We start from the raw sequence: 56,837 nt of genomic DNA on the forward strand, positions 1-56,837 counted from the left end.
GGTCGCCGTTGGCGCGGGCATTCTCCTGAATCAGGATGGCGTCGGCGCCCGCCGGCAGGGGCGCGCCGGTGAAGATGCGCACGCATTCGCCGGGCCGGATCGCGCCCGCAAAGGCATGCCCGGCGGCACTGGTGCCGATCAGCGAGAGGCGCGCGGGAACGGCCGTGACATCGGCGGCACGCACGGCATAGCCGTCCATCGCGGAGGCGACGAAAGGTGGCTGGGTGCGCAGGGAGGCAAGGTCGACGGCCAACGTGCGGCCGGCGGCCCTGTGCAGCGGCACGGTCTCGTGCTCGCGAACGGGGCTCGCGCCGGCGAGGATGCCGGCGAGCGCATCGGCGACCGGCGTCAGGGCCAAGCTGGCCTCCTCATGCCATCTTCTCCGCGTCCGGCCGGTCGTCGGCGCGGAAATCGCCGGACTTGCCGCCGCTCTTGGCGAGGAGGCGGATGCCCTCGATGCGCATGGCCCGGTCTGCGGCCTTCACCATGTCGTAGATGGTGAGGCAGGCGACGGAGACGGCGGTCAGCGCCTCCATCTCGACGCCGGTCTGACCCGTGACGCGCGCCTCGCCCGTCACGCGTACGCCCGGAAGCGCCTCGTCGATGGTGCAGTCGACCTTCACCTTGGTCAGGTTCAGCGGATGGCAGAGGGGGATGAGCTCATGGGTCCGCTTCGCCGCCATGATGCCGGCGATGCGGGCCGTAGCCAGCACGTCGCCCTTCTTGGCTTCGCCCGAGCGGATGAGGGCGAGCGTCTCCGGCAGCATGACGACATGGCCCTCCGCCTGCGCGATACGCTGCGTCACGGCCTTGTCGCCCACGTCGACCATGTTGGCCTTGCCCGAGGCGTCGACGTGCGTGAGCCGCGTCATGCCGCTGCAGCCTCGCCGAAGAGGAGGGCGCGGGTCGCGGCCGTCACGTCCGTCTGGCGCATCAGGCTTTCGCCGACGAGGAAGGTGCGGATGCCGACGCCCGCGAGCCGCGCGATGTCGGCATGGGTGAAGATGCCGCTCTCGCCGACGACGATGTGGCCGGAGGGGATGCGCGGCGCCAGCGCCTCGCTGACGGCGAGCGACGTCTCGAAGGTGCGTAGGTCGCGGTTGTTGATGCCGATCATGCGCACACCGAGGGCCAGCGCGCGGTCGAGTTCCTCGGCATCGTGGACCTCGACGAGGACGTCCATGGCGAGTTCCTTGGCAGTGCCGACGAGGGCGCGCGCCTCTTCGTCGCTGATGGAGGCCATGATGACGAGGATGCAGTCGGCGCGCCACGTGCGCGCTTCGTAGACCTGATAGGGCTCGAACAGGAAGTCCTTGCGCAGGGCGGGCAGGCCGGAGGCCGCGCGCGCCGCGCCGAGATAGTCCGGATGGCCCTGGAAGGAGGGGCCGTCCGTCAACACCGACAGGCAGCTCGCGCCGCCGTCCGCATAGGCCTTCGCCAGCGCCGGCGGGTCGAAATCGGCGCGGATGAGGCCCTTCGACGGGCTCGCCTTCTTGATCTCCGCGATGAGGGCCGGCCGGTCCTCGGCCAGATGGGCCTCGACGGCGGCGAGGAACGGGCGCGGGGCCGGGGCGGCATGGGCGAGGCGCACCATCTCCTCGTGCGGGATGCGCGCCTTTGCCGCCGCGATCTCGCGGCGCTTGTAGGCTTCGATCTTCGCCAGAATGTCGCTCATGGGGCCCTCACGCATTCGACGCGGCAACGAGCCGTTCGAGCGTAGCGCGTGCGGCGCCGCTGTCGAGGGCGGCCTCGGCGGCGGCAACGCCCTCCTTGAGGTCGGCGGCCTTGCCGGCGACCACGAGGCCGGCGGCGGCATTGAGGACGGCGATGTCGCGGTAGGGCGTCTTCTCCCCGGCGAGCACGGCGCGCAGCGCGGCCGCATTATGCTCGGCCTCGCCGCCGCGCAGGTCGGCGATCGACGCCCGGGCAAGCCCGACATCCTCCGGCGTGACGGTGAAGCGGCGGATGCGCCCATCCTCCAGCGCCACCACCGAGGTCGGCCCGGTGGTCGTCATCTCGTCGAGCCCGTCCGATCCGTGCACGGCCCAGACACGCTGTGCGCCGAGGGCGGCGAGCACCTCGACGAGCGGCTCGAGCCAGCTCTCGGAATAGACGCCGAGCAACTGGCGGCGCACGCCGGCCGGATTGGCGAGCGGCCCGATGAGGTTGAAGACGGTGCGGGTGCCGAGCTCGACGCGCACCGGCGCCACATGGCGCATGGAGGCGTGGTGAGCGGGCGCGAACATGAAGCCGACACCCGCCGCGGCAAGGCAGCGCTCGATACCAGCCGGGTCGAGGCCCACCTTGACGTCGAGTGCGGCGAGCACATCGGCGGCGCCGGATTTCGAGGAGGCGGCCCGGTTGCCGTGCTTGGCGACCGGTACGCCGCAGGCGGCGGCGATGATGGCGGCGAGCGTCGAGACATTGTAGCTGCCCGCGTTGTCGCCGCCGGTACCGACGATGTCGATGGCGCCCGCCGGAGCGCTGACGCGCACCATGCGTGCGCGCAGCGCCTCGACCGCGCCGGCAATCTCATCTACCGTCTCGCCGCGTACGCGCAGCGCCATCAGGAAGGCGCCGCTCTGGGCCGGCGTCACCTCGCCCGAGAGCAGGGTGTCGAAAGCCTGACGGGCTTCCTCGCGGCTCAGCGAGACACCGGTGGCGACTTTGGCGATGAAGGGTTTGAAGGCGTCCATCGGTGCTCCGTCAGCTCGTTCTTGCGGGGCGCCCGGTCTCATTCCAGCGCGCGGCGATATCGAGGAAATTGCGCATTATGGTCGCGCCGTGCTCTGAGAGGATGCTCTCGGGGTGGAACTGCACGCCGTGGAGCGGCAACCGCCGATGCGCCATGGCCATGACGAGGCCGTCCTCGCTCTCAGCGGTGACGGCGAGGTCGGCCGGGCAGTTCTCGCGCGCCACGATGAGCGAGTGGTAGCGCGTGGCCTCGAATGGGCCGTTGATGCCGCGGAAGAGGCCCTCGCCCTTGTGATGCACGCGCGAGATCTTGCCGTGCATCGGCAGGGGCGCGCGCACCACCTCGCCGCCGAAGGCCTGGCCCATGGCCTGCAGGCCGAGGCACACGCCGAACATGGGTACGCTCGGCGCAGCCTTCTCGATGAGCTCGAGGCAGATGCCCGCCTCGTTGGGCGTGCACGGACCGGGCGAGAGGACGATGGCATCGGGGTCGAGCGCCAGCACCTCGTCGGCGCTGATGGCGTCGTGGCGGCGCACGTCGATCGCGGGGCCGAGCGCCCCGATGAGGTGCACGAGATTCCAGGTGAAGGAATCGTAATTGTCGACGAGAAGGATGCGGAGCATGCGCGTGGCTTTCTGAGAGTCAAAGCTTTGCCCGTCGGGGCAGTGGTGGGTCAAGCCTCCAGAAGCCGGCGCCATCGCTCCCGTCTCATCATTGCCCCCGTCGTGCGCGCATGGCGAAGCGTACCGCATCCTCGGCGGCGCGGAACTGGGCTTTCGCCTTGCTGATGCATTCCTGCTGCTCGAATTCCGGGTCGGAATCATAGACGATGCCGGCGCCGGCCTGCACGGCCATGCGCCCGTCCTTCACCACGGCGGTGCGCAGCACGATGCAGGTGTCCATCTCGCCGTCGGCGCCGAAGTAGCCGATGCAGCCCGCATAGGGCCCGCGCTTCTCCTTCTCCAGTTCGTCGATGATCTCCATGGCGCGGACCTTAGGCGCGCCGGAGACCGTGCCGGCCGGAAAGCCGGCGACGAGGGCGTCGAGCGCGTCGCGGCGCGGATCGAGCCGGCCTTCGACGTTCGAGACGATGTGCATCACCTGGCTGTAATATTCGAGGAAGAAGCTGTCGGTGACCGTCACCGAGCCGATCTCGCTGACGCGGCCGACGTCGTTGCGGCCGAGGTCGAGCAGCATGAGATGCTCGGCCCGCTCCTTCGGGTCCGCCAGCAGCTCCTCGGCGAGCGCCTTGTCCTCCTCGGGCGTCGCCCCGCGCCGGCGCGTGCCGGCGATGGGCCGGATGGTGACCTTGCCGTCGCGCACCCGCACGAGGATCTCCGGGCTCGAGCAGACGATCTGAAAGTCGAGGAAATCGAGATAGCAGAGGAAGGGCGAAGGGTTCAGCCGCCGCAGCGAGCGGTAGAGCGACAGCGCCGGCAGCGTGAACGGCGCCTCGAAGCGCTGCGACAGCACCACTTGGAAGATGTCGCCGGCGGTGATGTATTCCTTCGCCCGCGCCACCATGGCCTTGAATTCTTCCGGCGTGGTGTTGGAGATGGGCGCCGGCGCCGCGATGGCGGTGGGATCGAGGCGTGCATCGTGGGGCAGGGGGCGCTCCAGCGCCTCGAGGGCGGCGTCGAGTCGTGCCAGCGCAGCCTCGTAGGCCGCTCGGGCGGAAACGCCCTCCTTCGGGCGCACGGGCGTGACGAGCGAGAGTTCGTCCCTGACGGCGTCGAAGACCGCCATGACCGTGGGGCGCACCAGGACCGCATCCGGCAGGTCCAGCGCATCGGCTGGCTGGTGCGGCAAGCGCTCCATGAGGCGCACCATGTCGTAGCCGAGATAGCCGAAGATGCCCGCCGCCATCGGAGGCAGGTCGCCGGCGAGCGGGATGCGGCTCTCGGTGATGAGGGCTCTCAAGCTGTCGAGCGGGGCTGCGGCCTCCGGCACGAAGTCCTGTGGCCGGTTGAGGGCATCCCGGTTGATCTCGGCCCGCCCGTTCCGGCATCGCCAGATGAGGTCGGGCCTGAGGCCGATCATGGAATAGCGGCCGCGCACGGCGCCGCCCTCGACCGACTCGAGCAGGAAGGCGGGCGCCTGCCCGCCGTCCGTGAGCTTGAGGAAGGCTGCGACCGGCGTCTCGAGATCCGCGACCAGCGTCGCGCTCACGACGCCTGCCGCGCCTTTCTCGTAGCCGGCGGCGAAATCCTCGAAAGAAGGTGTCGGCTGCATGGCGGCTCAGAACTCGCCGCTGGTGCCCAGCGCCGTGCGCAGGGCCTGCTGGTTGATGCGCACGTCGAGCTCGCTCTGCAGGCTGGCGACATATTCGCCGAGGATGTCGTCCGTGATCGCCGTCGCGAGCTGGCCCTGCAGGCGCTCCGCCTCCTGGGTCGAGGTCACGAACGCCGGCACGGTCGCCGCCGTCACCTTGAAGACGACGCGGCGGTCGCCGTCGCCGATCCCGGCCGAGGCGGCCTTGCCGGCGTGAACGGAGAAGGCCTGCGTCACGACATTGGCCGGCAGGCCGTCCTGGGCTTGGCCGCGGGCGAGGCCTTCCGCCGTCCTTGCCTCGAGCGAGAACTCGGCGGCGACCGCCTCGATGGTCTCGCCCTGGTCGAGCCGGGTGACGATCTCCTGCGCCTTGTCCGACAGGCGCCGGGCGATCTCGTCGACCCGCCACTGGGCAGCCACGTCGGCGCGCACCTCGTCGAGGGTGCGGTCGCGTGCCCCCTCTACATTGGTCACGTCGTACCAGAGATAGCCGCCATCGGCGAGGCGCAGCGCCTCGTTGTCGGCTCCGATATCGGTCTCGAAGGCCAAACGTAGCAGGGCCTCACGCTCGGGAATATCGGCGACGGGCTGCCCGTCCTTGCCGTTGCCGCCCCGGTCCAGCGGGCCAATGGTGCGTGCGTTCAGCGAGAACTCCCGCGCGATCTCGGTGAGCGGCTTGCCGGCGATGCGCTGGTCCTCGATGCGGTCGTGCGTCTCGTCCAGGAGCGAGCGCGCGCGCTCGATGGCGATCTCCCGTTTGATCTCGTCGGCGACCTCCGCGAAGGGCCGCACAGCGGCGGGCGTGACCTCGGCAGCGCGCACGAGCACGACGCCGAAGCGGCCGCTGACCGGCGTGCTCACCCCGCCCGGAGCGAGGGCGAAGGCCGCTTCCGCCACCGCCGGATCGATCATCTGCTCGCGGGTGAAGGTGCCGATCTCGATGTCCTCCGGCCGCACGCCGCGCTCCGCGGCAATATCGGCGAAGGAGGCGCCGGCGAGGATTTTTTCGTGCGCGGCCTTGGCCTCTTCCTGCGAGGGGAAGGACAGCTGCTGCAGCTTGCGGGTCTCGGGCGTCGTGAAGCGGCGGGCCTTCACCTCCTCATAGCGCGCCGTGGCATCGGCGTCGGATACCTCGCCGGGCTTGGCGAGATCCTCAGGCCCCAGCGACAGAATCGAGACCGTGCGGTATTCCGGCGCGCGGAAGGCAGCCTTGCGTTCATCGAAAAAGGACTGCAGCGCAGCCTCCTCCGGCGCGTCGACGTTGCCGGCCAGGGAGGCGGGCAGTTCGACATAGGCGATGCTGCGGCGCTCGGCGCCGTAGCGATGGATGGCCTCGCGCATCGCGAGGGGCGGCACGATGGCGCCGGTGAGCGCATCGGCCAGCTGGCGGCGGGCGAGCACGGCCTGCTGCTCGGTGATGAAGGCCTGCTCCGTCAGGCCGTTGGCGCGCAGGATGCTGTCGAAGGCGAGGCGGTCGAACTGGCCGCTGGCGTTGCGGAAGGCAGGATCCTTGACGATGGCTTCGCCCGCCGTGTCGCGCGAGACGGCGAGGCCGAGCTCGGATGCGCGCTCGTCGAGCGCCGCTTCCGCGATCAGTCGGCCGAGGAGCTGCTGCTCGAGGCCGAGCGCCCGCGCCTGGTCGGCGGTGATGGAACGGCCGAAGCGACGGGAGAGCTGCTGCAGCTCGTTCTGGTAGGCGGTGCGCACCTGCTCGACGCCGATTTCACGGTTGCCGACAGTGGCGACGGTGTTGACGCCATAGCCGCGGAACACGTCGCCGATACCCCAGATCGCAAACGACAGGATGAGAAGGCCGAAGAGGATGCCCACGACGAGCTTGCCGAGCCAGCTCTTGCCGAGATTGCGAAAACCCTGAAGCATGTCGATCCGGTTCCAGTCCCTGAGATTTCAGGAGGGCGATGGCCCTCGCGAAGGCGGCGGATCATAGATAGACACACCGCCTCCCGCAATGTCGCGCGTTGCTCCGTTTTCCGTCCTCTGTTAGTCCACCCGCAAACGGAGGCAGGACGGATGACGACGGAACGACCGCGCCCGCTCGTGGCGGGCAACTGGAAGATGAACGGCACGCGAGCCGCCACCGAGACCTTCAGCGCGATTCTCGAGGGTTACGACGCCGGCCTGCGCAGCAAGGTCGATCTGCTCGTCTGCCCGCCCGCGACGCTGATCTACCTCTTTGCCGTCGCGGCTGTCGGCACGCCCGTCAAGGTCGGCGGGCAGGACTGCCATGCCGCCACCCATGGCGCCCACACCGGCGATATCTCGGCGGCGATGCTGGCCGACGTCGGCGCGAGCTACGTTATCGTCGGCCATTCGGAACGGCGCACGGACCACGGTGAAACCGACGAGATGGTCAAGGCCAAGGCCCGGGCCGCGATCACGGCGGGACTGACGCCGATCGTCTGCGTAGGCGAGACGCGCGAGGAGCGCGACGCCGGCCGTGCGCTGGCGGTGGTCGGTGCCCAGCTTGCCGGGTCGATGCCGGAAGAAGCGGCGCGCGCGCCGGTGGTCGTTGCCTACGAGCCGGTTTGGGCCATCGGCACCGGGCTGACGCCTACGGTTGTCGACGTCGCCGAGATGCACGGCTTCATCCGCCAGAGCCTCGTCGACCGCTTCGGCGCGGCCGGCCGCAACATGCGCCTGCTCTACGGCGGCTCGGTCAAGCCGGGCAACGCGCGCGAGCTCCTCGGCGTCGCCGAGGTCGACGGCGCCCTCGTCGGCGGCGCCAGCCTCGTCGCGGAGGATTTCCTGGCGATAGCGCGTGCCTATATGGCGTGAGGGAGTGATCGTCCGCAGACGCGGCGATGCGTCCTTTGATCCGCGGCGCGGGCTGTGCTAAAGGCCGCGCCAATTGAGTTTGCCGCCGCGCCTGGCTCGCTGCCGCGCGGCTCTGGAACAGAGCATGCTGACCGTCCTCATCGTCGTTCATCTCATCATCGTGCTGGCGCTCGTCGGCGTCGTGCTGCTCCAGCGCTCCGAAGGCGGAGGCCTCGGCATGGGTGGGGGCGGCGTCTCCGGCTTCATGACCGGCCGCGGCCAGGCCAACGTGCTGACGCGCACGACAGCGATTCTCGCTGCCGCCTTCTTCGCGACGAGCCTGCTCCTGTCCGTGCTTGCCGGCTACCAGGGGGCGCCGAGCTCCGTCATCGACCGCGTCGCGCCCGGTGCCGGCCAGAACGGGCCTGCCGCGCCAACCTCCGGCCCCGGTGTGCTCGAGGAGTTGCAGCGCCTGCAGGGCGGGCCGGCGCAAGACGCAGGCCAAGCACCGGCACAGCAGCCGCCGGCCCCGCCGGCCGGGCCGCAGGTGCCGACCTCACAATAATCGGCAACAGCGAGGGCCGGGCTTCCGGCCCTCTCCTTTTGTGGAACGGAGCTTGCAGGACGCGCGGCGCGCGCAGCAGGTCGGCGCGTGGCGGACAAGCCTTTGTTGATTCCGGTTGCCGCTTGCACGAGTCGCATTCCCGAATCGCACAGTTCGGAGTAAACGAGAGTCCCCATGGCACGATACGTTTTCATCACCGGCGGCGTGGTGTCGTCCCTGGGCAAGGGTCTTGCTTCGGCGGCCCTCGGTGCGCTCCTTCAAGCGCGTGGTTACAAGGTTCGGCTGCGCAAGCTCGACCCCTATCTCAACGTCGATCCGGGCACGATGAGCCCCTACCAGCACGGTGAGGTCTTCGTGACCGATGACGGCGCGGAGACGGATCTCGACCTTGGCCATTACGAGCGCTTCACCGGCCGCCCGTGTACCCGGGACGACAACATCACGACGGGCCGCATCTATCTCGACATCCTGACCAAGGAGCGGCGCGGCGACTATCTCGGCGCCACCATCCAGGTCATCCCGCACGTGACGAACGCCATCAAGGAATTCGTCATGCGTGGCAACGAGGATTACGACTTCGTCCTCGTCGAGATCGGGGGGACGGTGGGCGACATCGAGAGCCAGCCGTTCCTCGAGGCGATCCGCCAGCTTGGCCAGGAACTGCCGCGCAATCACGCCATTTTCGTGCACCTCACGCTGCTGCCCTTCATCCCCTCTGCCGGGGAACTGAAGACGAAGCCGACTCAGCACTCGGTGGCGGAGCTGCGCTCCATCGGCATCCAGCCGCACATCCTGCTTTGCCGCACCGATCGGCCGATCCCGAAGGAGGAGCGGAGAAAGCTCTCGCTCTTCTGCAACGTGCGTGAGAGCGCCGTGATCGAGGCGCGCGACGTCTCCTCCATTTATGACGTCCCCATCGCCTATCACGAGGAAGGGCTGGATGACGAGGTGCTCGCCGCCTTCGGCATCGAGGGGGCGCCGGCGCCCGACATCTCGCGCTGGAAGGCAATCTCCGAGCGCGTGCGCACGCCCGAGGGCGAGGTGACCATCGCCATTGTTGGCAAGTACACCGGCCTCAAGGATGCCTACAAGTCGCTCATCGAGGCGCTGCAGCACGGCGGCATCGCCAATCGCGTAAAGGTCAACCTCGACTGGATCGAAAGCGAGATCTTCGAGCGCGAGGATCCGGCGCCGTTCCTGGAGCACGTGCACGGCATCCTCGTGCCCGGCGGATTCGGCTATCGCGGCGCCGAGGGCAAGATCAGGGCAGCCGCCTTCGCTCGTGAGCGCAGGCTACCCTATTTCGGCATCTGCTTCGGCATGCAGATGGCGGTGATCGAGGCGACCCGCTCGCTTGCCGGCGTAAACGCCGCAAGCTCGACCGAATTCGGGCCGACGAGCGAGCCGGTCGTCGGCATCCTGACAGAATGGCTGAAGGGCAACGAGCTCGAGCGGCGGTCGGCCGAGGGCGACCTCGGTGGCACCATGCGCCTCGGCGCCTACGAGGCCCAGCTCACGCCAGGCAGCAAGGTGGCCAACATCTACGGCCGCACCCAGATTTCCGAGCGCCACCGCCACCGCTACGAGGTGAACATGGCATATCGCCAGCGCCTGGAAGAGAAGGGCCTGGTCTTCTCGGGCGTCTCGCCGGATGGGCTCCTGCCGGAGATCGTCGAGCTTGCCGGTCATCCCTGGTTCATCGGCGTGCAGTTCCATCCGGAGCTGAAGTCGCGGCCCTTCGAGCCGCATCCGCTCTTCAAGAGCTTCGTCGCGGCGGCCCTGGAGCAGAGTCGTCTCGTCTGACAATTCATCGCACGGGCTGGCGGCAGGGAAACGGGGCTGGGGGCGCCGATGGTGTTTGAATCGATCAACAATCTGCCGGATTTTCTGGTCGACTACGTCATCGCGCTCGCTCTCGTCCTCGTCTACATCGGCATCTACACCTTCATTACTGCGCACAACGAATTCGCGCTCATCCGCCGCGATGTCGCCGCGGCCAGCCTGTCGCTCGGGCTCAGTATCGTCGGCTTCGCGCTACCTTTGTCGAGCGCCGTGGTGCATGCGCGCACCTGGCCGGACCTCGTGGTCTGGGGCCTCGTCGCCATGATCGTACAGATCAGCGCCTACTGGCTCGTGCGCCTTGCGATGCCGAACCTGTCGCAGCGCATCGCCAACAACGAGATCGCGGCCGCGCTCTTTCTCGGGGCGGCTTCGCTGGCCGCCGGCATCCTTAATGCCGGTGCGATGACGTTCTGAATGACCTTCAGAGGCGGGCGGACGCAATTCGGCCTTTCTCCTGCGCCATCGAGCGCCGTTCTTCACCTTTCCGGGCGGGAAACATGAGCGCCAACGCAACCGTCAAGATCGGCAACGTCTCCTTCGGCAACCACCTGCCGCTGTCGATCATCGCAGGGCCGTGCCAGCTTGAGAGCCGTGGCCACGCGCTGGAGATGGCGACGGCGCTGAAGGAGATCTGCACCCGACTCGGACTCGGCCTCGTCTTCAAGACCTCCTTCGACAAGGCCAACCGCACCTCCGCCGGCGCAGCCCGCGGCGTCGGCCTTGCGGCCGCCCTTCCGATATTCGCCGAGATCCGCGAGAGCCTCGGCCTGCCGGTGCTGACCGACGTGCATGATGCGGCCCAGTGCGCACCTGTCGCGGAGGCGGTTGACGTGCTGCAGATCCCGGCTTTCCTCTGCCGGCAGACGGACCTCCTCGTCGCGGCCGCAAAGACGGGCCGGGCGGTCAACATCAAGAAGGGCCAGTTCCTCGCCCCTTGGGACATGGCGAACGTCGTCGCCAAGGTCACGGGTGCGGGCAATCCCGACGTGCTGGTAACGGAGCGCGGCGTCTCCTTCGGCTACAATGCGCTCGTCTCGGACATGCGGGCGCTGCCCATCATGGCCGAGACGACGGGCGCACCCGTCATCTTTGACGCCACCCACTCAGTGCAGCAGCCCGGCGGCAAGGGCACGTCCTCCGGCGGGCAGCGCGAGTTCGTGCCGGTGCTGGCACGCGCAGCCGTGGCCGTCGGCGTCGCCGGCCTCTTCATCGAGAGCCACGAGGACCCGGACCGTGCGCCGTCCGACGGCCCCAACATGGTGCCGCTGAAGGAGATGGAGGGCCTTCTGGCGGAACTGAAGGCCTTCGACGTCCTGGCAAAGAAGCGGGCTGCCCGCTGAGGTTATCCTGAAAAACTGATTCGCCTTGTGAGAAGCGCGCCGCTGCCGGGCAGTCATTACCGGACTTGCAGCGGCGCGCTTTTTGTCGTGTATATGACACGTCGGCCTGGGGTGCCGCACGGCAGTGCGGCTGAGATCATACCCATCGAACCTGTCTGGATCATGCCAGCGTAGGGAGCAGCCGGTGAGTGCAGAAGCATCATCGCGACCGGATAAAGTCATCATCATCGGCGGAGGGGTCATCGGCCTCTCCATCGCCTGGCGCCTCGCCGTGCGGGGTGTCGACGTCATTCTTTTCGAGGCAGGCCGCTGCGGTATGGGCGCGAGCCATGCCGCCGCAGGCATGCTGGCCGCCTGCGCCGAGGTGGAGCCGGGCGAGGAGCAGCTGCTGTTCCTCAACCGCGCGAGCCAGGCGCTGTGGCCCGACTTTGCCCGAGAACTGGAGGCGGCGAGCGGCCTTGCCGTCGATCTGCGCACCGAAGGCACGCTCGTCTGTGCCTTCTCGGCCGACGACCAGGCGCGGCTGTGGCACCACCTCGCCTTGCAGGAACGGCTCGGCCTGCCCGTGTCGTGGCTCGATGCCGCCGAGGTGCGGCGCCGCGAGCCGTTCCTCAGCCCCGGTATCGTCGGCGGCCTGTGGAGTCCCGAGGACCATCAGGTCGACAACCGCAAGCTGGCCGCCGCCCTGCATGTGGCTGCCGGGCGGGCCGGCGCGGCGATCCACGAGGACAGTCCGGTCGAATCGGTCATCGTCGAAGACGGACGGGCGCGCGGCGTTGTCGCCCGCGGCCGGCGGATCGATGCCGACGTCGTCATCCTTGCCGCCGGTGCCTGGTCGCGGCGCATCGCCGGCCTGCCGCGCGCCGCCCTGCCGCCGGTGCGGCCGGTCAAGGGCCAGCTTGTGGCGTTGCAGATGGATCCGGCTGCACCCGTCCTCAGCCATGTGACCTGGGTGCCGGGCGCCTATCTCGTGCCGCGCCGCGACGGGCGCCTCATCATCGGCGCCACGGTGGAGGAGAAGGGGTTCGACACCCGCATGACGGCCGGCGGCCTCCTCGCGCTCCTCGACGCCGCCTGGCGGGCCCTGCCGGTCGTCGAGGAACTGCCGATCGCCGAGACCTGGGCCGGCCTCAGGCCCGGCAGCCGCGACGACGCGCCGATCCTCGGACCGGGTGAGCTTGCGGGCCTCGTCTACGCCACCGGCCACCACCGCAACGGCATCCTGCTCACGCCGGTCACCGCCGCCGTGGTCGCCGACCATGTCCTCAACGGGCGGCTCGCCGATGTGGCGCGCCCCTTCACCCTTGCGCGCTTTCAGGCGCGCGCCGATGCGCCGAGCGAGGTTTCGTCATGACGAAAGCATCCTCCGTCGCGCTGCCGCGCATCCGCGTCAACGGCGCGGACGAGCCGCTGGCGGCCGCAACGATCGCCGAATTTCTCTCGCAGCGCGGCATCGACCCGGCCGGCCGCGGCCTCGCGGTCGCGCTCAACGGCGCGGTCGTGCCACGCGCGCAGTGGCAGGACGAGCACCTGAACGAGGGCGACAGGATCGAGATCGTCCACGCACGCCAGGGAGGTTGAGATGAACGTCGTCGAACAGGGCCCGCGCGCGGCCGACCCGCTCGTCATCGCGGGGCGCAGCTTTTCCTCCCGGCTGTTCCTCGGCACGGCCGGCTATCCCAACCAGAAGGTGATGTTGGACGCGATTGCCGCGAGCGGCACCGAGCTCGTCACCGCCTCCATCCGCCGGCTCGACCTGTCGAACCCGGAGGAGGGGCTCGTCGACCTCATCGCCGGCCGTGCCGACCTCCTGCCGAACACGGCCGGCTGCCAGACGGCGCGCGACGCCGTCCTGACGGCCGAACTGGCGCGCGAGGCGCTGGAGACGAACTGGGTAAAGCTCGAGATCATCGGCGACCGGGAACTGCTCTACCCGGACGTCGAGGAACTCCTCAGCGCCACGGACGAACTGGTGCGCAAGGGCTTCGTCGTCATGGTCTATTGCAACGACGATCCCGTCACCTGCCGCAAGCTCGCCGATCTCGGCGCCGCCGCGGTCATGCCGCTTGGCTCGCCCATCGGTTCTGGCCTTGGCATCGCCAATCCGCATCTCATCGAGCTCATCACGGCGCGCTCGCCCGTGCCGGTGGTGCTCGACGCCGGCATCGGCACGGCCTCGGATGCGGCGCTCGCCATGGAGCTGGGCTGCGCCGCGGTTCTCCTCAACACGGCGGTATCGAGGGCGAACGATCCCGTCGCCATGGCGCGCGCCATGCGCCATGCCGTCGAGGCGGGCCGGCTCGCCCACCGGGCCGGGCGCATCCCCAGGCGCCGCTATGCCGAGCCGTCGAGCCCGCAGTTCGGCCTCGTCGGATCCTGATCCGTGGCCCTGCCGCAGCCGCCGCTGCTGCTCGTCACCGATCGCCGGCAGGCGAGGGGTGACCTCGTTGCCGTCGTCCAAGCAGCGGTGGCCGGCGGCTGCCGCTGGGTGAGCCTGCGCGAAAAGGATCTGCCGGAAGACGAGCAGGTCGCTCTGGCGCTGCGGCTCAGGGATGCGCTGGCAGCGGACGTCTGTTTGACGGTGCATGGCTCGGCGGAGGTGGCGCGGCAGGCTGGGCTTGGCGGCGTGCATCTGGCGGCCGGCGGTGACGCGAGGAGAGCGCGGGAGATGCTGGGCCGGGCATACTCCCTCCCCCCTTGCGGGGGAGGGTTGGGGAGGGGGGTGATGCCGCCTGGAGGGCCGCCATCACCTCTCGCCACGCCCCCCACCCCCAGCCCCTCCCCGCAAGGGGGAGGGGAGCAGGGCGTGCCGGGCCTCTTCGGCGCTCCCCATGCGCTGATCGGCATGTCCGTCCATTCGCCTGGCGAGGCGCGCGCGCTCGACCCCGAAACCGTCGACTACGCGATCGCCGGTCCCTTCGCCGAAACCGCGAGCAAGCCCGGCTACGGCCCCGCGCTGGGCGTCGATGGTCTTGCCGCCATCGTCCGCGCCAGTCCCGTGCCCGTGATCGCCATCGGCGGCATCGACGCGGCCAACGTAGCCCATTGCCTTGCCGCGGGAGCCGCCGGCATCGCCGTCATGGGCTCCGTCATGCGGGCGGCGGATCCCGCCGCGGAAATGGCGCGGCTCGTCGCGGCGCTTGCCGGCGCTCAGCCGCGCGGGCGGTAGGGCGGCACGCCCTGGTCCGGCAGGAAGAGCCCACCGGGCGGCGCGCCGGTCTGCCAGAAGACGTCGATCGGGATGCCGCCACGCGGGAACCAGTAGCCGCCAACGCGCATCCAGCGCGGCCCCAGCAGCTCCGACAGCCGCTTGCCGATGTAGACCGTGCAGTCCTCGTGGAAGGCGCCGTGGTTGCGGAACGAGAACATGAACAGCTTCAGCGACTTCGATTCGACCAGCCACTCCCCGGGAACATAGTCGATGACGACGATGCCGAAGTCCGGCTGGCCGGTGACCGGGCAGATCGAGGTGAACTCGGGGCAGGTGAAGCGCGCCACGTAATCCGTGTCGGGATGCGGGTTCGGCACACGGTCGAGCACCGCCTCCTCGGGCGAGGCGGGCAGGGACGCCGGCTTGCCCAGCTGCAGCGATTCGTGCTGTTGCGCCATATGTCGATCCTCGTGTCGTCCTCATGCCCCCGCGGGGAGGGCTGTCGCACCAGTGTCGCGCCGGCGCAAGAAAAAATGCATCCTGCCGCCTTCGCCGATCGATGGGGAGCCGCCAGCCGATTGCCACTGTTCCACGCGATGCTCTAAAAGCCGGAGCCACGGCAGAGCCCCGTGACGAGCCAGGGAGAAAGAGCCCCATGACCGCCATTATCGACATCGTCGCCCGCGAGATCCTCGACAGCCGCGGCAACCCGACGGTGGAAGTCGACGTGATCCTCGAGGACGGCTCCATGGGCCGCGCCGCCGTGCCGTCCGGCGCCTCGACCGGCGCCCACGAGGCGGTGGAGCTGCGCGACGGCGACAAGAGCCGCTACGGCGGCAAGGGCGTCCGCAAGGCTGTGGCCGCGGTCAACGGCGACATCTTCGACGCCCTCGGCGGCATGGACGCCGAGGACCAGGTCAAGATCGACGAGACGATGATTGCTCTCGACGGCACGCCGAACAAGGCCAAGCTCGGCGCCAACGCCATCCTCGGCGTCTCGCTCGCCGTGGCCAAGGCAGCCGCCGAAGCAGCCGGCCTGCCGCTCTATCGCTATGTCGGCGGCACCTCGGCGCGCCTCCTTCCGGTGCCGATGATGAACATCGTCAACGGCGGTGCCCATGCCGACAATCCCATCGACTTCCAGGAATTCATGGTCATGCCGGTCGGCGCACCGACCTTCGCGGATGCGGTGCGCACCGGCTCGGAGATCTTTCATACGCTCAAGAAGGCGCTGAAGGACGCTGGCCACAACACCAATGTCGGCGACGAGGGCGGCTTCGCGCCCAACCTGCCGTCGGCGGAGGCCGCGCTCGATTTCGTCATGAAGGCCATCGAGGCCGCGGGCTACAAGCCTGGCGAGGATGTGATGCTGGCGCTCGACTGCGCCGCTACCGAGTTCTTCAAGAACGGCGCCTATGTCTACGAGGGCGAGGGCACGACGCGCGATCCCGAGGCCCAGGCGAAGTATCTCGCCAAGCTCGTCGCCGATTATCCGATCGCCTCGATCGAGGACGGCATGGCCGAGGATGACTGGGCGGGCTGGAAGGCCCTGACCGATCTCATCGGAGCGAGGTGCCAGCTCGTCGGCGACGATCTCTTCGTCACCAACGTCAAGCGCCTTGCAGAAGGCATCGCGAAGGGCACGGCCAATTCCATCCTCGTCAAGGTCAACCAGATCGGCTCGCTCACCGAGACGCTCGCCGCCGTCGACATGGCTCACCGTGCCGGCTACACGGCCGTGATGTCGCACCGCTCCGGCGAGACGGAGGACGCGACCATCGCCGATCTCGCCGTCGCGACCAACTGCGGGCAGATCAAGACCGGCTCGCTCGCCCGTTCCGACCGGCTCGCCAAATACAACCAGCTCATTCGCATCGAGGAAGAGCTCGGCAAGCAGGCGGTCTACGCGGGCCGCACGGCGCTGAAGGCGCGCCGCTGAGGTAAGGATCGCCGATGTTCCCCTCCCCCTTGCGGGGAGGGGTAGGGGTCTTGACGAGACACATGGCGCATTTCGTCCTACGTGCGCTCCCCCCTCCCTAATCCTCCCCCGCTAAGGGGAGGGAACAGCGCGCTTTCCGGGGTACTGGCCCTTAATGTATCCTTAACCATGGGCTTCCATGCTCGCTCCATGGTCATTCGCAAACGCCTTCGCTCGGTCCTCATCCCGCTCGTGCTCTACGGTGTATCGAGCGCGGTGGTCGGCTATTTCGTCGTCCACGCGCACAGCGGCGCGCGCGGGCTCGAGGCCAGACAGTCGTTCGAGGCGGAAATCGCGGAGCTCAAGGGCGAGCTTGCAGACTTGAAGGAACGGCGCGGCGAGTGGGAGACACGCATCGCCCTCATGCGCGCCCAGTCGGTGGATCGGGACATTCTAGAGGAACTGGCGCGTGAAGAGCTCGGTTTCGTGCATCCCAACGATGTCGTCGTGATGTTGCCGGCCCAGAAGCACTGAAGGCGTGCGGAAAAGTCGCTACGGCGGGTAGTCGAGGTTGCTTAACCGGAGTCGGGTTAACTGAAAAAACGACACTGATATCAGCCGGTTAGTTTCAAACGTATCCATTTATCCTGTGCCGATGGGGCTCGCCTTCGGCGCGCGGCTGCGCTACAACACCGCTCAACAACCCCGTTGGGAGGATGTTCATGGCTGTAGCCGCTCGTAAGGCATCGCGCTCGGATGCCGCCCCATCTGCCGCAAAATCGCGTACTGCAAGAAAGACGCAGTCGCAGGCTCCGAAGAAGGGCGCGGCGGGCTTCACGAAGGAACAGGATCTCTTCGCCTATCGCGAAATGTTGCTGATCCGCCGCTTCGAGGAGAAGGCGGGGCAGATGTACGGCATGGGCCTCATCGGCGGCTTCTGCCACCTCTACATCGGCCAGGAGGCCGTGGTCGTCGGCATGCAGATGGCCACGAAGGAAGGCGACCAGGTCATCACCGGCTATCGTGACCACGGCCACATGCTGGCCTGCGGCATGGATTCGAAGGGCGTCATGGCCGAGCTCACCGGCCGCCGCGGAGGATACTCCAAGGGCAAGGGTGGCTCGATGCACATGTTCTCCAAGGAGAAGCACTTCTACGGTGGGCATGGCATCGTCGGCGCCCAGGTCTCGCTCGGCACCGGCATCGCCTTCGCCAACCGCTACCGCAAGAACGGCAACGTCTGCCTGACCTATTTCGGCGACGGCGCCGCCAACCAGGGCCAGGTGTACGAGAGCTTCAACATGGCCGAGCTGTGGAAGCTGCCGGTGGTCTTCGTCATCGAGAACAACCGCTACGCCATGGGCACCTCGGTCTCTCGCGCCTCCGCGCAGACCGATTTCTCCAAGCGCGGCGCCTCCTTCAACATTCCCGGCGAGCAGGTGGACGGCATGGACGTGCGTGCCGTCATGGCTGCCGGCGAGCGCGCCATCGAATGGGCCCGGTCCGGCAAGGGTCCCTACATCCTGGAAATGCAGACCTACCGCTACCGCGGCCACTCCATGTCCGATCCGGCGAAGTATCGCTCGAAGGACGAGGTGCAGCGCATGCGCGAGGAGCATGATCCGATCGAGCAGGTGCGTCGCCGCCTCATCGATCAGTGGAAGCTCAGCGAGGACGAACTGAAGGCTGTCGACGCCAAGGTGCGTGAGATCGTCAACGAGGCGGCCGAGTTCGCCACGAACGATCCCGAGCCCGACGTCACCGAGCTCTACACCGACATCCTGAAGTAGGGCCGGCCGCCCCGTCGCCGTGTCCGCCCGGTGCGGATGCGGCCGGGCGGGGTAGAGCCGCCGCTTCGATCGCCCGCAATGCTTTGCTCCGAGATCGCCCCATGCCCATCGATATCCTGATGCCCGCGCTGTCCCCCACGATGGAGAGCGGCAAACTGTCCAAATGGCTCAAGAAGGAAGGTGACAGCGTCAAGTCCGGCGACGTGATCGCCGAGATCGAGACGGACAAGGCCACCATGGAGGTGGAGGCCGTCGACGAGGGCGTCCTCGCCAAGATCCTCGTCGGCGAAGGCACCGAGGACGTGGCCGTCAATACGCCGATCGCCGTCATCGCCGGCGAGGGCGAGGATGCCGGCAGCGTCGCCAACAGTACCGCTGCCACGCCCGCGGCGCCTGCGCAGGCGCCGGCCGGCGAGGCGCCGCAGGTCTCGGCCAAGCAGCACGAGGCCCCCGTCTCGGCCGTCGCGGCCCCCCCGGTGGTGAGTGCCCAGCCCGATCCCGAGGTGCCCGCCGGCACCGAGATGGTGAAGATGACGGTGCGTGAGGCGCTGCGCGACGCCATGGCCGAGGAAATGCGCCGCGACGAGGCCGTTTTCGTCATGGGCGAGGAGGTCGCCGAATACCAGGGCGCCTACAAGGTCACGCAGGGCCTCCTGCAGGAGTTCGGCGCCGACCGCGTGGTCGACACGCCGATCACCGAGCACGGCTTCGCCGGCCTCGGCGTCGGGGCGGCCTTCACGGGCCTCAAGCCGATCGTCGAGTTCATGACCTTCAACTTCGCCATGCAGGCGATCGACCAGATCATCAACTCGGCGGCGAAGACGCTCTACATGTCGGGCGGCCAGCTCGGCTGCCCCATCGTCTTTCGTGGCCCCAACGGCGCCGCCGCCCGCGTCGCGGCCCAGCACAGCCAGGACTATGCCGCCTGGTACAGCCACATCCCGGGCCTGAAGGTCGTCGCGCCTTATACGGCGGCCGACGCCAAGGGCCTGCTCAAGGCGGCGATCCGCGATCCCAATCCAGTCATCTTCCTCGAGAACGAGATCCTCTACGGCCACAGCTTCGAGGTGCCGAAGCTCGACGACTACGTCCTGCCCATCGGCAAGGCGCGCATCGCCCGCGCCGGTTCGCACGTCACCATCGTCGCCTGGTCCATCGGCATGACCTACGCCCTGAAGGCAGCCGAGGAGCTTGCGAGGGAGGGTATCGAGGCCGAGGTCATCGATCTGCGCACCATCCGCCCGATGGACACCGACACCATCATTGAATCGGTGAAGAAGACAGGCCGCTGCGTCACGGTGGAAGAGGGCTGGCAGCAGTCCGGCGTCGGCGCCGAGATAGCCGCCCGCGTCATGGAGCGCGCTTTCGACTATCTCGACGCGCCGGTGCTGCGCGTTTCGGGCAAGGATGTGCCGATGCCCTATGCCGCCAATCTCGAGAAGCTTGCCCTGCCGTCGGTGGCCGAGGTGGTCGCCGCGGTCAAGGCCGTCGCTTACGCCTGACGCGGGGAGGGGCCCATGCCGATCAACATCCTGATGCCCGCCCTGTCGCCGACGATGGAGAAGGGCAATCTCGCCAAATGGCTCAAGAAGGAAGGGGATGCCGTCAAGTCCGGCGACATCCTCGCCGAGATCGAGACGGACAAGGCCACCATGGAGGTGGAGGCCGTCGACGAGGGCGTGCTGGCGAAGATCGTGGTGCCCGAGGGCACCAGCGACGTGCCGGTGAACGACGTCATCGCCGTTCTCGCCGCCGAGGGCGAGGACCCGAAGGCGGTTTCCGCCTCGGGCGGCGCGCCGACCAAGGAAGCTCCTAAGGAAGCTGCCAAGGAGCCCGCCAAGGCCGAGGCGCCCAAGGCTGAAGAGCCCAAGGTGGAGCCCACCAGGGCCGAGGCGCCGGCCCCCACCGCCAAGGCCGGCCCCGCGCCGGTCGCCGACGGCAACCGCGTCTTCGCCTCGCCGCTCGCGCGGCGCCTCGCGAAGGAGGCGGGGATCGACATCGCCGCCATCGCCGGTTCCGGCCCGCACGGGCGCGTCGTCGAGCGGGACGTGAAATCCGCGCTCGCCGGCGGCGCCAAGCCCGCGGCAGCGGCCGTCCCCGCTGCTGCCCCGGCCCCCAAGACGGCACCTGCGCCCGCTCCGGCCGGCATGGGCGACGAGCAGATCAAGAAGCTCTTCGAGCCCGGCTCCTACGAGGAGGTGCCGCACGATTCCATGCGCAAGACGATTGCGCGCCGCCTGACGGAATCGAAGCAGACCATCCCGCACTTCTACCTGTCGGTGGATTGCGAGCTCGACGCGCTGCTCACGCTGCGCGAGCAGATCAACGCCGCCGCGCCGAAGGACAAGGACGGCAAGCCCGCCTACAAGGTCTCGGTCAACGACTTCGTCATCAAGGCGCTGGCCCTGTCGCTGATGCGCGTGCCGGACGCCAACGTCTCGTGGACGGACAACGCCATGCTGCGCCACAAGCAGGCGGATGTCGGCGTTGCGGTCTCGATCCCCGGCGGCCTTATCACGCCCGTGGTGCGCAAGGCCGAGACGAAATCGCTGTCCACCATCTCCAACGAGATGAAGGACTACGCGGCGAGGGCCCGCGCCCGCAAGCTCAAGCCCGAGGAATACCAGGGCGGCTCCACCGCCGTGTCGAACCTCGGCATGTTCGGCATCCGGGACTTCTCGGCCGTCATCAACCCGCCGCACGCGACCATCCTCGCCGTCGGCGCGGGTGAGAAGCGGGTCATCGTCAAGAATGACGCGCCCGCCGTCGCCACGGTGATGACGGTGACGCTGTCGACCGACCACCGCGCCGTCGACGGCGCGCTCGGTGCCGAACTGATCGCCGCCTTCAAGCAGCTCATCGAGAATCCGATGGGGCTGCTGGTCTGAGCCGCGAGCGCCACCAATCCCCTCCCGTGCAGGGAGGGGAGGAGAGAGCCTGACATGTCCAGCTACGACATCATCATCATCGGCGCCGGTCCCGGCGGCTACGTCACCGCCATCCGCGCGGCGCAGCTCGGCTTCAAGACGGCGGTGGTCGAGCGCGAGCACCTCGGCGGCATCTGCCTCAACTGGGGATGCATCCCCACCAAGGCACTCCTGCGCTCGGCCGAGATCTACCACTACGCCACCCATGCCAAGGATTACGGCCTCGTGCTCGAGGGCGCGATGAAGGTGGATACGGCGGCGGTGGTGAAGCGCTCGCGCGGCGTTTCCAGCCAGCTCAACACCGGCGTCGGATTCCTGCTCAAGAAGAACAAGGTCGACGTCATCTGGGGCGAGGCCAACATCACCAAGCCGGGCGAGGTCGTCGTCAAGGCGCCGACGAAGTCGGTCCAGGGCGCGCCCATCGAGGCGCCCAAGGGTGCGCAGCCGCCCGGCACCTATCAGGCCAAGCACATCATCGTCGCCACCGGCGCGCGCCCGCGCGTGCTGCCCGGCCTCGACCCGGACAAGAAGCTGGTGTGGACCTATTTCGAGGCCATGGTGCCCGAGAAGATGCCGAAGTCGCTGCTCGTCGTCGGCTCCGGCGCCATCGGCATCGAATTCGCCTCCTTCTACCGCACCATGGGCGCCGAGGTCACGGTGGTGGAGGTGCTGCCGCAGATCCTGCCCGTCGAGGACGCCGAGATCGCCGGCTTCGCGCGCAAGCGCTTCGAGAAGCAGGGCATCAAGATCCTGACTGGCGCCAAGGTGACGAAGCTCGACAAGGCGGCCGACAGCGTCACCGCCCATATCGAGGACGAGAAGGGCGCCAAGCAGACGATCACGGTCGATCGCGTCATCTCCGCCGTCGGCGTCGTCGGCAACATCGAGAACCTCGGCCTCGACAAGCTCGGGGTGAAGACGGAGCGCGGCTGCGTCGTCACCGACGGGCTGGGCCGCACCAACGTTCCGGGCATCTACGCCATCGGCGACGTCGCCGGCCCGCCGATGCTTGCCCACAAGGCCGAGCACGAAGGCGTCATCTGCGTCGAGACCATCAAGGGTCTGCCCACGCACGCCATGGACAAGGCGATGATCCCGGGCTGCACCTATTGCCACCCGCAGGTCGCGTCCGTCGGCCTCACGGAGGCGAAGGCCAAAGAGGCGGGCTACGATGTGCGCGTCGGCCGCTTCCCCTTCGTCGGCAACGGCAAGGCCATCGCTCTCGGCGAGCCGGACGGCCTCGTCAAGACCATCTTCGACAAGAAGACCGGACGCCTCCTCGGTGCCCACATGGTCGGCGCGGAGGTGACGGAGCTCATCCAGGGCTTCGTCATCGCCATGAACCTGGAGACGACGGAGGAGGAGCTCATCCACGCCGTCTTCCCGCACCCGACCTTGTCGGAGATGATGCACGAATCCGTGCTCGACGCCTACGGACGCGTCATTCACGTCTGAGGATCGTGCGCGCCGCACGATGAGCGGCGCGTACAGAACTTGTACCGACTCCTTGCTGTCGAGGCGAAGAGGAGCGATCCTTGGTTGCGCTCTTTTTCTCGATTGCAAGGGGGCATTCATGCAAGGGGTCGGTATTCTCGGAGTTCAAGGCATCAATCTTCTCTGGCTCATTCTTATCGGTATTCTGGCGGGCTTCATCGCCGAGAAGGTGATGAACCGCAACCACGGTCTCCTCACCAATCTCATCGTCGGCCTCATCGGCGCCCTGATCGGGCCGTCGATCCTCGGCGCGCTCGGCCTGATGCCGGCAGGCAGAAGTCTGTTGGTCAGCCTCGTCGTGGCAACGATCGGCGCCGTTGTGCTTCTGTTCCTGCTCAGCCTGATCAGGCGGCGATGGTAGCGTGCGATTTCACGCGCATGAAACGCCTGAGGTTCTGCGCGAGGAGGATATTGCACATTCTGCGCGCGGAGCCGTGCCTTGATGAAGGGCGCTTTGCCGCGCCCGAACTGGCTTGCCTACTTGCGAGACGGCCTGCAAATACATAACCAAGAGAGGTCGTCCGCGAGGGGCGACCCCGCGGAGATGTCTGATGGCTGTCGTTCTCGACCTGCTCAATCGCGACCCACGCCCGCGCCACCCCGAAAAGGCCCATCGGCCGGACCAGCCCGTGATGCGCAAGCCGGACTGGATCCGCGTGAAGGCACCGGGTTCGCCCAAGTGGGCCGAGACCAATCGCATCGTGCGCGAGAACAAGCTCGTGACGGTCTGCGAGGAGGCTGGCTGCCCCAATATCGGCGAGTGCTGGGAGAAGAAGCACGCGACCTTCATGATCATGGGGGATACGTGCACGCGCGCCTGCGCCTTCTGCAATGTCAAGACCGGCATGCCCCAGCCGCTCGACAGGGACGAGCCGGAGGGCGTCGCCAAGGCCGTCGAGAAGCTCGGCCTCAGCCACGTCGTCATCACCTCGGTCGACCGTGACGATCTCGCCGACGGCGGCGCGCAGCATTTCGCCGAGGTCATCGCCGCCATCCGCGCCCGCTCGCCGAAGACGACCATCGAGGTGCTGACGCCGGACTTCCTGCGCAAGGAAGGCGCGCTCGAGGTCGTGGTGAAGGCGCGGCCGGACGTGTTCAACCACAATCTCGAGACGGTACCGTCGAAGTACCTCAAGGTACGGCCGGGGGCACGCTATTTCCACTCGGTGCGCCTCCTTCAGCGCGTGAAGGAGCTCGACCCGACCATCTTCACGAAGTCCGGCATCATGGTCGGCCTTGGCGAGGAGCGGAACGAGGTGCTGCAGCTCATGGACGACCTGAGGGCGGCCGACGTCGACTTCCTCACCGTCGGCCAGTACCTGCAGCCGACGAAGAAGCACCATCCCATCGTCCGCTTCGTCACGCCGGACGAGTTCAAGGCCTATGAGACGACGGCCTATGCCAAGGGCTTCCTCATGGTGTCGTCGAGCCCGCTGACGCGCTCCTCGCACCATGCCGGCGAGGATTTCGAGCGGCTGAAGGCGGCACGCGCGGCCAGGCTGGGCGCCTGACGGGCATCATGCCGTCGTTTCGCAACAAGCGTCGCGTGCCGCACACGCCGGCGCAGATGTTCGACCTCGTGGCGGATGTGGAACGCTATCCCGCATTCCTGCCGCTGTGCGAGGCACTGCGCGTGCGCCGGCGCGCCGCCAGCGGCGAGGGGGTGGAGACCCTCGTCGCCGACATGACAGTCGGCTACAAGGCTATCCGCGAGACCTTCACGAGCCGCGTCACTCTCGACAGGCCGCGCATGCGCATCCTGGTTGAATATGTTGATGGGCCCTTCCGTCATCTCGAGAACCGTTGGGCCTTCCTTCACCTTGATAATGGTGGCTGTGAGGTGGATTTCTTCATTTCCTACGAGTTCAAGAGCATGGCGCTCGGCCTCGTCATGGGCGCGGTCTTCGAGCGCGCCTTCCACAAGTTCGCGGAAGCGTTCGAGGAGCGGGCCCGGGAGGTCTACGGCCGAGGCGGAAGCGTGGCTGCCCGGGCCTGAAGCCAGGTCAAGCCCCGGCACAGGCCTCTTCGAGCATCGTGAGGGCTACCGCCACCGACAATCGCCGCACCTCGGAGCGGCCGATGTCGCCCAAACGCTCCTCCCGATGGAGGACCTTGCCGGTACGCATGGCCACGGCGAAATGAACGAGGCCGACCGGCTTTGCCGCGCTGCCTCCGCCGGGGCCCGCGATACCGGTGACGGCAACGGCGAGATCGGCCCGCGAACGGGCGAGGGCGCCCGTGGCCATGGCCCGCGCCACCGGCTCGCTGACAGCACCGTGTTCGCCGATCAGATCCGCATCGACGCCGATGGCTTCGACCTTCGCCTCGTTGGAATAGGTGACGAAGCCGCGCTCGACGACGTCGGACGATCCGGCGATGGCTGTGAGCGCGCCGGCGACGAGCCCGCCGGTGCAGGATTCGGCCGTGGCGATCTTCAGGCCGCGCTGGCGGCAGGCCGCGAGCAGGGCCTCCGCCTGGGCGAGAATGGCACCGTCGATCATGCCTGTCCCTCCGAGGATGCCGGCAGGCGCACTGTGGCGCTCGCCTGGGCGGCGATGCCCTCGCGCCGGCCGGTGAAGCCGAGCCCTTCCGAGGTCGTCGCCTTGACGGAAACCTGCCCCGTGCCGATGCCGAGGATCTCGGCGATCCGTGCGCGAATGGCCTCGCGATGCGGCCCGATGCGGGGCCGCTCGCAGACGACGATGACGTCGACATTGTCGATGATGCCGCCGCGCCGGCGCACGCGCTCGCCGGCATCGCGCAGGAAGAGGTCGGAGGATGCGCCCTTCCACTGCGGGTCGGACGGGGGGAAATGGGTGCCGATGTCGCCCTCCGCGATGGCGCCGAGCAAAGCATCGGTTAGGGCATGCAGCACCACGTCGCCATCCGAATGGGCGACGATGCCGCGCTCGTGCGCGATGGCGATGCCGCCGATCATGATGTGATCGCCCTCGCCGAAGGTGTGCACGTCATAGCCGATGCCGAAGCGCACCGTCATGTCGCGCTGTGCCGACAGGCGCCGTTCCGCCTCAACGAAGTCCTCGCCGATCGTCAGTTTCACGTTCCGCGCCTCTCCGGGAAAGATGTGGACGGTGCCGCCCGCCCATTCGGCGATGGCGCCGTCGTCGGTGAAGCCGTCGATGCCTCGCTCGGCGGCCGCGCGATGGGCGGCGAGAAGTGCGGGGAAAGCGAAGGCCTGCGGCGTCTGCACCGTGCGCAGCATGGCCCTGTCTGGCGTCTCGGCCACGCAGCCATCGGCGCCGACGACCTTGACCGTATCCGTCACTGCGAGACCGGGCACAGCCGCGCCGTAGAGCTCGGCGGCCGCGATCGCCCGGTCAATGAGCTGCGGCGAGAGGAACGGGCGCGCCGCGTCATGCACAAGGATGATGTCCGGCGCGCGCCCCATCTGCCCGGCAAGTGCCTCGAGGCCTGCGTGGACCGAGGCCTGCCGGGTCGCGCCGCCGAAGCCGGCCGGCAGCAGCTTGCCCTCGTGTTCGAGACCGCGTGCGATCTGGTTGTAGATGGCTTGGTCGTCGGGATGGATGACGCACAGGACCTTGGCGATGGCCGGATGACGCAGCATCGCCGCGAGGCTGTGAGCGACCAGCGGCCGCCCGGCCAGGAGCCGGTACTGCTTGGGTAGCGCGTGCGGGCGCGCCCGTGTGCCGCGACCGGCGGCGACGATGATGGCTGCAACGAGCGGCATCGAACGGCTCTCGACCTCTTCCACCGTCCACCCCGGTTGGGGCGAGACGAGTCCCGGCCGTTCTGATAAGGCGGCGGGGCGCTCAGCGCAAATGCACCGGGCTGCGGCGAACGAGCCTATTGTGCAGCGCAAGATTTTGCGCAATTTTGATGCAACGCTGTGCATGATCAAGAAATGGGCAGATGACTTTAGCGATCGGCTCTGTCGCAATCGACGGACGTGCTTTCCTCGCGCCCATGTCGGGCGTGACGGACGTCGGACTGCGCCGGCTGGCGCGCCGTTTCGGCGCCTCCCTCGTCGTGTCCGAGATGGTGGCCTCGCAGGAACTGGCGCGCGGCGACGAGGAAGCGCGCATGCGGGCGGAAGGCGAGGGCGTCTCGCCGCACGTCGTGCAGGTCGCCGGCTGCGATCCGCACTGGATGGCGGAGGGGGCCCGCGTCGCGGCGGAGGCGGGCGCCGACATCATCGACATCAACATGGGTTGCCCGGCGAAGAAGGTGACGGGCGGCTGGGCCGGCTCGGCGCTGATGCGGGATCTCGACCATGCCACACGGCTGGTGGAGGCCGTCGTCGCCGCCGTTCGCGTGCCGGTCACCCTGAAGATGCGGCTCGGTTGGGATGACGCGAGCCGCAATGCGCCGGAGCTCGCCCGCCGCGCCGAAGCGGCCGGCGTGCGCCTCGTCACCGTACACGGGCGCACACGCCAGCAGTTCTACAAGGGCAGCGCCGACTGGGCGGCGGTCGCGGCTGTGCGCGCTGCCACCTCCTTGCCCCTCGTCGTCAACGGCGACATCGCTGACTCGGCAGACGCCCGCGAGGCCTTGCGGCTGTCGGGCGCCGATGTGGTCATGATCGGCCGCGCCGCCGTGGGCCGGCCCTGGCTTGTCGGCGAGATTGCCCGCGATCTCGCCGGGGATGCCGGCCGGCAGGGCGGGGCACCCGACGCCGCGACGCGCGGCGCAGCTGCCATCGAGCATTATGAGACGCTTCTTTCACTCTACGGCCGCGAGATGGGTCTAAGGCACGCTCGCAAGCACCTTGCAGCCTATGCCGAACATGCCATCGCGCTCGGCAGCAAGCTCGCCCGCGTCGAGCGGGCGCGGATCGTCACCTCCGAGACCCCCCAACACGTCATCGCGGCGCTGCGCGCCATGTTTGCCGACGTGCCGCTCGAGGATGCCGCATGAACGCGCAGGAGATCGTCGCGAGCGAAGAGTTGCCGCTCATGAACAGAGGTTTCGAACAGGACGGCGATGCCATCGTCAATGTCCTGCCGCTTCCCGTCATCACGGTCGATGCCGAGGGGCTCATCACCCAGGCCAACATCGCCGCCGAGAGCTTCTTCGAGACGGGGCTCAACCTCCTGCGCCGGCAGCGCCTCAGCGAGCTTCTGCCGTTCGGTTCGCCGGTCATCGCGCTCGTCGAGGAGGTGCGCCAGCGCGGGGCCAGCGTCAGCGAATACCGGGTCGACATCGGTTCGCCGCGTCTCGGCGGCTCGCGCATCGTCGACGTTTTCGCAACGCCCCTCGCCGAGCCGCGTGGCCGCGTCGTCCTGATGCTGCAAGAACGGACAATTGCCGAAAAAATGGACAGGCAGCTGACCCATCGCGGCGCGGCCCGGTCCATCACCGCGCTCGGCTCCATGCTGGCGCACGAGATCAAGAACCCGCTCTCCGGCATCCGCGGCGCGGCACAGCTGCTCGAAGCGACGGCCAACGAGAATGACCGCCTGCTCACGCGCCTCATCTGTGACGAGAGCGACCGCATCGTGAAGCTCGTCGAGCGCATGGAGGTCTTCGGCGAGGAGCGGCCGATAGAGCGTGGCCCCGTCAACATCCACGACGTGCTCGACCACGTGAAGCGGCTGGCGGTCTCGGGCTTCGCGCGCCATATCCGCTTCGTCGAGGAATACGACCCGTCGCTGCCACCGCTCTACGGCAATCGCGACCAGCTCATCCAGGTGTTGCTCAACCTCGTGAAGAACGCGGCCGAGGCAATCGGGCCGGACGCAGTCGACGGCGAGATCACGCTGGCCACTGCCTTCCGCCCGGGTGTGCGCATGCAGATCCGTGGCTCGGAAGAGCGGCTCAGCCTGCCGCTCGAGATCCGCGTGCGGGATAACGGTCCGGGCGTGCCGCAGGACCTCCTGCCGAACTTGTTCGATCCCTTCGTGACCACCAAGGCCCAGGGAACTGGCCTCGGTCTTGCTTTGGTTGCCAAGGTCATCGGCGATCACGGCGGCATCGTCGAGTGCGAGTCCGCCCCGCGGCGTACGACCTTCCGCCTGCTGATGCCGATGCTTCTCGCCCATGACGGGCGGGCAACAAGGACATGATGGGATAACGAGATGCAGCGCGGCAGCGTTCTAGTAGCAGACGACGATGCAGCAATCCGTACGGTCCTTAATCAGGCGCTGTCGCGCGCCGGCTATGACGTACGCTCCACGGGCCAGGCGGCGACGCTGTGGCGCTGGGTTTCGCAGGGCGAGGGCGACCTCGTCATCACCGACGTCGTGATGCCGGACGAGAATGCCTTCGACCTGCTGCCGCGCATCAAGAAGATCCGGCCGGAGCTGCCGATCATCGTCATGAGCGCGCAGAACACGTTCATGACCGCGATCCGCGCCTCCGAGCGCGGCGCCTATGAATATTTGCCCAAACCCTTCGACCTGAAGGAGCTCGTCGCCATCGTCGGCCGCGCCCTCTCGCGCCCGCGGGGGGCCGCTGTCTCGGCGCACGGCATCGAGGGCGAGGACATACCCCTCGTCGGGCGCTCCCCGGCCATGCAGGAGATCTATCGCGCGCTGGCGCGCCTGATGCCGACGGACCTCACCGTGATGATCACCGGTGAGTCGGGCACCGGCAAGGAGCTCGTGGCGCGCGCCCTGCACGACTACGGCAAGCGCCGCAACGGACCCTTCGTCGCCGTTAACATGGCCGCCATCCCGCGCGACCTCATCGAATCGGAGCTCTTCGGCCACGAGAAGGGGGCCTTCACCGGTGCCACCGGCCGCAACGCCGGGCGTTTCGAGCAGGCGGAGGGCGGCACGCTCTTCCTCGACGAGATCGGCGACATGCCCATGGAGGCGCAGACGCGCCTCCTGCGCGTGCTGCAGCAGGGCGAGTACACGACCGTCGGCGGCCGGGTGCCGATCAAGACCAATGTCCGCATCATCGCGGCGACCAACAAGGACCTCAGAGTCTCCATCAATCAGGGCCTGTTCCGCGAGGATCTCTACTTCCGCCTCAACGTCGTGCCGTTGCGCCTGCCGCCGCTGCGCGAGCGCAGCGAGGATATTCCCGACCTCGCGCGCCATTTCTTCGGCATGATTGAGAAGGAGGGGCTGGCGCGGAAGCAGATCGACGCCGAGGCCCTCGACAAGCTCAAGCGCTATCGCTGGCCGGGCAACGTGCGCGAGCTCGAGAACCTCGTGCGCCGTCTCGCCGCGCTCTACCCGCAGGAGACGATCACCGCGCCGATCATCGACGCCGAGCTCGAGCCGGTCGGCGCGCTCGCGGCCGATGACGCGGTCGCAACGGCGGCGCCGGCGAGCCTCTCGGAAGCCGTCGAGCAGCATCTTGCCGCCTATTTCGCCGAGTTTCCCGACCGGCTGCCGCCGCCCGGCCTCTATCATCGCATCCTGAGGCAGATCGAGCCGCCGCTGATCGGTGCTGCGCTTGCCGCCACCCGCGGCAACCAGATCAAGGCGGCGGAGCTGCTCGGTCTCAATCGCAACACATTGCGGAAGAAAATTCGCGACCTCGACATGCAGGTGATCCGCAGCGCGCGATGAGCATTCCCTGCGCTCTGTCATATTTTGACAACACTGTTGTCTTGATGCATCACAAGGGCAGTCGAGTCGCTGACTGAGCCGTTCGGCTCGAAGATTCGAGGCCTCGTGACGTCAACATCGAACCAGGGCACCCGCAGCACGGTGCGCGACGAAAAGGGCTCGGCGCGCGTCTCCGGGCTGGTCGGCACCATTGCCGTGGTCACGGCGCTGGCGAGCGCGCTCATCACCTTTCTCGTGCTCGCTGGTCTCACGCCCATCCTGCCGACGCACGAGGTCGTCGTCTGGGCGCTGTTCATCAATGTCGTGCTCGTCATCGCGCTTGTCGCGATCGTCCTGTGGGACACGTGGAGCCTGTTTCGCGCACGGCGCCGGGGCGCCGCCGCGGCGGGGCTGCACGTGCGCATCGTCTCGCTGTTCAGCCTCGTCGCGGCCTTCCCGGCCGTGCTCGTTGCCATCGTCGCCACGGTGACGCTGGAGCGGGGGCTTGACCCCTGGTTCACCGGTTCGCTCAAGGCGCTGATGACCAACACGCTGGACATCGCCAAGGCCTACCGCGACAGCCAGTGCCGCTCGCTGGTGCGCGAGACCTACCTGATGGCCGACGACCTCAATCGCGCCAAGCCGATGTTCGACGTCGACCGGCGGCTCTACCGGGATTTCATGACCTCCCGGGCGCTCTATCTCGGCTTTCCCGTGGCCATGCTCATCCAACAGGACGGCGAGGTCATGGAGCGCATCGAAGCCAAACAGCTCGAGGGCCTCACCCTGCCGGACAAGGAGGTTCTGGCGGGGGCAAGCCCGACCGACGCCGACTGCCTCATCACGAGCAACAGCAACATCTTCCGCGCCGTCATCAAGCTTCCCTCCTATGGCGATGCGGTGCTGTTCGTGGCGCGGGCCGTCGATCCGCGCGCCGTCTCATTCCCGGGCGAGGCCGAGGCGGGCGTCGCCTATTACCAGGCGCTCGAAGCGAAGAAGGCCGGGATCCAGATCGCTTTCGCGTCGATGTTCGCGCTCGTCGCGCTCATCGTCCTCCTGTCGGCGGTATGGCTCGGCCTCAGTTTCGCCAACCGCCTCGTCGCGCCGATCCGCCGCCTCATCCACGCCACGGACCAAGTGGCGACCGGCAATTTCTACGTCCAGGTGCCGATCCGCCGCGCTGAGGGTGATCTTGCCCATCTCGGTGCGACCTTCAACAAGATGACGAGCGAGCTGCGCCAGCAGCACGACAGCCTCACGGAGGCGAGTGACGTGCTCGACAAGCGCCGGCGCTTCACCGAGGCGGTGCTCGCCGGCGTCTCCGCCGGCGTGGTGGGCACGGATGCGCACGGCCGCATCACGATCGTCAACCCCTCGACCGAACAGTTGTTGCGCCAGCCAGCGTCGCGCCTCGTCGGCCGTCCCGTGGCCGAGGCGGTGCCAGAGCTCGCAGAACTCGTGGAGGAGGCTCTCACAAGTCGGCACCGGCAGTTCGTGCAGGGGCAGATTTCCATCAACCGCGACGGGCGCGACCGCATGCTCACGGTGCGCGTCACCAGCGAGCAGGCTGTTGGCCAAGACAAGGGTTTCGTCGTCACCCTCGACGACATCACCGATCTCGTTACTGCCCAGCGCACCTCGGCCTGGGCCGATGTGGCGCGGCGTATCGCGCATGAGATCAAGAACCCGCTGACACCGATCCAGCTCTCGGCTGAGCGCATCCGGCGCAAGTACGGCAAGGTCATCGTTGCCGATCGGGAGGTCTTCGACCAGTGCGTCGCGACCATCGTGCGCCAGGTGGACGATATCAAGCGCATGGTCGACGAGTTCTCGTCCTTCGCGCGCATGCCCAAACCTTCGCTCGCCCACGACGACGTGGTCGAGACGGTGCGGCAGGTCATTTTCCTGATGCGCGTCGGCAATCCCGAAATCACCTTCGACGAGCGCTACGAGCCCGATTCCATCGCCGCGCGCTTCGACCGGCGCCTGATCTCCCAGGCGGTGACGAACATTGTCAAGAACGCCACCGAGGCGGTCCTCGCCGTGCCGGAGGAGGAGCGCGGGCCCGGCCGCATTGCTGTCGCCGTCACGCGCGAGGACGGCGGGCGCGTCGTCATCGACATCGCCGACAATGGCAAGGGCTTCCCGCGCGAAGGGCGCCAGCGGCTGCTGGAACCCTACATGACGACGCGAGAGGGGGGCACGGGTCTCGGCCTCGCCATCGTCGGCAAGATTCTCGAAGACCACGGCGGCGGCATCGAGCTCATCGATGCGCCGCCGGACGAGCGCGGGCGCTCGGGCGCCCGTGTCAGGCTGTGGTTTCCCATGACCGACGCGGCCGAAGATTCGCCCGATGAGGGCGGGCGCGCGAGAGCCGCGGCATTGCATACGGGGCAGGACGGATGAGTGCAGACATCCTGGTCGTTGACGACGAGGCCGATATCCGCGAGCTCGTGGCCGGAATTCTGGAGGACGAGGGGCACCGCACGCGCACCGCCGGCAGCTCCGACGAGGCGCTGGCCAGCATCGAGCAACGGCGGCCGCACCTCGTCTTCCTCGATATCTGGCTGCAGGGCAGCCGGCTCGACGGGCTGCAGGTTCTCGACAACATCAAGGAGAACCACCCCGAACTTCCGGTGATCATGATCTCCGGCCATGGCAACATCGAGACGGCCGTTTCCGCCATCAAGCGCGGCGCCTACGACTTCATCGAGAAGCCGTTCAAGGCGGACCGGCTGGTGCTCGTCGCCGAGCGCGCGCTCGAGGCCTCACGCCTCAAGCGCGAGATCAAGGAACTGCGCACGCGCTCGGTTCAGGCGAGCCGCATTGTCGGCCGCTCGGCTGCCATCAACCAGCTGCGGCAGGCGGTGGAGCGCACCGCGCCGACGAACGCGCGCGTGCTCATCACCGGCGCGCCGGGGGTCGGCAAGGAGCTGACGGCACGCACGCTGCACGGCCTCTCAAGCCGGGCCAATGGACCCTTCGTGGTCATCAACGCGGCGACAATCACGCCCGAGAACATGGAAAGCGAGCTCTTTGGCGTGGAGGCTGGCGAGGGCAGGGCGCGCCGCACCGGCGCGCTCGAGGAAGCCCACGGCGGCACGCTCTACATCGACGAGATCGCCGACATGCCACGCGAGACGCAGAACCGTATTCTGCGCGTTCTCGTGGACCAGAACTTCCAGCGCGTCGGCGGGGCAACACGCGTCCATGTCGACGTGCGCATCATATCCTCGACGAGCCACGACCTGACGGAAGCTATCGCCGCGGGCCGGTTCCGCGAGGACCTGTTCCACCGCCTCAGCGTCGTGCCGATCCGCGTGCCCTCGCTCGCCGAGCGGCGCGAGGACGTGCCTGAACTGGTCGACTTCTTCATGGACCAGATCTCGTCGGCAACCGGCCTTGCCAAGCGCCTCATCGCCGAGGATGCCATGGCCGTGTTGCAGACGCACGACTGGCCCGGCAATGTCCGCCAGTTGCGCAACAACGTTGAACGGCTGATGATTCTTGCCGGCGGCGATCCGGAGGTCTCCATCACCGCCGAGATGCTGCCGGCCGAGATCGGCTCGCTCGTGCCGACGACACCGGCCGGGGCGGGCGGCGAAAAGCTGATGAGCCTGCCACTGCGCGATGCGCGCGAGATTTTCGAGCGCGAATATCTGATCGCACAGATCAACCGCTTCTCGGGCAACATCTCGCGCACGGCCGAATTCATCGGCATGGAGCGCTCAGCCCTGCATCGCAAGCTCAAGTCGCTGGGGATCGGCTCGTGAGCGGACCGGCAAGGCGCACTCCGCGCCACGGCCTCGGGCGCACGCTCCATTCCACGGCGCAACTTGCCCGAAACCGCAATAAACAAACTTAATGCGCGCAAGACCACTTGCGCGTAAAGTCCTATGCCTTTGTAATGATACCAACCGGTCTGATATGCCCTGGGCCTGGGACGATTCTCTCCAGCGGGCAAGAACAACAAAAGCGCGCCGCGGACCGGCGGCGGCACGGCTGACGAGGCTCAACAATGGCGGGCGAACGCACGCAGAACCTGCAAGACACTTTTCTCAACAACGTCCGTAAGAACAAGGTTCCGCTGACGATCTTCCTCGTCAATGGCGTGAAGCTGCAGGGCGTCGTGACCTGGTTCGACAACTTCTGCGTCCTTCTGCGCCGGGATGGCCATTCGCAGCTTGTCTACAAGCATGCGATTTCGACGATCATGCCAGGCCATCCGATTCAGCTCTTCGAGCAGGGCGAAGAGGGCGGCGAAAAGGCCTGACTTGACCGAACCGAAAAACCGCAAGGGCGCGCTTGCCGCGCACCTGAACGAGCCTGAGAAGACCGTCGCTTCGGGGACCGCGACCTTCGTCGTCGGTCCTTATCCTGCGCGCAAGGCACGCGTGCGGGAGGAGGGCGGAGCGAACCTGCGGGATCCGCAGGCGCGGCTCGACGAAGCGGTGGGCCTCGCGCGCGCCATCGACCTCGACGTCGTCGAAGCCTTCATCGTGACGCTCGACGACGTGCGCCCGTCGACCTATCTCGGCAAGGGCAAGGTCGAGGAGCTGACCGGAGCCATCAAGGCCTCCCACATCGGCCTCGTGGTGATGGACTGCGCGCTGTCGCCGGTGCAGCAGCGCAATCTGGAACGGGCCTGGGGGTGCAAGGTCATCGACCGCACCGGGCTCATTCTCGAGATCTTCGGCCGCCGGGCCCGGACGCGCGAGGGCGCGCTCCAGGTCGAGCTGGCGCATCTGGCCTATCAGAAGAGCCGGCTGGTGCGCTCGTGGACGCACCTCGAACGCCAGCGCGGCGGCTTCGGCTTTCTCGGCGGTCCCGGTGAGACGCAGATCGAGGCGGATCGACGCATCATCCAGGAGCGCATGACGCGGATCGAGCGCGACCTCGAGCAGGTCAAGCGCACCCGCTCGCTGCACCGCGCCAGCCGCCGGCGCGTGCCTTATCCCGTCATCGCGCTGGTCGGTTACACCAACGCCGGCAAGTCGACGCTGTTCAATCGGCTCACCACCGCCTCGGTGATGGCCGAGGACATGCTGTTTGCGACGCTCGACCCGACGGCGCGCGCCATCACCCTGCCGCACGGGGAGAAGGCCATCCTCTCCGATACCGTCGGCTTCATTTCCGATCTGCCGACGATGCTCGTTGCCGCCTTCCGCGCGACGCTGGAAGACGTCGTCGAGGCCGACGTGCTCCTACACGTGCGCGATGTGTCGCACGAGGATACCGAAGCCCAGGCGGCCGACGTCGAGACCATCCTGCGCGAGCTCGGCATCGACGAAACCCGCCAACGCAGCCTCATCGAGGTCTGGAACAAGGCTGACCTGCTCGATGAAGCGGGCCGCGAGCGCCTCGCCGCGCTCGCCGTTCGCAAGGGTGAAGGGCCGCAGCCGGTGCTCGTGTCGGCCCAGACCGGATATGGCATCGACGCCCTGCTCGCCGAGATCGAGGCGCGCATCGCCGCCGGCAGGCCCGTCTACCGGGTGATCCTTGCCCCGACGGAGGGGGCGACGCTCAACTGGCTCTATGAGGAGGCCGAAATCCTCAGGCGCGAGGAGGGCGAGGACGGACACATCGCGCTGACCATCCGCCTGTCGCCCGACAAGGAGGCACGCCTGACCCGGCGCTGCCCCGGCGCGCGGCGCGTCGCGGCCTGAGCCTCACGCGCCCTCGCGTTCCCTGCGCTTGGCTTCCTGCCAGATGTCCTCCATGTCCTCGAGGGAGACGTCGGCCATGGATGCGCCCTGGCCTTCAACGACTTGCTCGATGAAGCGGAAGCGGCGCTCGAACTTGGTATTGGTGCCGCGCAGCGCCGCCTCCGGGTCGATTTCGAGGTGGCGAGCGAGATTGGCGACGGCGAAGAGCAGGTCGCCGATCTCGTCCTGCTGAGCCGCCCGGTCGGTCGAATCGAGCGTCTCCTCCACCTCGCGAAGCTCCTCGCGGATCTTGTCAACGACGGCCCGCCGATCCGTCCAGTCGAAGCCGACCGTCGCCGCCTTGCGCTGCAGCTTCTCGGCCCTTGTCAACGCGGGCAGCACCTTGGGCACGTCGGCGAGGAGGCCGCGGGGCGCGTCCTCCTCCCCGCCCGCGGTGGAGCGCTCGCGGCGACGTTCGTCCTTCTCCTGCCGCTTGATGTCGTGCCAGAGCGCCTTCACCGCCTCCGGCGCGAGATCGCGCGCCTCGCCGAAGACGTGCGGATGGCGGCGGATGAGCTTGGCGGTGATTGCCTGAACGACATCGCCGAAAGCGAACAGGCCCTCTTCCTCCGCCATGCGGGCATGGAAAACGACCTGCAGCAGGAGATCGCCGAGCTCATCGCGCAGGTCGAGGAAATCCCGCCGCTCGATCGCATCGGCCACCTCATAGGCCTCCTCGATCGTATAGGGCACGATGGTCTCGAAGGATTGTTCGAGATCCCAGGGGCAACCGGTGCCGGGCGTGCGCAGCGCCGCCATGATGGCAAGGAGCACCTCGATGTCGCGGGACGGTTTCATGTCGAGCCTCGGTGTCGGGCGGCAGCGGCCGATTGGGGCCCTCAATAGCAGAATTTTCGGCCGGTGCCCCTGTTCGGCTCCACACGGTGGGTGACAGTAATATTTCAACCACGGAGGAGCGTCCGCACGGCATTTTCGGGGCAGGGGCCGGCAGCGGCGTGAAAGGAAAACCTATTCCGCTGCTCCTGCGCTATCGTCAGGCCGTCGTGCCGGCAGAACCGTCTTTCTGTTGTACGTTGAAAAGAACACGTTGGCCGTTATAGAGGACAACAAGATCGGCAGTGCGCCGCCGTTCCGATGCGGCGGATTTTCGGAGGAGTGGAGCAGATGAAACGAGTTTTCCGCGCAGGGGTCATGGGAGTGGTTGCCGCCGTCGCGTTGTCCGGCAGCGCCCTTGCGGCAGATTATCCAACGAAGCCGATCGAGATGATCGTCGCCTTCGCGCCGGGCGGCGGCACCGACGTTGCCGCCCGCTCGATCGCGAGCTTCATGGAGAAGCACCTCGGCGGCGGCGCGCGCATCGCCGTCATCAACAAGCCCGGCGCCGGCGGCGAGATCGGCTGGACGGCAGTCGCTCAGGCCAAGCCGGACGGCTACACCATCGGCTTCATCAACGTACCGGCCATCAATGCGCTCGTCGTCGAGGGCAAGGCCAAGTTCAAGATGGACGACTTCCAGCCCATCGCGAACCTCGTCTACGACCCGGGCGTGCTCGTCGTCGGCAAGAACAGCCCGTACCAGTCCGTGAAGGATCTCGTCGAGGCGGCCAAGGCGAAGCCCGGCTCGATCGCCATCGGCACGTCCGGCGCCGTCGGCTCGTCCGAGCACATCACCATCCTCAATTTCGAGCGCCTGGCCGACGTCAAGCTGACGCACGCGCCCTTCGGCGGCACGGCGCCGGTGCGCCAGGCGGTGCTCGGCGGCCACATCCCCGCGGCGACGATGAACCTCAGCGAGGCGCTGCAGCTGTCGCGCGAGGGCGAGATCCGCGTCATCGGCGTCATGAGCGAGGAGCGCTCGGACTATCTGAAGGATGCGCCGACCTTCCGCGAACAGGGGTATGACGTCGTCGCCGGGTCATCGCGTGGCATCGCCGCGCCCAAGGGCATTCCTGCCGATATCGTCGCCAAGCTCGAAGCGGCGGTCGACAAGGCTCTGAACGATCCAGAATACCTCGAGGCGGCCAAGAAGGCGGAGATCCCGCTGCACTATCTCGCCTCGGGTGACTACAAGGCCTTCCTCGAAAAGAGCACCGCCGACCTCGAGGCGACCTGGAAGGTCTCGCCGTGGCGGTGACGACCGGTCCCTCTCGACGCATCGTCGAGATCGTGTTCGCGGCGGCGCTGATCGCCGTCGCGGGTGCGGTATTCGTCCTCTCGGCCGATTATCCGGCCGAGAGCGCGGCCTTCCCGCGCGTGCTGGCGGCACTGCTCGCCCTGTGCGGCCTCATCGTCACCGTGCGCCAGCTCCGGCACGGCACCGAAGCCGGCGGGCAGCCGTTCTTCGCCCATCTGCCGCGCTTCCTGCTCGCGGTCGTGATCCTCGTCGCCTATGTCGCGGCCATCGGCGTCGCCGGCTACCTGCTGCCGAGCTTCGCGCTCGCCGTCGGCCTGCCGTTCGTGCTCGGCTATCGGCGCCTCGCGCTCACCGTCCCGCTCGCCCTCGGCACGCTTGCCGCGATCGTCCTCATCTTCAATGTCGTCCTGGAGCGGCCCCTGCCGCCCGACGTCCTGATGCACCTGTGGGAGACGGTGCGGTGATCGATGCCCTTATCCATGCCCTGCCGCACGTCTTCGCGCCGGCCAATCTCCTCGCCGTCGTCATCGGCTCCATCGCCGGCCTCGTCGTCGGCGCCTTGCCCGGTCTCACGGTGACGACGGGCATCGCCATCCTCATTCCCATCACCTTCGGGCTCGATCCGCTGTTCGCGCTCGGCATGATGGCCGGCATGTACAACGCGGGCAGCTATGGCGGCGCCATTCCCGCCATCCTCATGCGCGTGCCTGGCACGCCGGCCTCCGTCGCCACCATCCTCGACGGCTACGAGATGACGAAACGGGGCGAGGCCGCCTATGCGCTGCAGGTCGCGGTCGTTTCCGGCGTCATCGGCAGTGCCCTCTCGGCCGTCGCGCTCATCCTCTTCGCGCCGCCGCTCGTCAAGGTGAGCCTGCTGTTCGGGCCGGCGGAATATTTCTGGCTGGCGATGCTCGGCCTTGCCACCATCTCGGCGCTGCTCGGCGACGACCTCGTCAAAGGCGTCACGGCCTCGCTCATCGGCCTCCTCATCGGCACGGTCGGGCAGGATCTGACGAGCGGCACCGAACGCTTCACCTTCGGTAGCCTGGAGCTGATGGACGGCTTCAGCATCGTGGTTCTGCTGACCGGGCTCTTCGCTTTGCCGCCGGTCTTCCAGATGGCGGAGGAATCGATCAAGGAAGGCATGTCGGCAGCGGCCCTGAAATTCAGGAAACAGCGTTCCGTCCTGCGCGAATGGCGCTATTTCCTGCCCGTCTGGCTGCGCAGCTCCGCCATCGGCGTCTTCATCGGCATCATGCCGGGCGCCGCCGGCAGCATGTCGTCCTTCCTCGCCTATAACGACGCCAAGCGCGTGGCGCGCAGCCCGGAAACCTTCGGGCAGGGCAACCCGGAGGGTGTCGCGGCCTCGGAGGCCGGCAACGGCGCGGACAATGCCGCCGCGCTCATTCCGGCCCTGTCGCTCGGCATTCCGGGCTCGGGCGTCGCGGCCGTCATCCTCGGCGGGTTGCTGGTGCATGGCCTCAGGCCGGGGCCGCAGCTCTTCCGCGACCATCCGGACGTCGTCTATGGCTTCATGCTGCAGATGCTCCTGTCCGCCTTCCTGCTGCTCGTCGTCGGCGGCCTTGCCGCGACGCGCATCTTCGGCCAGGTGCTGCGGCTGCCGCGCGTGGTGCTGGCGCCGCTGATCATCCTCTTCGTCGCCATCGGCGTCTATGCCGTCAACAACGCGATGTTCGACCTCTACATCCTCGTCGGCGTCGGGCTCGTCGCCTATGTGATGGAGAAGCTGGGCTATCCGCAGGCGCCCGTCGTGCTCGGGCTCATCCTCGGGCCGATGGCCGAGAGCCAGCTGCGGCTCTCGCTCACCATCTCCCAGGGCAACCCGGCCGTGCTGGTGTCGTCCTGGGTGTCGATCATCATCGCGCTGCTGACCGCCCTCGTGCTGGTGACGCCGCTCTACCGGGCCTGGCGCGAGCGGCAGCGCAAGCCGGCGGCGGCCTGAAGGCCGCCGCTCGGCCCGCTCATTCCGAGGCGAGAGCGTAGTCGAGCGGTATCTCGGTCGTCGACTTGATCTCCTCCATGGCGAACATGGAGGAGACGTCGGTGAGATCGACGCGGCTGATGAGCTTCTTGTACACCGCGTCATAGGCCGCAATGTCGGTGACGAGGGCGCGCAGGAGATAGTCTATCTCGCCGCTCATGCGATAGACGTCGACGATCTCCGGGATATCGGCCACGGCCTTCTGGAACTTCTCGAGCCAGGCGAGCGTGTGCTGGCTCGTGCGCACCGCGATGAACACGGTGACGCCGGCGTTGAGCTGCTTGCGGTCGAGCAGGGCGACGCGCTTGCGGATGATGCCGGCCCGTTCCAGCTTCTGGATGCGCCGCCAACACGGTGTGGGCGACAGGCCCGCCCGCTCCGCGATCTCGGCGATGGAGAGGGTCGCATCGCCCTGCAGGGCGGCAAGGATGCGACGGTCGAATTCGTCGATCGCCATGGGCTGTCCGCCTGCTATGCCTTGGCCGCCGGCCAGCCGTGGCGGGCGCGCTGCAGCAGTTCGTCCTTCGACAGGCCGTCGAGGCCGAGCACGGGCAGGAGGTCGTTCTCGGCCCGGAAGTCGCGCCCCCAGATGGCCGAGACGAGCGTGATCGCCGCCGCATGCACCGAGGTGTCGACGCCGGCGATCTTGCCCACCGCCTCGGCGAAGACGAGACCATAGGGCACGTCCTCCAGGATGAAGCGCGTATCGAGCGAGGTCGGCCCGGGCGGGCCGCCGCGCCGCGCATGGATCGTCCGCGCGATCTCGGCGAGGTCCGTCATCGGCACGTCGAAGGAGCGGTGGAAATGCTCCTCGATGGGATGGATCCTCAGGCCGAAGGCATCGGCAACGGCGAGCCGCTCGTGGTCCAGCGTCGTGATCAGCCGGCTGACGGAATCCGTCATGTAATGGTACTGCGGCCAGTTCTCGCCGCGTTCGATGCGCGTGAGATTGCCGAGCGCCAGCCCGAGATGGGCCACCGGGTTGATGTTGATGAGTGAGGTGGCGAGCACGTCGGACTGCGCGAGGAAGCGGTCGCCGAAGAGCGCCCGGCAGGTCTCGATGCCGACGGCGGCCTGCGAGACGGGCAGGGTGGCGACATGCAGGCTGGTGCGCACCGTCATGATCGCGACCTCGGTGCCGCTGCGCCGGCGCGCCGTCAGCACCGTGGTGCCCCAGGTGGCGATCGGCACCTCGACGCCCCGCTCGGCGAGGAGACGCGACAGGTAGAGCGCGCTCAGCGAGCACAACGAACTGATGACGACCACCTGGCCGGGCCGGATGTGCGGGGCCGCCGCTTCCATCACGGTGCGATGCCCGTTGCCGGGAACAGCGACGAGGATGACGTCGGCATCCGCGACAGCCCCGGCCGCGCTCGAAGCGACCTCCGGCCGGCACTCGCCCTCGATCTTGCCGCTGTAGCGCAGGCTCTCCCCCGCCGCGAGTTCGCGCGTGCCCGCGCCCGACGGCGACCAGAGCACCGGCACATGGCCGTGGTGGGCAAGCCAGGCGGCGGTGGCAAGACCGATACCCCCGGTCCCGAGAATGGCAACCTTCATGTCGTCTCCCGAAAGATTCCTTGTACACACCGGCGCATTTCCGGCGCCGGCTGCCGATCATAGCGCGGTGCGCGGGAATTCCTGCCTCAATTTGCCAAGCAGTGGAGCATGCGATTTCTGCCACTCGCTCGAGTGCTTGCCTTTGCGCAAAGCGGTTCCCGCTCTTGCCAGCTGTTGAGCCGGGCGGCGGGCGCATGGCCCGCAAAGACGGCGCCGAGCGGCAGGAGGACGACGGCTCCCAGATGGAGCGCGGGCCACCACAGGGTGATCGAGGAGAAGGGTGAGAGGGCTTTCAGCATGATATCCGCGTAGACGGGCGACCATTGAAGCGCTCGTCCTCGCCGATGAAGATCCGAGCAGCGTGGGGGCATCAGCCTTTGCGGCGGTTAGGGGACCCCATCCCTTGCGGTCTCCTCGATTGTTGACACGCTGGAGAGGCACAAGAGACCTGCCGGACGGCTCTGGCGCGATCGCCTCCATTAAATGCGATCGGTTCGCGTTCAAAGAATGAATTATGATTTTATATAAGTGACTTGTCGGACATTATTTAAAAATTGCTTTATCTAATGACATAACTCTCTCCCTGGCGGTTGCGCGACATCAATTACGCTCGCGCTCCCAGTGCTAAGCATATGTCAAAGGGCGAGGCGGCGTTGGGCCGCAGCGAGGTCCTGTTGAGCCGCACCGGCGCGATGCTAATGTCGCCGGTGAACCGGGGGACGGTGCGTGCAAATGAGGCGCAGACGGCAGGGGACGGGAACGCGACGCTGGATAGCGGTCGTCGTGGCCTATCTCTTCGTTTTGCAGTCGCTCCTTACAGGCCTTGCCGTCGAGGTCCATGCCGTCTCAGGCCCGGACGGCGACATTGCCTTCATGCTCTGCGCTCCCGGCACCATGGATATGCAGCAGGACGAGGGCACCCCTGCGACGGACGGGCGCTTCAACTGCTGCATCGCCGGATGTTCCCTGGCGGGCAGCGCCGTGCCGCCGGCAGCGAACGCCTTCACTCCCGTCGCCTACCGCATCGAGGACCGCATCGCCTTCGCGAACCATCGCGACGAGCCGCGCGGCTTCCTCGCCTGGCATTCTCCCGCCTGTCCACGCGGGCCGCCGGCCGCTGCCTGAACGGGCGACAGCGCCCGTCCCCCTGTCCCATCGCAACGCCTTCCCACCCGAAGCGCCACGTTGCGTGTCTTCCCGGAACAGCGCCGGCCAGCACGGCCGGCAAGGCAGGCATCCATGTTCAGAACCGTTTCGAGGCTGCTCGCGGCAGCCGTCGTCATCGCTTGTCCGCTCGCGGCGGGCGCGGCCCCTACCGAAATCACCGATGCGCTCGGCCGCAAGGTCACGGTCGAGCTTCCCGTCGCGCGTGTCGCCGTCAACTTCAACTTCGAGGAATTCACGGCCGTGGCCGGGCTCGAAGGCTGGCGCCGCGTCGTCGGCATCTCGCGTGCGCCGTGGGAAGGCTGGCGACCGGCCATCTTCTCCCGCTACAAGGCGGTCATCCCCAACCTCGCCGACATGCCCGATATCGGCCACACCGACGACGGCAGCTTCAGCGCCGAGAAGGTGATCGGGCTGAAGCCCGATGTCCTTTTCCTCTCCGAATGGGCCTACAAGGCGCTGACGACGGCCCGCGACCAGATCGAGGGCGCCGGCATCCCCATCGTCGTCATCGACTACAACGCCCAGGAGCTCGAACGGCATGTCGCCTCGACGCGGGCCATCGGCCGGGTCATGGGGGCCGAGGAACGCGCGGAAGAGCTCGCCGACCTCTATCGGCGCGAATACGCCGAGATCATGGCCAGGGTGGAGCGGGCCAGAAGCGAGCGGGCCGGCAAGCCACGCCCCAAGGTCTATGTGGAACTGGGGCAGGGCGGCGCCGACACCGTGGGCAACACCTACAACGGCACCATGTGGGGCCGGATCATCACGCTCCTCGGCGCCGAGAACCTCGCCGAGGGCCGGCTGCCCGGTCCGTGGGGGCAGCTCAATCCCGAGACCGTCATCGCCGAGGATCCGGACCTCATCCTCATCGCCGGCTCGTCCTGGGTGAATCGGCCGAAGGCCGTGCGCACCGGCTATGACATGACGCCGGACGGTACGCGCGCCACCCTGCGTCCCTATGCCGAACGGGCCGGCTGGTCCGACCTTGCCGCCATCCGCGAGGGGCGGATCGCCGCCATCGAGCACGGCCTGTGCCGCACGCTCTACGACTTCGTCGCGATGCAGTTCATCGGCAAGCTGCTCTATCCCGCCGCCTTCGCCGACGTCGATCCGGTCGGGGCCTTCCGGGACTACCACGAGAAGTACCTGCCGATCCCCTTCAGCGGCACCTGGATGCTGGACTACGGCCATGACTGACGTGCTCCTCGCGCCGCTGGCGCAACGCCGGGCCGAAGGCATCGCGGCCCTGCACGGCGCCATCGCGCGGCGCCGCGCCATGGTCCTTCTCGCCGGCAGCCTCGGGCTCGTCGCGAGCCTCGTCCTCGATGTCGCGACCGGCCCGGCCTTCCTCTCGCCGGCCGATGTCGTGCGCTCCCTCGCCGGTATGGCGGTGGAGCGCTCGGTCGATGCCATCGTGTGGTCGATCCGGCTGCCCGTCGCCTTCGTCGCGCTCGTCGTTGGCGCGGCGCTCGGGCTCTCGGGGGCGATCATGCAAACCATCCTCAACAACCCCCTGGCGTCGAGCTATACGCTCGGCGTCTCGGCGGGTGCGGGCTTCGGCGCCGCGCTCGTCATCGTCATCGGCGTCGCGCTGCCCGTGCCGGAGGCCTATGCCGTTCCCGTCATGGCCTTCCTCTTCGCCGCGCTCGCCTGCGCCGGCGTCTACGCCATCGGCCAGACGCGCGACGCCTCGCCCGAGATGCTGGTGCTCGGCGGCATCGCACTCCTCTTCCTGTTCCAGGCGTTGCTGTCGCTCCTCCAGTTCGTGGCCTCGCCCGAGGCCCTGCAGCAGATCGTCTTCTGGCTGTTCGGCAGCCTGCAGAAGGCGACATGGGGCAAGCTCGCCATCATCCTCCTGGTGCTCGTCGCCTGCGTGCCGTGCCTGATGCGCGACGCCTGGCGGCTCACGGCCCTCAAGCTCGGCGACGAGCGGGCCCGTGGCCTCGGCGTCGACGTGCGGCGGCTGCGCCTGCGCTGCTTCGCCCTCGTCTCGGCGCTGACCGGCGTCGCCGTGGCCTTCGTCGGCACCATCGGCTTCGTCGGCCTCGTCGCGCCGCATGTGGCGCGCATGCTGATGGGGGAGGACCAGCGCAGCTTCCTGCCGGCCTCGGCGCTCTTCGGTGCGCTTCTCCTGTCGCTCGCCTCGATCGCCAGCAAGACCGTGCTGCCGGGCGCGGTCGTGCCGATCGGCATCGTCACCTCGCTCGTCGGCGTGCCCTTCTTCGTCTGGCTGACGGTGTCCTGCCGGAGGGCCTTCTGGTGAAAGTCGCCATTTCGCATCTCGCCGTGCGCTACGGCCCGACACAGGTGATCGACGGGCTCGATCTTTCGGCCGGGCCCGGCGAGATCCTCGCCGTTCTCGGGCCGAACGGCTCGGGCAAGTCCTCCCTCGTGAAGGCCGTGGCCGGCCTCGTGCCGCACGCCGGGTCCATCACCTTCGACGGCGAGGCCCGGCGGCCGGGGCGCATCGGCTACATGCCGCAGGACATCGGCGCACGCGCCGCGCTGACGGTGCTGGAGACGGTGCTGCTCGGCCGGCTGGGCCGGCTCGGCCTGCGCGTCGGGGAGGCCGATCTCGCGGCGGTGGACGCCGTCCTGTCCGAGCTCGGCCTGCACCGGCTCGCCGCCCGCTATCTGGGCGAGCTCAGCGGCGGCCAGCGCCAGCTCGTGTTCCTCGCCCAGGCGCTCGCAGCCGAGCCGCGCCTGCTGATGCTCGACGAGCCCATCAGCGCGCTCGACGTGCGCCACCAGCTCGAGGTGCTGGAGATCGTCCGGCGCCTCACCGTCGCGCGGCGGCTGACGACGCTCGTCGTGCTGCACGACCTCAACATGGCGGCCCGCTTCGCCGATGCGGTGGCCGTCATCTGCAACGGCCGGCTCGCGCGCTTCGGCACCCCGGCCGACGTCATCGACGAGGCCATGCTGGCCCAGGTCTTCGGCGTCGAGGCCTCCGTCGCCCTGGCCGGTGATGGACGCCCCAACGTCATGCCGCTGCGGGCGTCCAGGCACTGATCAGGACGCTGCATGCCGCGCGCGCGGCACCGCGACAGGGTGCCGGTAACGGATGAAGCAGGAGCCGGCGGCATCGATTTCGACGCTCGCGTCGACCTTGAAGACCTCGGCGAGGCGCCGGCTCGTCAGGACGTCGGCAGGTTTGCCTAGCGCAACGAGGCGGCCGGCCTGCATGACGGCGATGCGGTCGCAGAACATTGCCGCGTGGTTGAGGTCGTGCAGCGCCGCGATCACGGTGAGGTCCTGCGAGCGGACGAGGTCGAGCAGACCGATCTGGTGCTCGACGTCGAGGTGGTTGGTCGGTTCATCGAGAATGAGGATGCGCGGCTCCTGCGCGAGCGCGCGGGCGATGTGGAGCCGCTGGCGCTCGCCGCCGGACAGGGTCTGCCACGAACGCGACGCAAGATGCGTCATGTCGACGTCCGCCATCGCCTTGTCGACGATCGCGTCGTCGCGCGAGGACCAGGGGGAGAGGGCGCTCAGACGCGGCGTGCGGCCGAGCGCGACGGCTTCGCGGGCCGTCAGGCGCTCCGCCGTTTCCGCCTGCTGCTCGACGAGGGCGATTTGTCGCGCGAGATCGCGGCGTTTCATGTGGTTGAGGAGCGTGCCGGCGAGGGTGACGGTGCCCGAGACCGGCGCGCGCAGGCCTGCGAGCATCGCAATCAGGCTCGTCTTGCCGGAACCGTTCGGCCCGACGAGGCCGAGAAACTCGCCCGGCGTTACATCGAGCGACACTCGGTCGACGATGGCCCGCCGTCCGGCTCTCCAGACGAGATCCTGTGCGCTCAAGATCATCGGGCAACGGGCCTGTGTATGAGGATCAGCGCAAAGGCGGGCGCCCCGACGAGCGCCGTCATGACGCCGATGGGCAGGACCTGCCCGGGAATGACCGTGCGGGACAGGACGTCCGCCGCGATCATGAAGGTTGCGCCGATGAGGGCCGAGGCGGGCAGCAGTCGCCCGTGCCGCACGCCGACGATGAGGCGCGCCGCATGCGGAATGACGAGCCCGACAAACCCGATCGAGCCGACGATGCTCACCATGGTCGCCGTCATGAAGGCACAGGCGGCGATGAGCACCGCATAGACGCGCTTCACCGGCACGCCGAGCGATGCCGCGGACCGGGAGCCGAAGGCGAAGGCATCGAGCGCACGTGCATGGAGGAGGCAGATGAGGAGCCCGCCGAGCGCCACGGGCACGGCGAGCGACACATCGGGCCAGCGCACGCCTGACAGGTTGCCGAGCAGCCAGAACATGATGCCGCGCGCCTGGTCGGCCGTCGCCGATTTCGTGACGACGAAGGAGGTGAGGGCGTTGAAGAGCTGGGAGCCGGCGATCCCCGCGAGGATGATGGCCGCCGGGCCCCGTCCGGCCCCGAGCGCGAGCAGCGCGACGAGGCCGAAGGCGAGGAGCGCTCCGGCGAAGGCGCCGAGCGACAGCGATACGAAGCCGGAGCCGAGGCCGAGGATGGCGACCGCGACCGCCCCGCTCGAAGCGCCCGCCGAGATGCCGAGGATATACGGGTCGGCAAGCGCGTTGCGGAGCAGGGACTGGAGCACGACGCCGCCCAAGGCGAGCGAGGCGCCGCAGCAGGCCGCGACGAGGGCGCGCGCGATGCGGTAGTTCCAGACGATGCCCTCGTCGATGGGATCGAGTGCATAGCCCGCACTCCACAGGCGGTTGGCCACGGTCTTGGCCACCGTCTCAACCGGAATGGACGTCTCGCCCACGGCCGCGCCGAGCGCGAGCGCGGCCGTCAGGATCGCGGCAGCGACGAGTCCATCCGCAACGAAGCGCAAAGGCGCGAGCGCCGGCCTTGTCCGGCCCGCGTCAACTTCGACCGGGGACAGCTGTAGCGACGTCACTGGACGAGACCGGCTTTCTCGAGCGCATCGGCGAGAACCTCGATGCCCTCGATCGTGCGGATCGTCGGGTTCATCGCCTGGGCGTCCATGACGATGACGCGGCCGTCCTTCACCGCCGGCATGAGGCGCGTGACCGGATCGCTCTCGAGGAATTTCAGCTTCACGGTGATGTCGTCGGCCGGGTAGCGGCGCCGGTCCATCCGGCCGGCGACGAGGACCGTCGGATTGGCCCGCGCGATCGTCTCCCAGCCGACCGTCGGCCATTCCTCCTTGCTCTCGATGACGTTGCGGACCCCGAGCGTCGCCATGATGTAGCCCGGTGCGCCGCTCAGCCCCGCGACATAGGGATCGATGTCGAGCTGGGCGCTGGAGAACCAAAAGACGGCCGACACCTTGCCGCCGAGCGAGGCGATCTTCTGCCGGGCCGCCGCTTCGCGGGCCTTCAGCTTTGCGATCAGCGTGTCGCCCCGCTCCTTGACGTCGAAGATGCGGGCGAGATCGTCGATCTCCTGATAGATCAGCTCCATCGAGAATTTGGTGGTGCGCACGCCGTCGCCGCCACTCGAATTGTCCTTGCCGATGCAATCGGCCGGGGAGGTGTAGACCGGGATGCCGAGCTCGGCGAACTGCTCGGGCGTCGCGACCACGCCCTGCGGGCCGATCTGCCACTGGAACTGCGTCGTGACGAGGTCCGGCTTCGCGCCGAGCACGCTCTCGAAGTTCGGATCGTTGTCGGCGAGCCGCGGGATGGTGGCATTGACCTCCTCGTAGCCCTCGATCACCGGCCCGAGCCACACCGCCGTACCGACGACCTTCTCCGCAAGGCCAAGGAGGTAAAGGATTTCCGTCGAGCTTTGGCCGACGGAAACCGTGCGCGTCGGCGCCTGCGTAAAGATGATGTCACGGCCGCAGTTCTTCACCGTCAGCGGATATTGTGTCTGCCCGGCGACGGCAGGTGGAGCAAGCGCCAGGAGGGCGGCTGCACCGCAGGCCCCGAGGAAGGGACGGAGGAAGCTGGTTGGCAAGGTCATGGTCCTTTTTGGGAAACAGGCCATCTGGTTTTGCCGTCCATCCCGTGCGGGAGCGGCGCAGATGGCTGAAAGCAGGGCGCGTCGCAGCAAAATGAAATGTTATAACATTCACTATGTCACGCCGGGTACCGGCGCAAGATCGTTTGCACGGCATTCGCGCCATACACAGGTGGCTGCGTAGCAGCGGTTGGCGATGAAGTGCATGCTGGTCGCACGGCGGCGCGTTCAGCCCGAGGAAGCCGCGCGGTATGGTGTCCCGTCCCGCAGGCTGCCTCGCTCTCGGCCGCTTGCTTCAGCATCGTCCTGAACTCGTCCTGGAAGGCGCCGGTCCACAGATGCGGGTTCTCGGACCTGATCTGGTTGATGGCGTTCGGTTTCCACGGACAAAGACACCGGCTTCAAACCCCATTATCGGGCGCAAAGGCCGGGCGGATGCGAGGATGGCGTCGACGGCTCACGCCGTGGTCCCGACGACCCAAGCGACCCACCGGGACACCCCGCCCGAGGACGTTTCGTTCCAGTCACGGTAGGTCTCCTGGCTCGCGGATCGTCGCCTTCGTCCGGCCTTCCCGGAGCCCGCGGGCTCCAGTGACACGAGATGGACGATTGGCTCGCCGCTCACAGTTGCGGGGGCAGCTCCGGCCTTGCCGCTCGGCGCACCGGATTCCCTCTTAGCTCTCGTTTCAGGACGATTCGAGAGACCATGACTACTAGATAGCGTGCCGATCGCGAGCGGCAGCGTCAATATCTTGGCGCCATCCTTCCTCGACTGTGTTGGCGAGCCGCCGAGCCGGCGAGCGTTCCCACTCCGGCGCACGGGGTGCGGGTTTCGTCGGGTGCGCTGCGGCACATCCCGGCAGCGCTGGCCGAATGATAACTTTCAGCCCTCCGCCGCAATTGGTACATTTTGAAACGAGTAGAGGCAGTATGCCGTGTCGCTCGATATCCGCGTTCTTGGAGACCTGACGGTCCTTCGCGCCGGCGAGGCCGTGTCCCTGCCGCCGTCGCGCAAGACGCGGGCGCTGCTGGCCTATCTCGCCATGACCGACAGGCCGCAGCGGCGCGAGCGGCTGTGCGAGATGTTCTGGGAAATCCCGGACGACCCGCGCGGTGCGCTGCGCTGGAGCCTGTCGAAGATCCGCCAGATCGTCGAGAACGGCGAGGGCGGCGTTCTGGAGGCCGACCGCAACACGGTCTATCTCAACAAGGACGGTCTGGTCCTCGATGTGGCGCCGCTGCGCGGCCTCGGCATCCGCGATATCGAAGCGCTCGGCACCGAAAGCCTGGAGGCGCTCGCCGGCGCCTTCCGCGGCCGCTTCCTCGACGATCTCTCGCTGCCGCGCTGCCCGGAGTTCGAGGCCTGGCGCATCGCCGTCGGCGACGAGCTCGACGTCACGCGCCTGCGTCTCCTGCGCATCCTGATCGACCGTCTGGCGGACGAGCCGGAGCGCGCGCTCGTCCACGCCCGCATGTTGCAGGCCCTCGAGCCCGACGACGAGACGGTGCGCACGGACATCCGCCGGCTCGGAGAGGCTGCCCGCCGGATCGCGATGGTCCAGCCGCGGCAGGCCAGGGAGGGCGAGGCTGCGCCTGTCGAGGCCCGCGAGGAGAGGGAGGCGGAGCCGCAGGGCCCGGCCGCAGCCACGCCGCTGGCCCAGGAAATCCGTCGCTGCGCGACGCCCGACGGCGTGCGGCTGGCCTATGCGCTGAGCGGCCAGGGGCCGCCCCTCGTCCGCGCCGCCCACTGGATGTCGCATCTGGAGCGCGACTGGGACAGCCCGGTGTGGAAGCACTGGATGGAGGGGCTCTCGGCCAATTTCCGGCTGGTGCGCTACGACCAGCGCGGCAACGGCCTGTCGGACCGCGACCCGGCCGATCTCACCTTCGAGGCGATGATCGCCGATCTCGAGAGCATCATCGACGCCGCGGGCCTGCGCCGCGTCTTCCTGCTCGGCATCTCGCACGGGTGCGCCACGTCGATCGCCTATGCCGCGCGCCATCCCGAGCGCGTGGCCGGCATGGTGCTCTACGGCGGCTTCAGCCAGGGCTGGCGCAGGCGCGGGGACCCGCGCGAGGTGGCGCGCCGCGAGGCGATGAGTGCCCTGATGCGCGAGGGCTGGGGACAGGACGACCCGGTCTTCCGCCAGATGTTCACCTTCATGTTCATCCCCGAGGCGACGCCCGAGCAGAAGGATTGGTACAACGATCTGCAGCGGGACACCGTCTCGCCCGAGGTGGCGCACCGGATCTTCGAGGAAGGCGGCGAGATCGACGTGACGGATCTCCTGCCGCGGATCCGCGTGCCGACGCTCGTCATGCATGCCACCCGCGACGCGGTGATCCCCTTCGAGCACGGCAAGGCGCTCGCCGCCAGCATGCCGGGTGCGCGCTTCCTCGCGCTCGACAGCGCCAACCACGTGCTCCTGGCGCACGAGCCGGCCTTCGCCACTTTCCTCGAGGAGACGCGCCGCTTCCTTGCCGATCCGGAAGAAACGCAGAAGCTTTCCCAGCCGCCGGCGCGCCTTGGTATCGACCGGTCCCGCCAGTACGTCACGGTGCTGGCTGCCGAGGTCGTCAGCCCGCTCGATGCCGTCGAGACCGTCGATCCCGAGACCGCGGAGTGCGAGCTGCAGCCGATCTACGACCGCCTGGTGGCGGTGATCGAGGAGCACGGCGGCGTCGTCACGGCCAATCTCGACGGCATGGTCAGCGCGACCTTCGGCCTGGCACGGGCGACGGAGGACCACGCCTTCCTCGCCTGCCGGGCGGCGCTTGCGACGCGGCTCGCGGTCGAGGAGCTGTCGCAGGGCGGTGCGCGGCTGAGGGCCGGGATCGACACGGGCGAGGTCATCGTGCGCCAGACGCCCGGACCGGACGGCATCCGGGTCGAGGTGAACGGCGTCGCCACGCGGTCCGCGAACCGCCTGATGCGCGCGCTGCGGCGAGCGACCATCGCCGCGACGGCCCGGGCGCGAACGGCAGCCGGCGGCTATCTCCAGATGCAGCGGATGCGCCATGCCGAACACCCGCAACTCGGGCGGGACGAGCGGGCCTATGAGCTCGTCAGCGAGAACCACGCCCTGTCCCGCTGGCATCGCAGGGCGAACCGCGGACTGACCGGCCTCGTCGCGCGCGAGGCCGAGCTCAAGAGCCTCATCACGGCCTGGCGGCGCGTGCGCGAGGGCCATGGGCAGGTCGTCGGCATCGTTGCCGATCCCGGCCTCGGCAAGTCGCGCCTCGCGCACGAGTTCCTCGCCCTCGACGAGGTCGCCGGCTTTGCCGTTCTCGAAAGCGGCGGCCATGAATTCGATGCCAGCGTCTCGCTCGGCGTCGCCAAGAAGCTGCTGCTGTCCGCCTGCGGCATCCGCGGCGAGGACACGCTGGAGGAGGCGCGCTATCGCCTCCTGCGCCGGCAGGCGGAGCTTGCGCTCGACCCGGGTCACGGCGCGCCGTTGTCCTTTCTCGCCGACATGCCGGTCGAGGACGAGGCCTGGCACCGGCTCGATGCGCGCGAGCGGACGGCCCGCGTCTGCGCGGCGATGAGCGCCTTCCTCATCGCCGTGAGCCGGCAGGCGCCGCTCGCCCTGCTGGTGGAGGATCTGCACTGGATCGATGCGGAGAGCGAGGCCATCGTGAACCGCCTCGTCGATGCGATCGGCGCCAACCGCATCATGCTCATCGCCACCTATCGGCCGCACTACCGGCACGGCTGGGCACGCAGGGGCTCGTTCCAGCAGATCAGGCTGGAGCGTTTCGTGCGCGAGGAGATGGACGCGTTCCTGACGGCGCTGCTCGGCTCCGACCCGAGCCTCGGGGACCTGCGCGCGCTCCTGACCGAGCGGGCCGATGGCACGCCGCTGTTCCTCGAGGAGATGGTGCGGGCGCTGGCCGCGAGCGGCGCCCTCATTGGCCAGCCCGGCCATTTCGAGGCGAGAAGCCCCGTCACCGACGTGGTCGTCCCCTCATCGGTGCAGTCGGTTATCGCCGCCCGCATCCAGCAGCTCGGCGATACGGAGCGCCAGGTGCTGCAGGTTGCCGCCGTCATCGGCCGCAACGTGCCGCGCCCGCTGCTGCAGCACCTCATGGCCGGGGCCTATCTCGATGCGGCGCTCACCCGCCTGCAAGAGCTCGAATTCCTCTTCGAGGTGCAGAGCTTCCCGCATGTCGAATACACCTTCAAGCACGCCCTGACCCTCAACGTCGCCTACGACTCGCTGCTGCTGGAGGACCGCAGGCAACTGCACCGAAGCGTCTTTGCGGCGATGGAACGGCTCTATGCCGGCTCGCTGACCCACCACATCGAGCAGCTCTCCGAACATGCGTTTCGCGCCGAGCAGTGGGAGCCGGCCGCGCACTACCTGCTCATCGCCGCGGGCCGGGCCGAGGAGCGTTCGGCCTATGCGGCGGCGGCGCGGTTCCTCGAGAAGGCACGCAAGGCCATCGCGGCCCTGCCGCGGACGCCGGAGACGCTCGCCCAGGCGATCGACCTGCGCGTGCGCATGCGCCCGGCCTATGGCGCACTCGGCGACTATCACAAGGCTCTCGGCCCGCTCCTGGAGGCGCGCGAGCTCGCGATGGAGCTAGGGGATCCGCAGCGCATCTCCGACGTTCTCCTCCATCTGAGCTATCTCAACAGCTCGCACGGCCGCTTCGAGGAGGCGCTGGAGCCTGCGGAGACGCTGAATCGCGCGGCCACGGCCAACGGCGTCGAGCGCTGCATCAGCGAATCCGATCTCGCCGCCGCGCAGGCCCTCATCCTGCGCAGCAGGGCGCGGCAGGTGCTGGAGCGCCTTGCCCCGCACGAGGAGCGCTTCACCAGGCTCTGGCGCCTGGAGCGCTTCGGGCAGATCGGCGCGCGATCAGTCTGGTATCTCGGCCATCGTGCCCAGGCGCAGGCCCGCCTCGGCCTGTTCGATGCGGCCGACCTGACGCTCGCCGAGCTGCGTCAAGTGGTCAGCGAGGTGGCGCGGCCCGTCGACAGCTGCGCGGAAGTCTATTTCACCGGGGTCGTCGAGGTCCTGCGCGGTCCCGACGCGCAGGTCGTGAAGCGTCTGCGGCAGACTGTGTCGGAGGCAAGCAGCAGCGGGCGGCTGCTCGTGCAGGGATGGCTGCTCGCCATTCTCGGCCACGCGGAATTCATGCTGGGCGAGATGGAGACAGCCTATGTCACGCTCGAGAAGGCCATCACCGAGGCCGAGCGGATAGACCTGCCGCAGTTCGAATGTCACGCCCGGGCCGTGCTAGCCGGCCTGCGCGCACGCCTGGGCGAGCCGGAGGCCGCGGCCAATCTCGCCCATGCGCGTGAACTCGCCCGCCAGCGCGACGACCCGTGGAGCGAGATCCTCGTGCTGCGCGGCTTCGCCGCGCTGAAGCCGGCGCGGTCCGCTGTGACCTGGCTGGAAGAGGCCTGCGCCCTTGCACGGCGGCGCGAACTGCGGCCTGAACTTGCCCGCTCGCTGCGAACCCTCGGACACGCCCAGCGCAGGATCGATCCCGCTCTCGCCGCCGCGACCCTCGCGGAGGCTAACGCGCTCTATGGCGAGATGGGCCTGCGCGAGCGCCTCGCCGGCGCTTCGGAGCGGCGGACGGTGCAAAGAGCCGCCGAGGATCATGCCGCGAGGGCGATCACGACGTAGCATCGCCCGGCGCCCGACGATTTTTCGGGGACCGGGCGAGGCCGAGCCCGATCATGCGGCTTGCGACCGGGTAGCGGCTGCGCCAGCCAGCGCGACATGACGGGCGATGCGCTCCGCGACCAGCGTCTCGTGGGTTACGGGACCCATGTGCCCGGCGCCGGCCACCACCTCCAGGGCCGTGGCCGCAAGGCGCGAGGCGAGTTCCTCGGCGATGAGCCGCGTGGGTGCCGGCGCATGTTCGCCGCGCAGGAGGAGGACCGGGAAGGGGAAGCCAAGATACCGGCTCATCGCCGTCGACTCGTGGATGAGGGCGCGAAAGTCGAGGCTCGCCTTCGGCAGGTAGCCGACAAGCTTCGCCTGCAGGTCCGGGCGCATGGTGCTGAAGGCGCCGGCGCCGTTCCAGTAGTCGACGAAGCGCTCCGCCGCCGCCCGGCAGGAGCCTTCGGAGAGGCCCGTGTGGATGGCGCCTGCGATCGCCTGGATCTCCCGAAGCGCCGCTCGGCCGGGTGGGCCCATCGTCCTCAAGAGATGAAATGCGGACGGCTCGTAAAGGCTGAGGCTCGCCAGCCGCTCGGGCCGCCGGGCGGCGATGTGGAGCGCCAGGCCCCCGCCATAGGAATGGCCGACGAGATGCACCGGCCCCTCGAGGCGGTCGATAAGGGCGATGATGCTCGCCGCCTCGTCCGCCAGGGAGAAGATTGCCTGGCCTTCCCACGCGCCGCCTCCGTCGGAGCCGATGAGATCGGGCGCGATGAGGCGATGGTCGGGGGCGAGGCGCTCTGCGAGCCTGCGCCACTGCCGGCCTCCGCCGCCGGAGCAGTGCAGGGCGACGACGTGGCCGGCAAGGTGGCCGGGGTGCGATGCCATCTTCACGGAGGCCGTTCCTCAGTACCGGTCGCGGCCGGAGAGGCCGTGTTCGCTGAAGGCCGTCACGTCGTCGATCTGCGAGCGGTCGATGCCGACGTCCAGGAGCAGGTAGTCGGGCAGCTCGTGGAGGTCCCGCCGGGCCTGCTGCAGGTGCAAGAAGCGGCGCATGTCGGCAAAGGCTCCCGCCACGATGCGAAGAGACGGAAAGCGAGCATGCCGGCTGGCGTGAAACGGCGTTACATGGTCGAGGACACTCATGGTCGTCTCCATTCTTCGGGGCACTGAAGGGCGCCGATGCGACACTTATCCGGGTTGAACGTGAGCGTGACCGTTGAAGAGAACGTCGGTTTCTGCGGTATGACTGTTGGATTTCTTCTCCTCATGCCGCGGTGCGGCGGCGCACGCCGAGATGGCATGCGATGTGCGCGGCAAGCGCCTCGGCATCCGCCCCTACGCCGTCGATGAAGCTCGAGTTGCGCCGGCGCATGAAGTGGAGGCCGAGCACGTAAAGCCCGGCGAGCGGGCAGATGCCGCCGTCGTGGACGATCTCGCCGCGGGCATCGAGAACCGGCATGTGCAGCCACGGATAGCTGCGCCGGTAGCCCGTCGCCCAGACGACGGTCCTGATGCCTGCCCGGTCGAGGTCGATCTCGGCACCGCCATCGTGAAGCAGGATCGGCTCGGCCGGCTCGTGCGCTGTCGCCCGGCGGAAGGTTCCGTTCTCGACCATTTCGTCGATGCTGTTCAGGATGCGGATGAGGCGCAGGTCCGCCGCGGCCGTGGTTTGCGACAGGTCGCCGGCAAAGCGCATGCGCCGGCCGCAGGCACCGATTGCCCGTCCCACGAGCTGCACGCCCCTGCGCTGCAGGATCGCGAGATCGATCGAGCGATGGTCGGGGCTGCCGACGAGCTGCAGCGACGGCTCTTCGCGCAGGGTGGCCGCCGGGTGCATCTCCGCCTTCGCCTTGCGCAGGCTGCCGAGTCGGTCGAGCCACCACAGGATGTCGTGCCCGCGGTAGCGGCGCGGCAGCCGCGTGTGATGGCCGACGGAGAGCGTGACGGGCCGCCCCGAGGCGTGGATCTCCTCGGCGAGCTGGATGCCGCTCGCCGAGGCGCCGAGCACGAGGACGCCACCTTCGGGAAGCTGGTCGGCTCGGCGATAGTCGCGCGGCACGACCTGCGCCATATGCCGCGCAAGGCGCGATGCCATGGCGGGAACGCGTGGCAGGTCGCAGTGGCCGGTGGCGATCACCAGGCCGCGCGCGGCCCATTCCCCCGCATCCGTGACGATGCGATATCCGGCGCTCACGCGCCGTGCGGATCTGACATCGACGCCGCTTTCGACCGGCGCGGCGATGCGCTGCGCATAATTCTCCAGAAACCGGACGGTCTCCGGCATGGTCATGAAGCCGTCGGGATCCGGCCCGTCGTAGCCGCCGCCGGGAAGCCGTGTCATCCAGTTCGGCGTCAGGAGTCTGAGCGAATCCCAGCGCTCGCTGCGCCAACGTTCGCCGACACGTCCCCGTTCGAGAACGACATGGTCGATGCCGCGCGCACTCAGGCAGTGGCTCATGGCGAGGCCGGCCTGACCGGCGCCGATGATGACGATATCGGTGTAACGCATGAGAGGAAGGCCCCGCGGAAAATCGCCG

52 protein-coding genes, 1 pseudogene and 2 riboswitches (1 of these 55 running past the window's edge) are annotated in these 56,837 nt (G+C 68.2%); of the genes and pseudogenes, 33 read left to right on the plus strand and 20 right to left on the minus strand.

Going from position 1 to position 56,837, the window contains the following annotated elements; translation table 11 throughout:
- From glp to P2T65_RS08060, 7 genes are all read right to left on the minus strand, one after another.
- On the minus strand, nt 1-358 hold the 5' portion of the coding sequence (glp, locus tag P2T65_RS08030; RefSeq protein WP_276199552.1) for a gephyrin-like molybdotransferase Glp. It extends 854 nt beyond the left edge of the window; the window shows 358 of its 1,212 coding nt (coding positions 1-358); its start codon is at nt 356-358; its stop codon lies beyond the left edge, outside the window.
- A gap of 10 nt (nt 359-368) precedes the next feature.
- Nucleotides 369-872, minus strand: coding sequence for a cyclic pyranopterin monophosphate synthase MoaC (gene moaC / locus P2T65_RS08035; RefSeq protein WP_276199553.1), 504 nt, complete (start codon nt 870-872; stop codon nt 369-371).
- Nucleotides 869-1,675, minus strand: a complete 807-nt coding sequence (gene trpC, locus P2T65_RS08040; protein WP_276199554.1) for an indole-3-glycerol phosphate synthase TrpC — start codon at nt 1,673-1,675, stop codon at nt 869-871. The genes moaC and trpC overlap by 4 nt, the downstream gene beginning before the upstream one ends.
- A gap of 7 nt (nt 1,676-1,682) precedes the next feature.
- Nucleotides 1,683-2,696, minus strand: coding sequence for an anthranilate phosphoribosyltransferase (gene trpD, locus P2T65_RS08045; RefSeq protein ID WP_276199555.1), 1,014 nt, complete (start codon nt 2,694-2,696; stop codon nt 1,683-1,685).
- Nucleotides 2,697-2,706: 10 nt separating this feature from the next.
- Entirely contained in the window at nt 2,707-3,318 is a 612-nt protein-coding gene (locus tag P2T65_RS08050; protein ID WP_276199556.1) for an aminodeoxychorismate/anthranilate synthase component II, read from the minus strand.
- Nucleotides 3,319-3,406: 88 nt separating this feature from the next.
- Nucleotides 3,407-4,927: an anthranilate synthase component I gene (gene trpE / locus P2T65_RS08055; protein ID WP_055458305.1), complete on the minus strand. Its 1,521-nt coding sequence runs from the start codon at nt 4,925-4,927 to the stop codon at nt 3,407-3,409.
- 6 nt (nt 4,928-4,933) lie between these two features.
- Nucleotides 4,934-6,847 carry a peptidylprolyl isomerase gene (locus P2T65_RS08060; RefSeq protein WP_276199557.1) on the minus strand — a complete coding sequence of 638 codons (1,914 nt, stop codon included), beginning with the start codon at nt 6,845-6,847 and terminating at the stop codon, nt 4,934-4,936.
- A 150-nt stretch (nt 6,848-6,997) separates the two neighbouring features.
- Here P2T65_RS08060 and tpiA point away from each other — a divergent pair, with 150 nt between their 5' ends.
- The 9 genes from tpiA to P2T65_RS08105 all read left to right on the plus strand — a co-directional run bounded on the left by tpiA (nt 6,998) and on the right by P2T65_RS08105 (nt 14,657).
- Entirely contained in the window at nt 6,998-7,762 is a 765-nt protein-coding gene (gene tpiA, locus P2T65_RS08065; RefSeq protein WP_055458303.1) for a triose-phosphate isomerase, read from the plus strand.
- A gap of 124 nt (nt 7,763-7,886) precedes the next feature.
- Entirely contained in the window at nt 7,887-8,306 is a 420-nt protein-coding gene (gene secG / locus P2T65_RS08070; protein WP_055458302.1) for a preprotein translocase subunit SecG, read from the plus strand.
- 174 nt (nt 8,307-8,480) lie between these two features.
- Nucleotides 8,481-10,109 carry a CTP synthase gene (locus P2T65_RS08075; protein WP_055458301.1) on the plus strand — a complete coding sequence of 543 codons (1,629 nt, stop codon included), beginning with the start codon at nt 8,481-8,483 and terminating at the stop codon, nt 10,107-10,109.
- A gap of 48 nt (nt 10,110-10,157) precedes the next feature.
- A complete protein-coding gene (locus tag P2T65_RS08080; RefSeq protein ID WP_063186319.1) occupies nt 10,158-10,562 on the plus strand; it encodes a DUF350 domain-containing protein in 405 nt (134 codons plus the stop codon).
- 83 nt (nt 10,563-10,645) lie between these two features.
- Nucleotides 10,646-11,488 carry a 3-deoxy-8-phosphooctulonate synthase gene (gene kdsA, locus P2T65_RS08085; protein WP_276199558.1) on the plus strand — a complete coding sequence of 281 codons (843 nt, stop codon included), beginning with the start codon at nt 10,646-10,648 and terminating at the stop codon, nt 11,486-11,488.
- A 97-nt stretch (nt 11,489-11,585) separates the two neighbouring features.
- Nucleotides 11,586-11,684: riboswitch (TPP riboswitch) on the plus strand.
- Nucleotides 11,673-12,842 (plus strand): glycine oxidase ThiO, encoded by a 1,170-nt coding sequence (gene thiO / locus P2T65_RS08090; protein ID WP_276199559.1) that lies wholly within the window; start codon nt 11,673-11,675, stop codon nt 12,840-12,842. Its footprint overlaps the riboswitch before it by 12 nt.
- The gene (gene thiS, locus P2T65_RS08095; protein WP_063186323.1) at nt 12,839-13,069 is read left to right on the plus strand and encodes a sulfur carrier protein ThiS; all 231 of its coding nucleotides are present in this window, start codon (nt 12,839-12,841) and stop codon (nt 13,067-13,069) included. Before thiO ends, thiS begins: the two co-directional genes overlap by 4 nt.
- Before the next feature lies 1 nt (nt 13,070).
- Nucleotides 13,071-13,868 carry a thiazole synthase gene (locus P2T65_RS08100; RefSeq protein WP_276199560.1) on the plus strand — a complete coding sequence of 266 codons (798 nt, stop codon included), beginning with the start codon at nt 13,071-13,073 and terminating at the stop codon, nt 13,866-13,868.
- A 3-nt stretch (nt 13,869-13,871) separates the two neighbouring features.
- Nucleotides 13,872-14,657 carry a thiamine phosphate synthase gene (locus P2T65_RS08105; protein ID WP_276199561.1) on the plus strand — a complete coding sequence of 262 codons (786 nt, stop codon included), beginning with the start codon at nt 13,872-13,874 and terminating at the stop codon, nt 14,655-14,657.
- On the opposite strand, the gene queF is transcribed toward P2T65_RS08105, so the two are convergent.
- Nucleotides 14,639-15,097 (minus strand): preQ(1) synthase, encoded by a 459-nt coding sequence (gene queF, locus P2T65_RS08110; protein ID WP_276199562.1) that lies wholly within the window; start codon nt 15,095-15,097, stop codon nt 14,639-14,641. The two genes, P2T65_RS08105 and queF, sit on opposite strands and share 19 nt — an antisense overlap.
- 197 nt (nt 15,098-15,294) lie before the next feature.
- Between queF and eno the strand changes: the two genes are divergently transcribed.
- From eno to P2T65_RS08155, 9 genes are all read left to right on the plus strand, one after another.
- Nucleotides 15,295-16,578 (plus strand): phosphopyruvate hydratase, encoded by a 1,284-nt coding sequence (gene eno, locus P2T65_RS08115; RefSeq protein ID WP_063186329.1) that lies wholly within the window; start codon nt 15,295-15,297, stop codon nt 16,576-16,578.
- Between the two features lie 189 nt (nt 16,579-16,767).
- Nucleotides 16,768-17,091 carry a septum formation initiator family protein gene (locus tag P2T65_RS08120; RefSeq protein WP_055458293.1) on the plus strand — a complete coding sequence of 108 codons (324 nt, stop codon included), beginning with the start codon at nt 16,768-16,770 and terminating at the stop codon, nt 17,089-17,091.
- Nucleotides 17,092-17,279: 188 nt separating this feature from the next.
- The gene (pdhA, locus tag P2T65_RS08125) at nt 17,280-18,347 is read left to right on the plus strand and encodes a pyruvate dehydrogenase (acetyl-transferring) E1 component subunit alpha (RefSeq protein ID WP_055458292.1); all 1,068 of its coding nucleotides are present in this window, start codon (nt 17,280-17,282) and stop codon (nt 18,345-18,347) included.
- A 101-nt stretch (nt 18,348-18,448) separates the two neighbouring features.
- Complete coding sequence (locus P2T65_RS08130) at nt 18,449-19,849, plus strand: pyruvate dehydrogenase complex E1 component subunit beta (RefSeq protein WP_063186331.1); 1,401 nt, start codon at nt 18,449-18,451, stop codon at nt 19,847-19,849.
- A gap of 15 nt (nt 19,850-19,864) precedes the next feature.
- Nucleotides 19,865-21,235 (plus strand): pyruvate dehydrogenase complex dihydrolipoamide acetyltransferase, encoded by a 1,371-nt coding sequence (locus P2T65_RS08135; RefSeq protein ID WP_276199563.1) that lies wholly within the window; start codon nt 19,865-19,867, stop codon nt 21,233-21,235.
- A 54-nt stretch (nt 21,236-21,289) separates the two neighbouring features.
- Nucleotides 21,290-22,729 carry a dihydrolipoyl dehydrogenase gene (gene lpdA / locus P2T65_RS08140; RefSeq protein ID WP_055458289.1) on the plus strand — a complete coding sequence of 480 codons (1,440 nt, stop codon included), beginning with the start codon at nt 21,290-21,292 and terminating at the stop codon, nt 22,727-22,729.
- Nucleotides 22,730-22,748: 19 nt separating this feature from the next.
- Nucleotides 22,749-23,129 carry a GlsB/YeaQ/YmgE family stress response membrane protein gene (locus P2T65_RS08145; RefSeq protein WP_245280477.1) on the plus strand — a complete coding sequence of 127 codons (381 nt, stop codon included), beginning with the start codon at nt 22,749-22,751 and terminating at the stop codon, nt 23,127-23,129.
- Between the two features lie 190 nt (nt 23,130-23,319).
- Nucleotides 23,320-24,279, plus strand: a complete 960-nt coding sequence (gene lipA / locus P2T65_RS08150) for a lipoyl synthase (RefSeq protein WP_055458287.1) — start codon at nt 23,320-23,322, stop codon at nt 24,277-24,279.
- Nucleotides 24,280-24,287: 8 nt separating this feature from the next.
- Nucleotides 24,288-24,764 carry a type II toxin-antitoxin system RatA family toxin gene (locus tag P2T65_RS08155; RefSeq protein WP_055458286.1) on the plus strand — a complete coding sequence of 159 codons (477 nt, stop codon included), beginning with the start codon at nt 24,288-24,290 and terminating at the stop codon, nt 24,762-24,764.
- A gap of 7 nt (nt 24,765-24,771) precedes the next feature.
- On the opposite strand, the gene P2T65_RS08160 is transcribed toward P2T65_RS08155, so the two are convergent.
- A complete protein-coding gene (locus P2T65_RS08160; RefSeq protein WP_055458285.1) occupies nt 24,772-25,269 on the minus strand; it encodes a CinA family protein in 498 nt (165 codons plus the stop codon).
- Nucleotides 25,266-26,477, minus strand: a complete 1,212-nt coding sequence (locus P2T65_RS08165) for a bifunctional 2-C-methyl-D-erythritol 4-phosphate cytidylyltransferase/2-C-methyl-D-erythritol 2,4-cyclodiphosphate synthase (protein ID WP_276199564.1) — start codon at nt 26,475-26,477, stop codon at nt 25,266-25,268. Before P2T65_RS08165 ends, P2T65_RS08160 begins: the two co-directional genes overlap by 4 nt.
- Before the next feature lie 182 nt (nt 26,478-26,659).
- Here P2T65_RS08165 and dusB point away from each other — a divergent pair, with 182 nt between their 5' ends.
- The 7 genes from dusB to hflX all read left to right on the plus strand — a co-directional run bounded on the left by dusB (nt 26,660) and on the right by hflX (nt 35,915).
- Entirely contained in the window at nt 26,660-27,664 is a 1,005-nt protein-coding gene (dusB, locus tag P2T65_RS08170) for a tRNA dihydrouridine synthase DusB (RefSeq protein ID WP_055458283.1), read from the plus strand.
- A 38-nt stretch (nt 27,665-27,702) separates the two neighbouring features.
- Nucleotides 27,703-28,812 (plus strand): nitrogen regulation protein NR(II), encoded by a 1,110-nt coding sequence (locus tag P2T65_RS08175; RefSeq protein ID WP_055458498.1) that lies wholly within the window; start codon nt 27,703-27,705, stop codon nt 28,810-28,812.
- A 12-nt stretch (nt 28,813-28,824) separates the two neighbouring features.
- Nucleotides 28,825-30,270 carry a nitrogen regulation protein NR(I) gene (gene ntrC, locus P2T65_RS08180; RefSeq protein WP_055458282.1) on the plus strand — a complete coding sequence of 482 codons (1,446 nt, stop codon included), beginning with the start codon at nt 28,825-28,827 and terminating at the stop codon, nt 30,268-30,270.
- 105 nt (nt 30,271-30,375) lie between these two features.
- Complete coding sequence (locus tag P2T65_RS08185) at nt 30,376-32,655, plus strand: PAS domain-containing sensor histidine kinase (protein ID WP_245282564.1); 2,280 nt, start codon at nt 30,376-30,378, stop codon at nt 32,653-32,655.
- The gene (locus tag P2T65_RS08190) at nt 32,652-34,022 is read left to right on the plus strand and encodes a sigma-54 dependent transcriptional regulator (protein ID WP_055458281.1); all 1,371 of its coding nucleotides are present in this window, start codon (nt 32,652-32,654) and stop codon (nt 34,020-34,022) included. Before P2T65_RS08185 ends, P2T65_RS08190 begins: the two co-directional genes overlap by 4 nt.
- Before the next feature lie 245 nt (nt 34,023-34,267).
- A complete protein-coding gene (hfq, locus tag P2T65_RS08195; protein ID WP_055458280.1) occupies nt 34,268-34,522 on the plus strand; it encodes an RNA chaperone Hfq in 255 nt (84 codons plus the stop codon).
- A 1-nt stretch (nt 34,523) separates the two neighbouring features.
- Entirely contained in the window at nt 34,524-35,915 is a 1,392-nt protein-coding gene (gene hflX, locus P2T65_RS08200; RefSeq protein ID WP_063186347.1) for a GTPase HflX, read from the plus strand.
- 3 nt (nt 35,916-35,918) lie between these two features.
- On the opposite strand, the gene mazG is transcribed toward hflX, so the two are convergent.
- Nucleotides 35,919-36,752, minus strand: a complete 834-nt coding sequence (gene mazG, locus P2T65_RS08205) for a nucleoside triphosphate pyrophosphohydrolase (RefSeq protein ID WP_055458278.1) — start codon at nt 36,750-36,752, stop codon at nt 35,919-35,921.
- Nucleotides 36,753-37,079: 327 nt separating this feature from the next.
- On the opposite strand from mazG, the gene P2T65_RS08210 reads away from it, so the two are divergent.
- From P2T65_RS08210 to P2T65_RS08220, 3 genes are read left to right on the plus strand one after another with little or no spacing between them, the layout of a single operon-like run.
- Nucleotides 37,080-38,048, plus strand: coding sequence for a tripartite tricarboxylate transporter substrate binding protein (locus P2T65_RS08210; RefSeq protein ID WP_245282565.1), 969 nt, complete (start codon nt 37,080-37,082; stop codon nt 38,046-38,048).
- Nucleotides 38,039-38,512, plus strand: coding sequence for a tripartite tricarboxylate transporter TctB family protein (locus tag P2T65_RS08215; protein ID WP_055458277.1), 474 nt, complete (start codon nt 38,039-38,041; stop codon nt 38,510-38,512). Before P2T65_RS08210 ends, P2T65_RS08215 begins: the two co-directional genes overlap by 10 nt.
- On the plus strand, nt 38,509-40,011 hold the full coding sequence (locus tag P2T65_RS08220; RefSeq protein WP_276199565.1) for a tripartite tricarboxylate transporter permease: 1,503 nt from the start codon (nt 38,509-38,511) through the stop codon (nt 40,009-40,011). The genes P2T65_RS08215 and P2T65_RS08220 overlap by 4 nt, the downstream gene beginning before the upstream one ends.
- 19 nt (nt 40,012-40,030) lie before the next feature.
- On the opposite strand, the gene P2T65_RS08225 is transcribed toward P2T65_RS08220, so the two are convergent.
- Together P2T65_RS08225 and P2T65_RS08230 are read right to left on the minus strand one after the other, a co-directional pair.
- Nucleotides 40,031-40,501 carry an Lrp/AsnC family transcriptional regulator gene (locus tag P2T65_RS08225; protein WP_055458494.1) on the minus strand — a complete coding sequence of 157 codons (471 nt, stop codon included), beginning with the start codon at nt 40,499-40,501 and terminating at the stop codon, nt 40,031-40,033.
- 20 nt (nt 40,502-40,521) lie between these two features.
- Nucleotides 40,522-41,607, minus strand: a complete 1,086-nt coding sequence (locus P2T65_RS08230; protein ID WP_276199566.1) for an NAD/NADP-dependent octopine/nopaline dehydrogenase family protein — start codon at nt 41,605-41,607, stop codon at nt 40,522-40,524.
- A gap of 783 nt (nt 41,608-42,390) precedes the next feature.
- Here P2T65_RS08230 and P2T65_RS08235 point away from each other — a divergent pair.
- The 4 genes from P2T65_RS08235 (at nt 42,391) to P2T65_RS08250 (ending at nt 45,786) form a co-directional block, all read left to right on the plus strand.
- Nucleotides 42,391-42,732, plus strand: coding sequence for a hypothetical protein (locus tag P2T65_RS08235; protein ID WP_063186353.1), 342 nt, complete (start codon nt 42,391-42,393; stop codon nt 42,730-42,732).
- Nucleotides 42,733-42,846: 114 nt separating this feature from the next.
- Entirely contained in the window at nt 42,847-43,971 is a 1,125-nt protein-coding gene (locus P2T65_RS08240) for an ABC transporter substrate-binding protein (RefSeq protein ID WP_071923785.1), read from the plus strand.
- Nucleotides 43,964-45,037, plus strand: a complete 1,074-nt coding sequence (locus P2T65_RS08245) for an iron ABC transporter permease (protein ID WP_276199568.1) — start codon at nt 43,964-43,966, stop codon at nt 45,035-45,037. Before P2T65_RS08240 ends, P2T65_RS08245 begins: the two co-directional genes overlap by 8 nt.
- Nucleotides 45,034-45,786: an ABC transporter ATP-binding protein gene (locus P2T65_RS08250; RefSeq protein WP_276199569.1), complete on the plus strand. Its 753-nt coding sequence runs from the start codon at nt 45,034-45,036 to the stop codon at nt 45,784-45,786. Before P2T65_RS08245 ends, P2T65_RS08250 begins: the two co-directional genes overlap by 4 nt.
- Here the strand turns inward: P2T65_RS08250 and P2T65_RS08255 are convergent, their stop codons facing one another.
- From P2T65_RS08255 to P2T65_RS08270, 4 genes and pseudogenes are all read right to left on the minus strand, one after another.
- Entirely contained in the window at nt 45,787-46,581 is a 795-nt protein-coding gene (locus P2T65_RS08255; RefSeq protein ID WP_276199570.1) for an ABC transporter ATP-binding protein, read from the minus strand.
- A complete protein-coding gene (locus tag P2T65_RS08260; RefSeq protein ID WP_276199571.1) occupies nt 46,578-47,585 on the minus strand; it encodes an iron ABC transporter permease in 1,008 nt (335 codons plus the stop codon). The genes P2T65_RS08255 and P2T65_RS08260 overlap by 4 nt, the downstream gene beginning before the upstream one ends.
- Before the next feature lie 62 nt (nt 47,586-47,647).
- Nucleotides 47,648-48,682, minus strand: a complete 1,035-nt coding sequence (locus tag P2T65_RS08265; protein WP_276199572.1) for an ABC transporter substrate-binding protein — start codon at nt 48,680-48,682, stop codon at nt 47,648-47,650.
- 186 nt (nt 48,683-48,868) lie between these two features.
- Nucleotides 48,869-49,053 (minus strand): annotated as a pseudogene (locus tag P2T65_RS08270) (ribonucleotide-diphosphate reductase subunit beta); the annotation flags it as partial.
- Between the two features lie 136 nt (nt 49,054-49,189).
- Nucleotides 49,190-49,403: riboswitch (cobalamin riboswitch) on the minus strand.
- Between the two features lie 211 nt (nt 49,404-49,614).
- On the opposite strand from P2T65_RS08270, the gene P2T65_RS08275 reads away from it, so the two are divergent.
- Nucleotides 49,615-54,318, plus strand: a complete 4,704-nt coding sequence (locus P2T65_RS08275; protein WP_276199573.1) for an alpha/beta fold hydrolase — start codon at nt 49,615-49,617, stop codon at nt 54,316-54,318.
- Between the two features lie 51 nt (nt 54,319-54,369).
- Here P2T65_RS08275 and P2T65_RS08280 read toward each other — a convergent pair whose 3' ends face one another.
- From P2T65_RS08280 to P2T65_RS08290, 3 genes are all read right to left on the minus strand, one after another.
- Nucleotides 54,370-55,185 (minus strand): alpha/beta fold hydrolase, encoded by an 816-nt coding sequence (locus P2T65_RS08280; RefSeq protein WP_276199635.1) that lies wholly within the window; start codon nt 55,183-55,185, stop codon nt 54,370-54,372.
- An 18-nt stretch (nt 55,186-55,203) separates the two neighbouring features.
- Entirely contained in the window at nt 55,204-55,443 is a 240-nt protein-coding gene (locus P2T65_RS08285) for a DUF1127 domain-containing protein (protein WP_186437972.1), read from the minus strand.
- Between the two features lie 121 nt (nt 55,444-55,564).
- Entirely contained in the window at nt 55,565-56,809 is a 1,245-nt protein-coding gene (locus tag P2T65_RS08290; RefSeq protein ID WP_063186378.1) for an NAD(P)-binding domain-containing protein, read from the minus strand.
- Nucleotides 56,810-56,837 lie beyond the last annotated feature (28 nt).

Origin of the sequence: Chelatococcus sp. XZ-Ab1 (assembly GCF_029309855.1) — a bacterium.
GTDB lineage: Bacteria > Pseudomonadota > Alphaproteobacteria > Rhizobiales > Beijerinckiaceae > Chelatococcus_A > Chelatococcus_A sambhunathii.

Coding starts and splice junctions, on each gene's coding strand:
- P2T65_RS08145 (WP_245280477.1), top strand. CDS start 22,749: ATGAGCGGCGCGTACAGAACTTGTACCGACTCCTTGCTGTCGAGGCGA.
- P2T65_RS08210 (WP_245282565.1), top strand. CDS start 37,080: ATGAAACGAGTTTTCCGCGCAGGGGTCATGGGAGTGGTTGCCGCCGTC.
- secG (WP_055458302.1), top strand. CDS start 7,887: ATGCTGACCGTCCTCATCGTCGTTCATCTCATCATCGTGCTGGCGCTC.
- P2T65_RS08230 (WP_276199566.1), bottom strand. CDS start 41,607: ATGAAGGTTGCCATTCTCGGGACCGGGGGTATCGGTCTTGCCACCGCC.
- P2T65_RS08255 (WP_276199570.1), bottom strand. CDS start 46,581: ATGATCTTGAGCGCACAGGATCTCGTCTGGAGAGCCGGACGGCGGGCC.
- mazG (WP_055458278.1), bottom strand. CDS start 36,752: ATGAAACCGTCCCGCGACATCGAGGTGCTCCTTGCCATCATGGCGGCG.
- thiS (WP_063186323.1), top strand. CDS start 12,839: ATGACGAAAGCATCCTCCGTCGCGCTGCCGCGCATCCGCGTCAACGGC.
- P2T65_RS08060 (WP_276199557.1), bottom strand. CDS start 6,847: ATGCTTCAGGGTTTTCGCAATCTCGGCAAGAGCTGGCTCGGCAAGCTC.
- P2T65_RS08050 (WP_276199556.1), bottom strand. CDS start 3,318: ATGCTCCGCATCCTTCTCGTCGACAATTACGATTCCTTCACCTGGAAT.
- pdhA (WP_055458292.1), top strand. CDS start 17,280: ATGGCTGTAGCCGCTCGTAAGGCATCGCGCTCGGATGCCGCCCCATCT.
- moaC (WP_276199553.1), bottom strand. CDS start 872: ATGACGCGGCTCACGCACGTCGACGCCTCGGGCAAGGCCAACATGGTC.
- lipA (WP_055458287.1), top strand. CDS start 23,320: ATGGCTGTCGTTCTCGACCTGCTCAATCGCGACCCACGCCCGCGCCAC.
- P2T65_RS08075 (WP_055458301.1), top strand. CDS start 8,481: ATGGCACGATACGTTTTCATCACCGGCGGCGTGGTGTCGTCCCTGGGC.
- kdsA (WP_276199558.1), top strand. CDS start 10,646: ATGAGCGCCAACGCAACCGTCAAGATCGGCAACGTCTCCTTCGGCAAC.
- P2T65_RS08240 (WP_071923785.1), top strand. CDS start 42,847: ATGTTCAGAACCGTTTCGAGGCTGCTCGCGGCAGCCGTCGTCATCGCT.
- P2T65_RS08120 (WP_055458293.1), top strand. CDS start 16,768: ATGGTCATTCGCAAACGCCTTCGCTCGGTCCTCATCCCGCTCGTGCTC.
- eno (WP_063186329.1), top strand. CDS start 15,295: ATGACCGCCATTATCGACATCGTCGCCCGCGAGATCCTCGACAGCCGC.
- P2T65_RS08290 (WP_063186378.1), bottom strand. CDS start 56,809: ATGCGTTACACCGATATCGTCATCATCGGCGCCGGTCAGGCCGGCCTC.
- P2T65_RS08130 (WP_063186331.1), top strand. CDS start 18,449: ATGCCCATCGATATCCTGATGCCCGCGCTGTCCCCCACGATGGAGAGC.
- P2T65_RS08280 (WP_276199635.1), bottom strand. CDS start 55,185: ATGGCATCGCACCCCGGCCACCTTGCCGGCCACGTCGTCGCCCTGCAC.
- P2T65_RS08245 (WP_276199568.1), top strand. CDS start 43,964: ATGACTGACGTGCTCCTCGCGCCGCTGGCGCAACGCCGGGCCGAAGGC.
- P2T65_RS08285 (WP_186437972.1), bottom strand. CDS start 55,443: ATGAGTGTCCTCGACCATGTAACGCCGTTTCACGCCAGCCGGCATGCT.
- P2T65_RS08190 (WP_055458281.1), top strand. CDS start 32,652: ATGAGTGCAGACATCCTGGTCGTTGACGACGAGGCCGATATCCGCGAG.
- dusB (WP_055458283.1), top strand. CDS start 26,660: ATGACTTTAGCGATCGGCTCTGTCGCAATCGACGGACGTGCTTTCCTC.
- queF (WP_276199562.1), bottom strand. CDS start 15,097: ATGGCGCAACAGCACGAATCGCTGCAGCTGGGCAAGCCGGCGTCCCTG.
- P2T65_RS08100 (WP_276199560.1), top strand. CDS start 13,071: ATGAACGTCGTCGAACAGGGCCCGCGCGCGGCCGACCCGCTCGTCATC.
- trpD (WP_276199555.1), bottom strand. CDS start 2,696: ATGGACGCCTTCAAACCCTTCATCGCCAAAGTCGCCACCGGTGTCTCG.
- P2T65_RS08135 (WP_276199563.1), top strand. CDS start 19,865: ATGCCGATCAACATCCTGATGCCCGCCCTGTCGCCGACGATGGAGAAG.
- P2T65_RS08265 (WP_276199572.1), bottom strand. CDS start 48,682: ATGACCTTGCCAACCAGCTTCCTCCGTCCCTTCCTCGGGGCCTGCGGT.
- trpC (WP_276199554.1), bottom strand. CDS start 1,675: ATGAGCGACATTCTGGCGAAGATCGAAGCCTACAAGCGCCGCGAGATC.
- P2T65_RS08080 (WP_063186319.1), top strand. CDS start 10,158: ATGGTGTTTGAATCGATCAACAATCTGCCGGATTTTCTGGTCGACTAC.
- ntrC (WP_055458282.1), top strand. CDS start 28,825: ATGCAGCGCGGCAGCGTTCTAGTAGCAGACGACGATGCAGCAATCCGT.
- P2T65_RS08165 (WP_276199564.1), bottom strand. CDS start 26,477: ATGCCGCTCGTTGCAGCCATCATCGTCGCCGCCGGTCGCGGCACACGG.
- lpdA (WP_055458289.1), top strand. CDS start 21,290: ATGTCCAGCTACGACATCATCATCATCGGCGCCGGTCCCGGCGGCTAC.
- P2T65_RS08175 (WP_055458498.1), top strand. CDS start 27,703: ATGAACAGAGGTTTCGAACAGGACGGCGATGCCATCGTCAATGTCCTG.
- P2T65_RS08155 (WP_055458286.1), top strand. CDS start 24,288: ATGCCGTCGTTTCGCAACAAGCGTCGCGTGCCGCACACGCCGGCGCAG.
- P2T65_RS08160 (WP_055458285.1), bottom strand. CDS start 25,269: ATGATCGACGGTGCCATTCTCGCCCAGGCGGAGGCCCTGCTCGCGGCC.
- trpE (WP_055458305.1), bottom strand. CDS start 4,927: ATGCAGCCGACACCTTCTTTCGAGGATTTCGCCGCCGGCTACGAGAAA.
- hfq (WP_055458280.1), top strand. CDS start 34,268: ATGGCGGGCGAACGCACGCAGAACCTGCAAGACACTTTTCTCAACAAC.
- tpiA (WP_055458303.1), top strand. CDS start 6,998: ATGACGACGGAACGACCGCGCCCGCTCGTGGCGGGCAACTGGAAGATG.